General features: G+C 42.8%; 44 protein-coding genes (2 of these 44 only partly in view). 29 read left to right on the top strand and 15 right to left on the bottom strand.

Translation table 11 applies throughout. The features are described from left to right. On the bottom strand, positions 1 to 398 hold the start of the coding sequence (locus G6R11_RS11440) for an ATP-binding protein (protein ID WP_163133202.1). 3,322 nt of this gene lie to the left of the window's left edge; 398 of the gene's 3,720 nt are visible here — the first part of the coding sequence; its start codon is at positions 396 to 398; the stop codon falls past the left edge of the window. A gap of 312 nt (positions 399 to 710) precedes the next feature. On the opposite strand from G6R11_RS11440, the gene G6R11_RS11435 reads away from it, so the two are divergent. Next, positions 711 to 1,364, top strand: coding sequence for a 7-cyano-7-deazaguanine/7-aminomethyl-7-deazaguanine transporter (locus tag G6R11_RS11435; RefSeq protein ID WP_163133201.1), 654 nt, complete (start codon positions 711 to 713; stop codon positions 1,362 to 1,364). A 55-nt stretch (positions 1,365 to 1,419) separates the two neighbouring features. Here the strand turns inward: G6R11_RS11435 and G6R11_RS11430 are convergent, their stop codons facing one another. Then, positions 1,420 to 1,869 (bottom strand): DUF2059 domain-containing protein, encoded by a 450-nt coding sequence (locus tag G6R11_RS11430; protein WP_163133200.1) that lies wholly within the window; start codon positions 1,867 to 1,869, stop codon positions 1,420 to 1,422. A 170-nt stretch (positions 1,870 to 2,039) separates the two neighbouring features. Between G6R11_RS11430 and G6R11_RS11425 the strand changes: the two genes are divergently transcribed. Beyond that, positions 2,040 to 2,471, top strand: a complete 432-nt coding sequence (locus G6R11_RS11425) for a DUF3859 domain-containing protein (RefSeq protein ID WP_163133199.1) — start codon at positions 2,040 to 2,042, stop codon at positions 2,469 to 2,471. Positions 2,472 to 2,559: 88 nt separating this feature from the next. Here G6R11_RS11425 and G6R11_RS21705 read toward each other — a convergent pair whose 3' ends face one another. After that, positions 2,560 to 2,727: a PA3496 family putative envelope integrity protein gene (locus tag G6R11_RS21705; RefSeq protein ID WP_016403511.1), complete on the bottom strand. Its 168-nt coding sequence runs from the start codon at positions 2,725 to 2,727 to the stop codon at positions 2,560 to 2,562. Positions 2,728 to 3,174: 447 nt separating this feature from the next. Between G6R11_RS21705 and G6R11_RS11420 the strand changes: the two genes are divergently transcribed. The 3 genes from G6R11_RS11420 (at position 3,175) to G6R11_RS11410 (ending at position 4,993) form a co-directional block, all read left to right on the top strand. Further along, a complete protein-coding gene (locus G6R11_RS11420; RefSeq protein WP_163133198.1) occupies positions 3,175 to 3,726 on the top strand; it encodes a cytochrome b in 552 nt (183 codons plus the stop codon). Positions 3,727 to 3,742: 16 nt separating this feature from the next. Then, positions 3,743 to 4,321: a YceI family protein gene (locus G6R11_RS11415; RefSeq protein WP_205472767.1), complete on the top strand. Its 579-nt coding sequence runs from the start codon at positions 3,743 to 3,745 to the stop codon at positions 4,319 to 4,321. A 336-nt stretch (positions 4,322 to 4,657) separates the two neighbouring features. Further along, a complete protein-coding gene (locus G6R11_RS11410) occupies positions 4,658 to 4,993 on the top strand; it encodes a DUF3634 family protein (protein WP_163133197.1) in 336 nt (111 codons plus the stop codon). Between the two features lie 43 nt (positions 4,994 to 5,036). Here the strand turns inward: G6R11_RS11410 and G6R11_RS11405 are convergent, their stop codons facing one another. Then, a complete protein-coding gene (locus G6R11_RS11405; RefSeq protein WP_163133196.1) occupies positions 5,037 to 6,041 on the bottom strand; it encodes a glycosyltransferase family 2 protein in 1,005 nt (334 codons plus the stop codon). Between the two features lie 11 nt (positions 6,042 to 6,052). Then, positions 6,053 to 7,150, bottom strand: coding sequence for a glycosyltransferase family 4 protein (locus G6R11_RS11400; protein ID WP_163133195.1), 1,098 nt, complete (start codon positions 7,148 to 7,150; stop codon positions 6,053 to 6,055). A 149-nt stretch (positions 7,151 to 7,299) separates the two neighbouring features. Between G6R11_RS11400 and G6R11_RS11395 the strand changes: the two genes are divergently transcribed. Then, complete coding sequence (locus G6R11_RS11395; protein ID WP_163133194.1) at positions 7,300 to 8,355, top strand: glycosyltransferase family 4 protein; 1,056 nt, start codon at positions 7,300 to 7,302, stop codon at positions 8,353 to 8,355. A gap of 357 nt (positions 8,356 to 8,712) precedes the next feature. Here G6R11_RS11395 and G6R11_RS11390 read toward each other — a convergent pair whose 3' ends face one another. After that, positions 8,713 to 9,618 carry a LysR substrate-binding domain-containing protein gene (locus G6R11_RS11390; RefSeq protein ID WP_163133193.1) on the bottom strand — a complete coding sequence of 302 codons (906 nt, stop codon included), beginning with the start codon at positions 9,616 to 9,618 and terminating at the stop codon, positions 8,713 to 8,715. 188 nt (positions 9,619 to 9,806) lie between these two features. On the opposite strand from G6R11_RS11390, the gene focA reads away from it, so the two are divergent. From focA to G6R11_RS11360, 6 genes are all read left to right on the top strand, one after another. After that, positions 9,807 to 11,330: a formate transporter FocA gene (focA, locus tag G6R11_RS11385; protein ID WP_163133192.1), complete on the top strand. Its 1,524-nt coding sequence runs from the start codon at positions 9,807 to 9,809 to the stop codon at positions 11,328 to 11,330. 977 nt (positions 11,331 to 12,307) lie between these two features. After that, a complete protein-coding gene (locus tag G6R11_RS11380; protein WP_163133191.1) occupies positions 12,308 to 14,755 on the top strand; it encodes an EAL domain-containing protein in 2,448 nt (815 codons plus the stop codon). Positions 14,756 to 14,862: 107 nt separating this feature from the next. Further along, the gene (gene arfB, locus G6R11_RS11375; RefSeq protein WP_163133190.1) at positions 14,863 to 15,276 is read left to right on the top strand and encodes an alternative ribosome rescue aminoacyl-tRNA hydrolase ArfB; all 414 of its coding nucleotides are present in this window, start codon (positions 14,863 to 14,865) and stop codon (positions 15,274 to 15,276) included. 151 nt (positions 15,277 to 15,427) lie between these two features. Then, entirely contained in the window at positions 15,428 to 16,414 is a 987-nt protein-coding gene (locus tag G6R11_RS11370) for a carbohydrate kinase (protein ID WP_163133189.1), read from the top strand. A gap of 2 nt (positions 16,415 to 16,416) precedes the next feature. Next, a complete protein-coding gene (locus G6R11_RS11365; protein WP_163133188.1) occupies positions 16,417 to 17,601 on the top strand; it encodes an AGE family epimerase/isomerase in 1,185 nt (394 codons plus the stop codon). A 211-nt stretch (positions 17,602 to 17,812) separates the two neighbouring features. Further along, complete coding sequence (locus tag G6R11_RS11360; protein ID WP_163133187.1) at positions 17,813 to 19,084, top strand: sodium:proton antiporter; 1,272 nt, start codon at positions 17,813 to 17,815, stop codon at positions 19,082 to 19,084. 21 nt (positions 19,085 to 19,105) lie between these two features. Here the strand turns inward: G6R11_RS11360 and G6R11_RS11355 are convergent, their stop codons facing one another. The 3 genes from G6R11_RS11355 to G6R11_RS11345 form a co-directional block, all read right to left on the bottom strand. Beyond that, on the bottom strand, positions 19,106 to 19,822 hold the full coding sequence (locus G6R11_RS11355) for an ABC transporter substrate-binding protein (protein ID WP_163133186.1): 717 nt from the start codon (positions 19,820 to 19,822) through the stop codon (positions 19,106 to 19,108). A gap of 215 nt (positions 19,823 to 20,037) precedes the next feature. Beyond that, positions 20,038 to 21,930: a RimK/LysX family protein gene (locus G6R11_RS11350; RefSeq protein WP_205472766.1), complete on the bottom strand. Its 1,893-nt coding sequence runs from the start codon at positions 21,928 to 21,930 to the stop codon at positions 20,038 to 20,040. 162 nt (positions 21,931 to 22,092) lie between these two features. After that, entirely contained in the window at positions 22,093 to 23,319 is a 1,227-nt protein-coding gene (locus G6R11_RS11345) for a hypothetical protein (RefSeq protein WP_163133185.1), read from the bottom strand. 343 nt (positions 23,320 to 23,662) lie between these two features. Between G6R11_RS11345 and G6R11_RS11340 the strand changes: the two genes are divergently transcribed. Further along, entirely contained in the window at positions 23,663 to 25,468 is a 1,806-nt protein-coding gene (locus G6R11_RS11340) for a hypothetical protein (RefSeq protein ID WP_163133184.1), read from the top strand. A gap of 84 nt (positions 25,469 to 25,552) precedes the next feature. On the opposite strand, the gene G6R11_RS11335 is transcribed toward G6R11_RS11340, so the two are convergent. Then, positions 25,553 to 26,737, bottom strand: a complete 1,185-nt coding sequence (locus tag G6R11_RS11335; protein WP_163133183.1) for an amino acid aminotransferase — start codon at positions 26,735 to 26,737, stop codon at positions 25,553 to 25,555. A 2-nt stretch (positions 26,738 to 26,739) separates the two neighbouring features. Then, complete coding sequence (locus tag G6R11_RS11330) at positions 26,740 to 27,711, bottom strand: DMT family transporter (protein WP_163133182.1); 972 nt, start codon at positions 27,709 to 27,711, stop codon at positions 26,740 to 26,742. Positions 27,712 to 27,852: 141 nt separating this feature from the next. On the opposite strand from G6R11_RS11330, the gene G6R11_RS11325 reads away from it, so the two are divergent. The 4 genes from G6R11_RS11325 to G6R11_RS11310 all read left to right on the top strand — a co-directional run bounded on the left by G6R11_RS11325 (position 27,853) and on the right by G6R11_RS11310 (position 33,204). Continuing rightward, a complete protein-coding gene (locus tag G6R11_RS11325) occupies positions 27,853 to 28,302 on the top strand; it encodes an Lrp/AsnC family transcriptional regulator (RefSeq protein ID WP_163133181.1) in 450 nt (149 codons plus the stop codon). A gap of 230 nt (positions 28,303 to 28,532) precedes the next feature. Beyond that, positions 28,533 to 30,782 (top strand): hypothetical protein, encoded by a 2,250-nt coding sequence (locus G6R11_RS11320; RefSeq protein ID WP_163133180.1) that lies wholly within the window; start codon positions 28,533 to 28,535, stop codon positions 30,780 to 30,782. Continuing rightward, the gene (locus G6R11_RS11315; protein WP_163133179.1) at positions 30,779 to 31,348 is read left to right on the top strand and encodes a hypothetical protein; all 570 of its coding nucleotides are present in this window, start codon (positions 30,779 to 30,781) and stop codon (positions 31,346 to 31,348) included. Before G6R11_RS11320 ends, G6R11_RS11315 begins: the two co-directional genes overlap by 4 nt. A 464-nt stretch (positions 31,349 to 31,812) precedes the next feature. Further along, positions 31,813 to 33,204 (top strand): integrase family protein, encoded by a 1,392-nt coding sequence (locus tag G6R11_RS11310; protein ID WP_163133178.1) that lies wholly within the window; start codon positions 31,813 to 31,815, stop codon positions 33,202 to 33,204. 1,181 nt (positions 33,205 to 34,385) lie between these two features. Here the strand turns inward: G6R11_RS11310 and G6R11_RS11305 are convergent. Continuing rightward, positions 34,386 to 34,886: a hypothetical protein gene (locus G6R11_RS11305; RefSeq protein WP_163133177.1), complete on the bottom strand. Its 501-nt coding sequence runs from the start codon at positions 34,884 to 34,886 to the stop codon at positions 34,386 to 34,388. Positions 34,887 to 35,297: 411 nt separating this feature from the next. Here G6R11_RS11305 and G6R11_RS11300 point away from each other — a divergent pair, with 411 nt between their 5' ends. Then, complete coding sequence (locus tag G6R11_RS11300) at positions 35,298 to 36,143, top strand: hypothetical protein (protein WP_163133176.1); 846 nt, start codon at positions 35,298 to 35,300, stop codon at positions 36,141 to 36,143. A 110-nt stretch (positions 36,144 to 36,253) separates the two neighbouring features. Here the strand turns inward: G6R11_RS11300 and G6R11_RS11295 are convergent, their stop codons facing one another. Beyond that, positions 36,254 to 36,817, bottom strand: a complete 564-nt coding sequence (locus G6R11_RS11295; protein ID WP_163133175.1) for a hypothetical protein — start codon at positions 36,815 to 36,817, stop codon at positions 36,254 to 36,256. A gap of 265 nt (positions 36,818 to 37,082) precedes the next feature. On the opposite strand from G6R11_RS11295, the gene G6R11_RS11290 reads away from it, so the two are divergent. The 11 genes from G6R11_RS11290 (at position 37,083) to G6R11_RS11240 (ending at position 55,089) form a co-directional block, all read left to right on the top strand. Further along, entirely contained in the window at positions 37,083 to 38,792 is a 1,710-nt protein-coding gene (locus G6R11_RS11290; RefSeq protein ID WP_163133174.1) for a class I SAM-dependent methyltransferase, read from the top strand. 209 nt (positions 38,793 to 39,001) lie between these two features. After that, positions 39,002 to 39,196: a helix-turn-helix domain-containing protein gene (locus G6R11_RS11285; protein WP_163133173.1), complete on the top strand. Its 195-nt coding sequence runs from the start codon at positions 39,002 to 39,004 to the stop codon at positions 39,194 to 39,196. After that, entirely contained in the window at positions 39,193 to 39,975 is a 783-nt protein-coding gene (locus G6R11_RS11280) for a hypothetical protein (RefSeq protein ID WP_163133172.1), read from the top strand. The genes G6R11_RS11285 and G6R11_RS11280 overlap by 4 nt, the downstream gene beginning before the upstream one ends. Continuing rightward, positions 39,976 to 40,521 (top strand): BREX protein BrxB domain-containing protein, encoded by a 546-nt coding sequence (locus G6R11_RS11275; protein WP_163133171.1) that lies wholly within the window; start codon positions 39,976 to 39,978, stop codon positions 40,519 to 40,521. A 13-nt stretch (positions 40,522 to 40,534) separates the two neighbouring features. Continuing rightward, positions 40,535 to 44,017, top strand: coding sequence for a BREX system P-loop protein BrxC (gene brxC, locus G6R11_RS11270; protein WP_163133170.1), 3,483 nt, complete (start codon positions 40,535 to 40,537; stop codon positions 44,015 to 44,017). Between the two features lie 57 nt (positions 44,018 to 44,074). Then, positions 44,075 to 47,515, top strand: a complete 3,441-nt coding sequence (locus G6R11_RS11265) for an N-6 DNA methylase (RefSeq protein ID WP_163133169.1) — start codon at positions 44,075 to 44,077, stop codon at positions 47,513 to 47,515. Continuing rightward, on the top strand, positions 47,512 to 48,615 hold the full coding sequence (locus G6R11_RS11260) for an AAA family ATPase (RefSeq protein WP_163133168.1): 1,104 nt from the start codon (positions 47,512 to 47,514) through the stop codon (positions 48,613 to 48,615). The genes G6R11_RS11265 and G6R11_RS11260 overlap by 4 nt, the downstream gene beginning before the upstream one ends. Next, positions 48,612 to 49,289, top strand: coding sequence for a DUF4276 family protein (locus G6R11_RS11255; RefSeq protein WP_163133167.1), 678 nt, complete (start codon positions 48,612 to 48,614; stop codon positions 49,287 to 49,289). Before G6R11_RS11260 ends, G6R11_RS11255 begins: the two co-directional genes overlap by 4 nt. Further along, positions 49,290 to 51,356: a BREX-1 system phosphatase PglZ type B gene (gene pglZ, locus G6R11_RS11250; RefSeq protein ID WP_163133166.1), complete on the top strand. Its 2,067-nt coding sequence runs from the start codon at positions 49,290 to 49,292 to the stop codon at positions 51,354 to 51,356. Positions 51,357 to 51,402: 46 nt separating this feature from the next. Next, positions 51,403 to 53,505, top strand: coding sequence for a RecQ family ATP-dependent DNA helicase (locus G6R11_RS11245; protein WP_163133165.1), 2,103 nt, complete (start codon positions 51,403 to 51,405; stop codon positions 53,503 to 53,505). Positions 53,506 to 53,523: 18 nt separating this feature from the next. Further along, positions 53,524 to 55,089: a DNA-processing protein DprA gene (locus tag G6R11_RS11240; protein ID WP_163133164.1), complete on the top strand. Its 1,566-nt coding sequence runs from the start codon at positions 53,524 to 53,526 to the stop codon at positions 55,087 to 55,089. Between the two features lie 101 nt (positions 55,090 to 55,190). On the opposite strand, the gene G6R11_RS11235 is transcribed toward G6R11_RS11240, so the two are convergent. Then, on the bottom strand, positions 55,191 to 57,050 hold the full coding sequence (locus G6R11_RS11235; RefSeq protein ID WP_163133163.1) for a DEAD/DEAH box helicase family protein: 1,860 nt from the start codon (positions 57,048 to 57,050) through the stop codon (positions 55,191 to 55,193). A gap of 40 nt (positions 57,051 to 57,090) precedes the next feature. Continuing rightward, positions 57,091 to 57,671 carry the 3' portion of a DEAD/DEAH box helicase family protein gene (locus tag G6R11_RS11230; RefSeq protein WP_163133162.1) on the bottom strand. The gene runs 1,417 nt beyond the window's last position, so the window shows 581 of its 1,998 coding nt (coding positions 1,418–1,998); the start codon falls outside the window, past its right edge; the stop codon is at positions 57,091 to 57,093.

Below are 57,671 nucleotides of genomic sequence, written 5' to 3'. Positions count from 1 at the left end.
TTTTGGCCCAGTTTAGCGGGAGCCAAAAACCAGGTACCTTGCTCATCTTGTTTATCCACAAAATCGCTTAGCTCAAAAGGCTTGCCGATAAAGCGATACTTAACTCCTTGGTCTTCGCGACCAGAAGACAGCACCACTTGGGCAACTTGACCGTTATATTGCTGGTATTCATAGATGATGTAGCTGGCTTCTCGTGGCAAGTACCAACGCTCGAAACTGTCGCGAGTACTTGGCACTACGCGGCTAGGATATTCGCCATAAAACACCGGAATAAGACGCTGTAATGTGGTTTTACCTGAAGCGTTAGTACCACATATATTGCTGTGTTGGTCGAGTTTAAGTTCTACCACACCTTTAAGGTGAGTATCGATCAAGATGATCCGCAATAAGCCAGACAAAGTGCATCCTTTTAAATTAGCTAAACTTAGCACTCACTGCTGTAGCAAGTGCTGCTGCCACGATGAGAGAACAAACCAATCGTGGGTTTGAGCGCGGGCAGGGCAATAGCTCAGTTTAACTAAGAACTGACAGTGAGCGAAGCCTTGATAGGTGTGTTTGCTCAAAAACTGTTAGTTATCACCAAAAAAATCAAAAACGCAGAATTTCTTGACTAATCGTTTAGCTATTGCAGTTAGCCAATAGTTGTGGAATACTCCGCCGCCCTTGGGTTCTCTCACCCCCAATTAACAAAAAGATAGGTTGTTCTATATATGTGGTTTTTACAATTAACTGAGGCCGAGCGCCGCAGTGTGATTATTCTCGCTTTATTTCATATCGTTACTATTGCTGCCAGCAATTACTTGGTGCAATTGCCCTTCACGGTATTTGGTTTTCACACCACCTGGGGTGCGTTTACTTTTCCCTTTATTTTCTTAGCTACCGACTTAACCGTGCGCTTGTTTGGAGCGTCGCGAGCACGCAAAATTATCTTTACCGCAATGCTGCCGGCCTTGTTGGTGAGTTATGTCGTGTCGGTGCTGTTTTATCAAGGTGAATATCAAGGTATGAGCGGCTTACTGGCTTGGAATGGCTTTGTGGCACGTATTGCCTTAGCCAGCTTCTTAGCTTATTCGGTGGGGCAACTGTTAGACGTAAAAGTATTTGACCGTTTACGCCAGTTAAAACATTGGTGGGTAGCGCCTGCGGGTTCCAGTGTATTTGGTAACTTGGTGGATACCTTGCTATTTTTTGCGGTGGCGTTTTATGCCAGTAGTGACGCCTTTATGGCTGAGCATTGGGTAGAAATAGCCTGGGTGGATTACGGCTTTAAATTAGCGGTTAACTTAGCCTTATTTGTACCGCTTTACGGCATGTTATTACACTTTTTACAACGTCGTTTAAAGCCAAGTAGCGCTATCGCTTAAGCTTGTAAGTGGTAATGCCTATTTATTAAACATTGGCATTACCACTAAGACACAATTACTGATCGCCTGCGGCGTTTTTCTTTTGTTGTGCAGCGGCTTGTTGCAGCATGTCTTCTAACGCTTTGTGATGCCCCTTGGCGACTAATGCGCTAGCTAGAGCGGTTTCACGAATTAGGGTGGCGTTAAGCTCTTGGCTTTTTTTGCCAACAGGGGTTTTGTAAAAAGCCACCAACTGCTCCAACTCTTCATCAGTAAAATGCTTTAGGTAAACTTCGGCAATTTTAGGCTTCATCTCTTCCCAAGTTAGGTAGGTATTTGCCCACTCTTCTAGTACTGGTTGAAAGTTCTTTAAAGGAGGGTTTTGACGAATTAGTGCCTGATTGAGGTTGTTACGAATCACCTGCATTTGTAGTTCGCTGTCGTTGAGCTCTAATAATTCATTAATTGGTGCTGCTTGAAGTGAACAACTGGCAAAAACAAGGGCTGCTGTCAGTAGCTTTTTCATATCTTCATCCTTGAGAAATTTAGCCTGGGGCTTAAGCGCCTAGCTATGATTTATTTATGCTTTTAGCCTACACCTTAAGTAAAGCCGGGGAAAGGATTGTAATGGCAGATAACGCTAGCTCTAAGGTAAAATAGCGTGTTTATAAGTTAAATAAGGTGAGTTTTACGGCAATGGCGAAGGCAAAACCCCAAGTTAAGTTACACAGTTACGGCATTTATAATAAATGGGATAGTGATGCTAAGGCGCTGCCACAAGTGAGCGAATTTACTACGCAGGTAGAAGCACAGATAGATGTTGAATTTGGCTTGATTGTGAACATTAAAAAAGCCAAAGGAATGAAGCTTAAATACTGTATCTACCATCCCAATATTCCCAATAATGAAGGGGAAATCATGCCGCCCTTTGACGGCGAAGAGTATATACGTAGTAACGATTGGGATTTTTATTTGGGTGATACTATTTGGGCGCCGGTGAGCAATAAGCTTGGCACCTGGCGGATGACCTTAGAACTCGCAGGCGAGCTGATCGCCGAGAAATCCTTTGAGTTATTCGAGAATAGCCCTGGCGACCCAGCTCAGTTTTTTCGAAAACGCGGTATGTGAATCCAAGCTATCAACAACCTAGTTGTCTTGTTGCGATGGCAATAGAAAGGGGGAAGTGCCAACACTTCCCCCTTCGCGATTATTGTGACTAATTATAGTCTTCGTCTATGTAGCGTTCTAATTGTTTTCGCTCGTTGTATTCGTCGATGCGGCGACGAGCACGTGCTTTATCCCGCTGGTTTTTATGACTTTTTGCGTTATGAACTAGGTCTTCTTCATCCCATTCGTCCATATCATCAAAGCGTGATCGTTTCATAAGCCTACTCCAAGCCTTACTTTTATTGGGTCAACATACCTAGCGTGTTAAGCCCAACTTGATTTCTTCTCGCGGCTGCGAGACACGCAAAATGTGCAGTAAAAAGTATAGTAGGTAAAATGAATATTTTATTACCGTAATATGACGCACGCTGGCGCTACACTCGATGTGGAGCCGCTATTGAGCAAGTTTACACTTAGCCGATTAAATCTTGGTTTTTAAGGCGCTTTTTGGATTTATTTAGCGCTATGCTTTAAGCCTATAAGAAAAAATACTCTAAGATCTTTTACTGATGTTTTATTGCTTTTTTGAGAGTGAAATAAAACTTTGAGCGGTTTTCTTTCTAATTGTTCGAATGGTTTTTCACATAAAATTCAATTTTTTTCGTTCATGAATTAAGCGAAGCTAGTTTCATTAAAAGATATTCGATGAAATCTGGAGGATGTAGTGAGTATTCGAAATACCAAACAAGCGTACGGATGGGTAGCGATTGCTATTCATTGGTTGGTGGCACTAAGTGTTTTTGCTTTGTTTGGGCTAGGGCTATTTATGGTTGATTTAAATTACTATTCTAGTTGGTATCAAACCGCACCAATGATACACAAAAGTGTAGGAATACTGCTGTTTGTGTTGATGGTATTTCGACTGATTTGGCGAGCGCTGAACCCACACCCTGAGTCTCCTGCTAACCATAAAACCTGGGAGAAGCAGGGAGCTAAGATCGGCCACTGGCTACTTTACACACTATTATTTTGTTTAATGATTTCGGGTTACCTCATTTCTACCGCCGATGGACGCGCCATTGTGGTATTTGAATTGTTTGAGGTTCCTGCCACGATTACCAGTATTGCTCAGCAAGAAGAGTTAGCTGGCGATATTCATGAAATTTTAGCTTGGGCACTAATTGTATTGGCTGCTGGCCATGCTTTGGCTGCGCTAAAACATCACTTTATAGATAAAGATAACACCTTAGTTCGAATGCTTAAGTCGACTAAATAACCTAAAGGGACAGATAATGAAAACACAACTTAAAGCCGCATTATTGTTAGCCAGCACTATGGGTCTAGCTTTACCGGCCAGCGCTGCCGATTACACCATTGATACTCGTGGTGCGCATGCTTCAATTAACTTTAAAGTGAACCACTTAGGTTACAGCTTCGTGGTTGGTCGCTTTGATACCTTTAGCGGTGACTTTAGTTATGACCAAGGTGCTCCAGAGGCGACTACCGTTAGCGTTAAAATTGATGCTACCTCGGTGAATTCTAACCACGCTGAGCGTGACAAACATATTCGCAGTAAAGATTTCTTAGCAGTAGACCAATACCCAGAAGCAAGCTTTAGCAGCAGCAAATATGAAGCAAATGGCGACGAGGGTGGCAAGCTTTATGGTCAGCTTACTCTACGTGGTGTAACTAAAGACATCGTGATTGATGTAACTAAAGTGGGTGAAGGTAAAGACCCATGGGGTGGTTACCGCGCTGGTTTTGTTGGCTCAACTGAGTTGGTGATGAAAGACTTTGGTATTCCTACTAACCTTGGTCCTAAATCTACTACCGTAGCAATGGACTTAGTGATTGAAGGCATTAAGAAGTAAGCTTGATTATTTCGCTGCCAATGATGGCAGCGAAACCTCTCCCCCGGCTATTTCCTTTTCTAAAACAAGCTTGTTTTTTGTACGTTTAGCTTATTTGTCGAGTTAACTATTGTTCGCTTTTGTCAAATTTTTGAAAATGTTTTCAAGTTGCTGTTTGTAAAGATTTTGTTGATCAAGCTATCAAAACAAGCATAAATTACTGATTGTTATCAAAATATTGAGCTTAAACCTAGCCAAGCGATGCGCTAAATATTACCCTTGTTGAGTTTATTCACTTCAAGGCCCATCAAGGCTTTGATTTTATTCGGCTAGCAACTAAACACAGGGAGTGTTCGTTTGACTATCAGCATAGTGATTGGCTTTATTGCTTTAGCAGTTTTGGTGTACCGTTTGAGGCATATTCATTACACCTTTGTGTGTGAACTGCGCTCCGGAAAAGTCACCGTGGTTAAAGGTCATGTGCCAAGTTCATTTGTTCACGATTGTCGTCAAATGATGCGCGGCCGTAAGGTTGTTGGCTTGGTAAAAGGCATTAACAGTGACGGAAAAATGAAGCTTCGCTTCTCTTCTTCTATTGCCCAGTCAGACCAAATCTATTTGGAAAAAAAGTTTCCTCATAAACTGTATGACAACAAAGCTTCGGATATAAACGGTAGCGTTTCTTTAGACTAAGAATTTACAAAAAAGAAAAAGCCCGGTTTATGCCGGGCTTTTTTTATTTGGCTTTAGAAAACATACTCAGCGGCGCAGGGGAGGCTTTTTGTTCTACCCCTTTGATGGGATCCCACACTGGCTTAATAAACGAGCGAAGTTTGGCGGCAATACGCACTGCCATATTGGCCCCATTAACCGGAACATATAACCATCGCGAAAACAAAAACACTTTACGTCTAAATACCCACAGGTACATAGCTTGCTCGGAATAGAAACGGTACCCCCAACGCTGTTCAAAAAGGCGCGAAGAGGCTTCGGTATACTTAGGATGCCAACGGAAGAAGAAGAACTTCATGTCGTACCAAGCCATTCTGGTGCCTAGGTTATCAAAAATAATGATAGATTCTGGCTGGGTGACAATTTTGTATCCTTTTTGGCGCAGCTGAATACCAATATCAATATGTTCGCGAATCACCATGTCTGGCAGCTCGATATCGTTTAGAGCTTTAGTGCTAAAGAGTACCCCGTGTAGCTCGAACATCTCACTGTCTTGAATGCCTTGAGGGAGCTCTTCAGGCAAAGAGCGGCGGAAAGATTTATGCTCAATTAGATAATCTTCACCCTGGTAATCGATAGTATGCACCGCGTTCGTAAATAGGTGATTCCGCAGCTCAGCCCCTTTATCTACCCCTTCTTTCTCTAGCGTTACTGGGTTTACTACCGCAATTTGCGGGTCGGTTTTAGCGATATCTAGCAAGGGAGGCAGCCAGTTAGCTGTTACATTGGAGTCATTATCCAGAAACATCACGTATTCTGTTTCGATAAGCGGGCGCACTTTCTGCATTGCTTGAATCGGCGAAATAAGGCCATAACTGAGTAACTCAGCATTGTTGTGTTGGGCGAGCTCTTTTTCGATTTTTTGCTTAAGTGATCTTGGATAATCTAAGTCGATGACTTTTAACTCAAAGCGCTGTTCGGTACATAGGTATAAGTTGCGAATACAATTTATGATGCCTGAATATCGGTCTCGCGGGGTAATTACAACGGTTATCGAATTATTGTCCATGCTGCTCTCGCTTAAGCTTCCTTGAGAAGTTGGTTAAAAATACCTAAATAGTTATTGATCATGTGCTGAGTATCAAACTGCGAGCGAACCCTTTGTTCTGCGGCCTCTCCCAGCCTTTCACGCAGCGCTTCAGAATCAATCAGTTTAGCCATGGTAGTAGCTAATAGCTCTGGCTTAGCCGCTGGGACTAAAAAGCCGGTTTCACCATCAATCACAATATCGGGGATCCCTCCCACTTTAGTGGCTAATACTGGAGTATGGCGCAAGCCCGCTTCGATAAATACTAGACCAAAGGCCTCTTCTAAAGAGGGTTGAACAAAGATGTCAGCAGCTTCCATCCATTCTGCGGTGTTATTAATTTGTCCAAGAAATTCCACCTGCTCTTGTAGCCCTAATTTATCGCGGTAACGCAGTAGTGCCTTGGTCTCTTTTTTAGAACCACTGCCTGCGATATACAGTTTACAGTTATCTCTTTGCGGCAATAGCTGGAAGGCTTTTAAGGTATCTTGGTGGCCTTTAATCCGACCTAAGTGGCCTGCACTAAACAAAACGGTTTGCTGCTCGGGTAGATTAAGCTTTTTACGTACTTGGGCTGGCTGCAATGGCTCAATATGGGTATCTACTCCTGCGTGATTGGCTAAACAACGCTGCTCGCTTAACCCCAGGTTTTGCATCAGCAGTTGTCTACGTTGCTCAGAAACCGCCACAAAGCAGTTGGCTAAACGGTTTAAAATTCGATTAATTCGGTTTTTTTGGTAGTAGCGTAAAATTGAACGATGAAAAGTAAGCACGGTAGGCACATTGCACACTTTTGCTGCCAAGCCTGCCCAAATCATACTGCGGTCGCAGTGGCAGTGAACCAAGTTAATTCGGTGTTTTTTTATTAATCTGACCAAGTTGTAAAAAATGCAGGGGCCGTCAAAAGCCTTAGTGTGCAGCACTTCTAGCTGGTCGGGTTGTTGATCGCTACTATGAGGCGTTTTGAAACTAATCGGCAATACAAACACACCGTTGTCTCTCAAACCACTTACGGTGGTAATGAATCTAACTGTGCGACCGCCTCGCTCGAGGCTTTGTACCACCTCAAGAACTCGCAATGAAGAATCCATTCTGGTAAACCCTTTGATAAAAATTAACAAATTCTTTGAGTTAGTGAGTGATCCTTCACCCCTAACTGGCTTATCATAATGCCACTAAGGATAGTCAATTAAGTAATGATATTGTGAATAGCGCGTTAAGTAAAAAGATATCTCATGTTGTGAGTAGTTTACAGGTGGGAGGAGCAGAACGTTTTGTTATTGATTTATGTGTAGAACAACGTGCTCAGGGGATGGATCCTGAAATTATATCTTTGGGGCATCATGATGACCCCCTTGTGGCGGTGGCTGAAGAGCTAAACATAAAAGTGACAGTAATACGCGGCATGAAAGGTCTGGTACAGTTGCGTTTATGGCAAGCTTATCGACACCACCCCATTATTCATATGCATTCTCCTTCTGCTGTTATGTTGTCCTTACCTATCTTACCTTTTTGCTTAGAGCGCAAAATTGTTTATACCCGCCATGGTGCAGCGCGATTGGCAACTAACCGCTGGCGCAAGGTGCATCGCTTTGCTCGCCGTTTTATCGACAGCATTTGTTTTGTTTCCGAAGAGGGCCAGCAAATCTTTCATGAAGAGCATGGTTGGGAACATGTCGATTCTTCGGTGATAGATAACGGTATTGCCATGCCGGAGGAAAAAGACATCGTTCCTCATCCTCAAGACGGGCGTTTGCGGATTGGCTCAGTAGGGCGCTTGGTAAGCCTTAAGCATCAGATTAGCTTGCTTGAGGCGATCCGCTTATTGCCTAGTGATATACAGCCAAAGGTTGAAGTGCACTTTTTTGGTACTGGTGACCAATTAGCGCCGCTGCAAGAGTTTACCCAACAGCATCTAGCCAATGCCGAAGTGGTGTTTCATGGCATGGTTAGCGATCGCAGTAAAATATATAACTGTTTCGAATTACTGGCGATGACATCGAGAACCGAAGGCATGTCCTTGGCCATTATGGAGGCTTTAGCCTACAAACGCGCAGTGGTTGCCAGCAAGGTGGGCGGAAACGGGGTGCTGGTGCAAGAGCAGCAAAACGGTTGGTTATTTGATTTTGATGACAGCCAAAAGCTGGCAGAGATTATTCAAACGGCACTGGCTCAGCCAGAGAAACTCATTGAGTTTGGTCGCGCCGGTCGCCAGCGGGTATTGGATGAGTTTTCATTACAGCGCACCCAGCAGCAATATCAGAAAATTTATGAGGATTTTGGTACCAGCGTATAAGGCTGGCTTCGGCTTATTCCAATAATGACTTAGCTTGATACTAGTGCTATTGAGGTTTTTCTAGCAACTGGCTCTGTTGGCCAATGGCTAGGCAAGCTATTTGGTAAGGGCGCGCTTAGCGCCTTTTTTATTTTGCGGATTACCCATAAGCAAAATACTGCAGTAGCGACCAATGACAAAGCCACTGCGAGCGACTCCCATTGGCTTAGGTTCTCTGAATTGGAAGCAGTTTGCGCTAGGGCGCTGCTGCTAAGCAAGCTAGATAAAAGGCAGAAGAATTTCATAAAGCACCTAGATTAAATGATAATCATTATCATTTAATCTAGGTGCTTTTACATTTATATGCAAGCCTTTTAATTACATGTCGCGATGATGGACTTTGAACATGCGTTTCGCTTCTGTGATGACTAAGTCGCGAAGTGGGTTCTCGGGGGTGTCATTACGCCATACAAATGATAATGAGCGCTCAATGTTTAGCTCTGGTACGTTTAGTCTGACCAGCTCGCCTAACTCCAGCGCTTTTATTACATCTAGATAAGGCAGGCAGCTTAAATAACTATTGTTGGCCACTAAGGAGCGCAGCACTGGTACGTGCTCATATTCTCGATGAACTTTTAGTGAGTCAATGGTGCCTTGAATAGCACTATCAAATACTCTTCGGGTACCTGCTCCTTGCTCGCGAAGCACCCAACGAGCTTGTTCTAGCTGGGCAACACTCACCTGGTCTAGTTTTGCGTAAGGGTGGTGAGCGGCAGCCACAATCACCAAGTGGTCGTTACACCATACTTGGTGAGCAATTCGGTCATCGTCACAGCGCCCTTCAATCACTCCCAACTGGTAATCGTAGTTAATTAGGCCATTAATTACTTCAGCGGTATTTTCTACAGAAAAGCTAATACGCAGTTGTGGGAAGTTACTATCAACATTACTGATAAGGTCTGGGATTAGGTGCTCTGCGGCGGTTTGGCTGGCGCATAGCTGCATTTCTCCGCTTACCAAGTGTTGCTCGGCAAAACCTTCTTCAATTTGCATGGCATCTAACAGCAGTTGCTTGGCCTTTGGGCGCAGCCACAGGCCCCACTGGCTAAGCACCATACGCTTGCCACGCCTGTCAAATAGCGGCTTTCCTAAGAGTTTTTCCAGTTGGGCCAAAGACATGCTGGCGGCAGATTGAGTGAGCGCGAGCTTGTCTGCTGCCGCACTTACACTGCCGTGGGTTGCAACGGCTTCAAATACGGTAAGTTGCTTTAAAGAATAGCGCATCGCTCACTCCAGAGTTATTTTTAAGAGGCTTTATTTACTGCTAAGTATAGTAAACATAGGTGCTATAAGAAGTTTTGATATAGCTCATAAAAATTATCCGCTTACCAGCCGAAAAATTTCTCGATATTGTAATAACACGTTCAGTCATTAGCGACTCTAGTTGCTTGTTATTACAGGTTTTAGTGTAGATGAATCATATTCAAGTGGAGCGATTACCAACTCCCAAAGTAGTTAGCAGTGAAACGCCAAAAGAGAGCGTTTCATTTGCCGCGCTAAGCCCCGATCAAATGACCCAGTATGCCGAGCAGTACGCCTATAAAAAGGCAACTAATACTACCGCTAAAACCTTGAGTTTAGCACTTAGTGCCGGCGTGTTTATTGGTTTAGCTTTTGTTTTCTACATCACGGTAACCACGGGTTCTGCGGGTGTAGGTTGGGGAGTAAGCCGCTTACTTGGCGGCTTAGCATTTAGCTTGGGTTTAGTGATGTTAGTGGTATGTGGCGGTGAGCTGTTTACTAGTAGCGTGTTATCCATTATTCCTCGCGCCAACGGCCAATTAAATACGCGAGCAATGCTAGCGAACTGGAGCAAGGTGTATCTAGGTAACTTTGTGGGCGCTTTATTGCTTGTACTCGTGGTAAGTGGCGCAAAGCTTTATCAGCTCGATCACGGCCAATGGGGGCTTAACGCCTTATCTATAGCACAACACAAATTGGAACATGGCTTTATGCAGGCGGTGATGCTGGGCATGTTATGTAACTTATTGGTGTGCTTAGCCGTATGGATGACCTTTAGCGCTAAAACCAGTGCCGCCAAGGCTGCCTTAGTGATACTGCCGGTGGCAATGTTTGTTAGTACAGGCTTTGAGCACGTTGTTGCCAACATGTTTATGGTGCCTCTAGGTATTGCTATTAAAACCTGGGCAGAGCCAAGCTTTTGGGCGCAAATTGGTGTTCAAGCCAGCGCTTTTGAGCACTTAACTTGGGCAAATTTTGCCTCACACAATTTATTACCAGTCACTATCGGCAACATTATTGGCGGAGCAGTGATTGTTGGCTTGGGCTACTGGTCGGTATACAGCCGAGGTAGTCAGCTTGAGCCGGTACGTCCTAAATTTTCTGTTTTATCAAATCAATATTCTGGTCCTGTTGGAGAACCTACTATGCAAAACCTAAAAACAATTACAGTCGCTGACATCATGTCTCCTGCCGACAATGCACTTAGCCCTGACATGACCATTGCAAGTGCTTGTGATGCTTTGCTTGCTCAAGACCTATCTGGAGCGGTTGTGGTAAACGAGAACAACGAGCTGCAAGGCTTTGTTTCAGAACTAGAAATCTTAAGAAAGCTGTGGCTAGAAGATTACAGCAAACCAAGTACAACTACCGTAGCAAGCATTATGCAAAAGGATATTATGACCGTGGCACCTAATCACAACTTATTAAAATTAGCCGAGTACATGAGTGTTGATGTTGCCCAAGTTTACCCAGTATCAGAGTCGGGTGTATTGCTAAGCTCTACTCATCAGCCTCTAGAAGAACGTTTACGTAACAGTAGCGTTTACCGTCCGAAGGTTTTCCCAGTAGTAGACGGTGGCAAATTAGTGGGTGTGGTTACACGTCATCAAGTACTTAAGGCGCTACGTCCAGCTTTAGGAGCCCCAGTAAAGCTAGAAGAAACTAAAGCTGAAGTGGCTGAATCAGTAGCCTAAGCATTACTTAAGCTTGCTTAGGTAAGCTAAGTTATAAGTTAATTTGATGAGCAGCTGCATTTATGTAGCTGCTTTTTTGTGGGTAATGGCTTAGGTTTCTTAGTCTTGAGGTCGTGTTCAAAGCGCTTTTACAGGTGCTTAAGGAAGTAATTACAATTTCGATAAGTAATCTTTGTTATTGCATTGCCCTGGTCGAGTCTTCGTTCAAGCCAAATTCTTGCTTAAGCTTCTAGCAAGCGAGTTTTACTATTAGTTTGCTTGTTATTTTGAATTTTGCTTATGGGTGTCAGATATTAACCTAGTAAAACAACGAGTTGCATTTTTTGTGCCTTTCTGGAGCGATACATGTCGTGGACAGTTTGGTAAAGTTCACCAATCAATATGAGCATTGTAGGCAGGGCTTTACCCTTAGTGATGATTTATCTGTGTTGGTATCATTAAAATTGTAGTATTAGCTAAGTTGTTAATTTTATGGGCTTTGAAGTCTTTGCTTAGTTCTGGGTTCTTGGCTTAACCGTTGACGTTAGTGATAGTTGTAGCGCTTTAACTAAGCCATAGCTCTCTTCTGTTAGTCGTATCGCAATGTAGGCCTAGTGCTCTGCAAAGCCTTAACTGGCGGTTTTAGGTATACAAAGGGAGCGGGTAAACAGTTTTACCAAACACTATTTAAGCCGCACTTTTTAAAATAATCAACGCATTACTCTAAGGCTAGTTAATATCAAATATTTTGATTTAACTGCTCAGCCTTCGACGGGCTTTATTGCTGGATAATTAGCAGCTATTTGCGGTTGATGCTTATCAGCAAAAAGCTAAATAAAAACGCTAAACCCTAGGGCTGTGAGCAACTTAAGTTGAGCTCTGCAACGGGTGACTAAAAGTGCTTGCTCAATTAAGCACTGTTTTTGCAAAAATTTACTCATGTATGGGTGAATATCATGTAAAATCGCCGTTTATTTTTTAACATTTCTGGCTCAAGGATGAATCGGCGGATCTCTCTACGTTATATTCTGTTTGTTATTTGTATGTTTTCAGCTTTGCTGCCTACCTTAATGGTTAGCTCTTGGGTTCAACATCAAGTTCAACAAAATGAAACCGCCACGGTGCATGAAAAGCATTTGCTCATTGCTCGCAATCTAAGCACTGCGCTGACTCGTTATGCCAACGATACAGCGGCTATTTTTAGCAGTGCTAATCAGCAAATCAGTCTAGAACACTTTCATAATGACTTATCACCACTACTTGAAGAGATTAACTTGTATGCCTTATTCGAGTGGCAACAAGGGCGAGGCCAACGTTTCTTCTATGGCGAATCAAAGATAAATATTGTCACTAGTGTGCCAGCGCAAGTTCAAGTTGCTATGGAACAAGCTCGAGCAAATAAAGACCAAGTATATTTTAGTGGAGTAGTGGTTGAGGGAGTGCCTCAGCCAACAATCTTTTTAGTGGTTTATCAAGGCCAAGACCGTTTTCTAATGGGCGCCTTGGGAACGCAATATCTGCTAGAAAGCCAGTCTGAAGTGCGATTTGGTGAACTTGGACATGTGGCTATATTTGATCAATATGGGCGAGTATTGGCGCACCCAAATAAGCAGTGGAGCATTCGGGCTAAAGACCTTTCTGGCTTAGCACCAGTGGTGTTGATGCGTGATAGCGACTTTGGTGTAAGCGAGTTTTATTCACCAGCTCTGCAAGCAGATATGATTGCAGGTTATGCCAAAGTAACAAATACCGGTTGGGGGATTATAGTTCCGCAACCTATTACCGAACTGCAGTCGAACTCTTTAAAACTTCAACGCTATGCCTTCTTTGTGAGCTTACTGTGTGTATTGGTGGTTGGTGTTATCACTTGGTATTTGGCCTGTATGATCGTGCGGCCAATTAGCCAAGTGGTTGATACCGCTCAAGGTATATCTCACGGTGAAATGGGTAAGTTTGTTAATCCCAAACGTTGGTTTATTCCGGTTGAAATTGCTGCTCTAATTGCCAAGTTTAATGCCATGGCAGGTGAGGTTTACACCAGTAGAACGCTGTTGGAGCAGCGTGTAAAACAACGAACAGCCGCACTGAGTAAAGAAGTGGCAGTGCGTAAAAAAGCAGAAGAACAAGTATGGCAGCAAGCTAATTTTGACCCTCTTACCGGTTTACCTAATCGACGCATGCTTAACCGTTTACTCAGTGATGCCTTAGCTACTCGCTTAGAGACCGAACGAGTAAGTTTAATGCTGTTAGATTTAGACCAATTTAAAGGCATTAACGATACCTTGGGTCATGACATGGGCGACATGTTGCTGCAGATTGCTGCTCAGCGTATTCAGCATTGCATATTGCAGGGCGAGCACGTGGCACGCTTAGGCGGCGATGAGTTTATTATTCTGCTTAAAGAGCCGAAACATGGTGATAGGGTGGCCGAACTGGGCGAGGCAGTACTTCAAACCTTAAGCACGCCTTTCCAGCTTGGTATTGAAAGGGTGTATATCTCAACCAGTATTGGTGTGGCGTTTTCTCCAAATGACGGTGAGAAAATTGACGACCTGCTTAAACATGCTGACCAAGCCATGTATGTGGCCAAGCAAGAAGGGCGTAATCGACTTAGTTACTTTACTGCATCCCTGCAAGAGCAAGCGCAAGTGCGTCGTTTATTAGCCAATGACTTGCGCCAAGCTGTTGCCAAAAAGCAGCTACATTTGCACTATCAACCAATTGTAGATTTGAATACCGGAGAGCTGCTAAAAGCCGAAGTGCTAGTGCGCTGGTTGCACCCAAGCCAAGGCTGGATAAGCCCTGCCGACTTTATTCATGTTGCCGAAGAAACGGGCGTGGTGGTGGAAATTGGCAACTGGGTATTTAGTACCGCTATTGCCCAACTTAAAGCTTGGAAGCAGCGCGGTTTAGCGCCAATTCAATTGAGCATAAATACTTCTCCTAAACAGTATTACGAAGCGGAGTGTGACGTTAACCAATGGCTTACAGAGCTTTCTGAGGCAGGCTTATCGAGCGCCGATGTAGTAATGGAAATTACCGAAGGCTTGTTGATGGAAAACAGCCCGGTTGTGAATGAAAAGCTGCTCGCCTTTAGTAAAGCTGGCGTAGAGGTTGCCTTGGATGATTTTGGTACCGGCTATTCCTCTCTCGCTTACCTACAAAAATTTGATATTGAATACCTAAAAATTGACCGAATGTTTATTCACAACCTTGAGCAAGATGGCGATGACTTAATTGTGTGTAAGGCGATTGTGGTTATGGCGCACAAGTTAGGTATTCATGTGATTGCAGAGGGAATAGAAACCGAGCACCAAGCTAATTTACTGCGCGAAGCGGGTTGCGATTTTGCTCAAGGTTATTGGTTTGCCAAGCCTCTGCCGCATGACGAGTTTGAATTAATGTTAAGTGATAGCAGCGCGTGTTTATTGCCGCAAAAGCGTTGATAGCGAATGGTTATTTTTAGTCTTAGCGGCTTAATAACTGTCGTGTTGCCTCGAGCCGCAGTTTGTTACAATGACTACTTCTAAGCGCAAGGGCTACCAGAGAAATCATGCTGCAAATATCTAATACCGTTAGTTTAGGTGAATGGGAAATCGAGCTCAGTGCAATTCGCGCTCAAGGCGCTGGTGGGCAAAACGTAAATAAGGTATCTAGTGCCGTTCATTTACGCTTTGACATTCCCCATTCAAGTTTGCCGGCATTTTATAAAGAGCGCTTACTAAAACTCAACGACCAGCGTATTAGTAAAGACGGCGTATTGATCATCAAGGCGCAAAGTCACCGTACTCAAGAGCGTAATAAAGAAGATGCCTTACAACGTTTAAAAGAGTTAATCCTTAGTGCAGTGGTTGTGCAAAAGAAACGACGTCCTACCAAGGCTACTTATGGCTCTCAGCGTCGTCGCATGGACAAAAAAACGCAGCGTGGCCAAACTAAGCAATTGCGCGGTAAAGTCTCTCACTAACGCTAAATCACCATTAGTTTATCGAACTGCCTATTCAGCTCGTGACCCCGCTCGGAAAACCTCAGGAAACCGCAATAATCTTTAAGCTAGCAGCTGACGCCTGCAGTTTTTATGTGTAACGTTGATTAGCTATTTTCAATGAGGACACACAATGTCGCAGCTGCTCGCGTTTGGTGAAGTATTGGTGGATTGGATCCCTTTGGAGTTTCAACGCCAAGGTAAAATAGACATTCCCATTTATGGGCAATACCCCGGTGGTGCACCCGCTAATGTGGCTGTGGCTGTTGCCGGATTAGGCCATAAAGCTTTAATGCTTGGTCAAGTTGGTGATGATGCCGCCGGGCACTACCTACGTGATTGCTTGCAACGCCAAGCGGTGAATTGTGATTTTTTGTTAAGTAGCCAAGACTACGCCACGCCTATGGCTTTTGTTAGTTTGGATGCCGAGGGTGAGCGCAGCTTTAGCTTTCAGCGCAGCAATACTGCTGACCTTAAATTACGATTAGATGATTTCCCCAATCAAGTATGGGCAGGCAGTGGAATACTACACATCTGCTCCAATACTCTTACCGAAGATAACATTGCCAATACGACGTTTGATCTGGTCAATGCCGCTAACAAAGCCGGGATGTTGGTCAGTTTTGATGTGAATATACGTCTACCGCTTTGGCAAAATACCGAGCAGCTTTTCCAGCGGGTGATGCAAACGGCCGCGGCAAGTCACATGTTAAAACTGAGCCAAGAAGAGTGGGACTACCTTAGCAAACTTGGCCAAGTAGATAATTTAGCAGCGGTGCTTTTTGAGCAAGGTGTCAGCCTTATTTTGCTTACCGACGGTGCTGCCGACGTGCAGCTACTAACGGCGAATTGGCAAACTAGCCTCGCTACACCAACAGTTAGCGTGGTAGATACTACCGGAGCGGGTGATGCCTTTACCGGCGCTTGGTTAGCGTCACTCATTGAACAGCAGATTTGCGACTCAGCTACCTTGGTTGAGGCGATTGAGCAGCAAGCTCCACTACTCACCGCGCTACAAGCAGCGGTGGTAGCAGGTGCGTTGGCGGTAACTAAACGGGGCGCTTGGAGTGCATTACCCAGCGCCGCAGACATTCAAGCATTCATACACAGCGAGGAGTAGCCATGCTTCCGGTTTTTCGTAGTTCACAGTTTTTAGAGCAGCATGTTACTGCGCTTAGTCAGTTTTATCAGCAGCATGCTATTGATCCACAAGGTGGTTATTTTCAAGCTTTAGCACCTAACGGCGACGCGCAAGAGAAAGGCCTTAAGCAGTTGGTGAGTTCCACGCGCTTGGCCTATATATTCGCCCATGTTGGCTTACAAGAAAATAATACCGAGTATTTACAGCTGGCTGAGCATGGTTTCAAGTTTGTTGAACAACAGCATTTTGACCCGAAACGCCAAGCTTATAACTGGGTTCTAGATGATGGCAGTCCAATAGACAAAAGTAACCTTTGCTACGGACTGGCGTTTGTGATGTTAATGTACTCGGCCGCCGTTAAACTAGGCCGAGCCGGAGCGAAACAACAGTTGGCAGCGACTTTTGAACTAATGGAGCAACGCTTTTGGCAAGCGGAGTGGGGCTTGTACGCAGACGAAGCAAGCGCTGATTGGCAAGTGTTAAGTGATTATCGCGGGCAAAATGCCAATATGCATGCCTGTGAAGCGATGATCGCAGCCTATGAAGCGACCCAAGAGCCGCGCTATTTGCATCGCGCCATTGTTATTGCTCAAAACATTTGTTTACGCCAAGGCTACACTACAGATGGATTGATTTGGGAGCACTACCAAGCAGATTGGCAAGTGGATTGGGATTTTAATCGTGATGATCCCAAAAACCTCTATCGCCCATGGGGCTTTCAGCCCGGCCACCAAACCGAGTGGGCTAAATTACTAGTCATGCTTTCTCGCCACCATCAGGCTTCGTGGCTGATTCCCTGTGCTGAGAAGTTATTCGGCTTTGCCATGGAGAATGCTTGGGACCATCAATATGGTGGTCTTTACTACGGTATCGCGCCTGATGGCGCCGTGTGTGATGACGAAAAGTACTTTTGGGTTCAGGCTGAGTCGTTTGCCGCTGCTGCCTTGTTAGCAAGCGCAACTGGCAAGCAGGAATACTGGAGTGCTTACGACAGCCTGTGGAAATACAGTTGGCAGTTTTTCTGCGAGGCGCAACATAAACCTTGGTGGCGAGTATTAAGCCGAGAAGGGCAAGTGCAAGATCTGCTTGTTGCAAGGCCGGGAGCAAAAATAGACTACCACACCATTGGGGCCTGCCTAGAAGTACTGCGCGCTATGCAAGCTTAAGCCTAAGCGGCGCACTCAATTCACCAATAGCCAGCTAAACCTCTTTGGCTATTGGTTTTTTTATCCCGTAAAACTCAGATTAGTCAGCTCGCTATTAGCTGGTGTTAATGCTCTTCTAGGGCAAAGCATTGCTTGTTTAGCGGCGGTCTTGCCTATACTAAAAGCAAATATAGTTTGCAGCATTCGCTGCCTCGTTAAGGGACTTACCCGCTTGGAAACCTATTACAGCCTGTGTTATCTGGCCGCCTTGGCCATGCTGATTGCCTATATCAACAGTCGAGTGGGTTCTGTGCAATCAACCATTACTATCACCGCAGCCTCTATTGTTTTGTCGCTAGTGATGATTTTGCTAGGCGAGACGGGCTTATTTAATTCCTTGCCACAGCTTATCGAGTCGATTAACGCAATTAACTTTCAGAATCTACTGCTACATGGCATGTTGGGTTTTTTGTTATTTGCTGGTGGTTTGGGCATAAACTTAAAGCATTTGGCCAGCCAAGGCCTTGAGATTGCCATATTGGCGCTGTTTTCAACCTTGTTATCAAGCTTTTTAGTCGCAAGCTTGTTGTGGTGGCTATTGCCCTACATTGGTTTGCCTTTGGACTTTATTTACTGCCTGTTATTCGGTGCACTAATTTCACCTACCGATCCGATTGCCGTGCTCGCCATTGTTAAGAAGATGAATGCACCCCAGCAGATAGCGATTCAGGTGGAGGGCGAATCTTTGTTTAATGACGGTTTTGGCTTGGTAATGTTTGTGTCGGTTTTTGGCATCGCCTTTTCCCATCAAAGCGTAAGTGTTCCTGCTATTTCTTGGTTATTTTTACATGAAGCAGGTGGTGGGGTGATCTATAGCTTTGTTTTAGGCTTAGTCGCTAACTATTTGATTAAACATACCGAGGATGACTCGCTAGAACTATTGGTGAGTTTAGCTATTCCGACAGCTGGTTTTGTCTTTGCTGAGCAGCTAGGAGTGTCGGGTGCCTTGGCAATGGTGGTTGCTGGCATTTATATTGGTAATATCACTCGTGAGCGCCACTTTACCCAAGCCAGTAAACAAAGTTTTGACCACCTATGGCATGTACTTGAAGAGTTTTTAAATAATCTGTTGTTCTTACTCATAGGCTTAGTGCTAATCAGCTTTGTATTTCATCTAGAAGATCTGTGGTTAATGTTGCTGGCTATTCCCTTGGTTTTACTAAGTCGCTTAGTCAGTGTGGCTCTTCCCTATTTAGGTTTTTCACTGTTTAGAAAATACAATCCAATGTCGGTGCCCATTTTAACTTGGGGTGGCTTGCGGGGCGGTTTGGCCTTGGCTATGGCGATGTCGGTACCCGCTGGAGTAATGGTGCTACCCGAGAAGAATATCGACGTTCGGGAGATGATTTTGGTGATGACTTATGCAGTGGTGGTATTTTCAATTTTGGTGCAAGGCGCCAGTATTGTTCCGTTGATTAACAAATCTAAGTCTTATTACTCTTAGCAACGCTGACTTTTGAGTTTACTACGGGGTTAAGTAGTGCTGTTTGGTTTTTTCAACAAAACCTTCGTCGTGTAGCTGCTGTATCTGGATAGATATCTGCTGAACTAACTCAGGATCTGAGTTTTTTGATGCTGCTAAGAACAGCAAATTAGTTGCAACCGAATCGCCAATTATCAGCGCTTGCTTTGGAAATTGCTGATTCCAATACCAAATGGTTTCAGGTGTTCCATTAAACCAGGCGTCAACACGCCCTAGTTGCAACATTCTAGCGCTTGCCGAGCCAATTTTTAGCTCTACGATTTGGTTATTGTCGAAGAGTTTGTCTTGTAGAATTTGAGTTTGCGCTGAGCCCTGACCTACACCAATCTTGTTGAGCTGTTCCTTGGCTTGTTGGTAACTATCAATGCGCAGATGAGTAGTGGCAAAGCTGCGCTCTAGATCCATGATGTAAGCCACCCAGGTAAAATGATTTTCGCGAGAAGGTAATAGGGCTAGCGGCATGATAAATAGATTTTCGCCCTCACTGGTAATACGTTGAGCTCGCTTCCAAGGAACTTCTTGCAGCGACACTTTATGGCCTAAGCGGGAGAATGCCTCAATCACTACATCGCCAACAATGCCAGCTTGCCTTGGGTTAAGCATGGTAAGAGGGGGAGCGTTGATACTGTAAACGGTATAAGTATTGGCATGCAGCTTGTTAATTTGCAGGATAGTTAGCAATAGAAACAGTAGCAGCATAGGGCGCATCAATTAGAGTCTCATGGCGATCAGAGTTGGTCTTATAAAAATAGCCTATGCTTTTAAAAACAGCGAGTTAATAGCTAATTACCAGAACTGAATGGGCGTTAATGCTATAGCTTCGCAAAGAGTGTTTTTGGGCAGGCTAGAGTATCGCTTCTAGTGGAATAAAAAAATGGCATCAAGGGCCGTTTTTTGTGTTTACTTAAGCTTGTTTAAGGCTGTTTGGTAAGAATAAAGCGGCCATCGCTGCTTACCACAAAGCCGTTACGTAAGTAGTTTTTTCCTAGGATCATGCTGTAGCTAAAGTTTTCTCGGTTTTGTAGGTTAACCCGAACTGTTTCTGTTACCTCTCCTAGCTTCACTTCCATCATTACTACCGGGCGAGAGTTAGCTTTTTCGCCCACTCGAGCTTTAATGGTCATTTCATCAACCACTTCGCGGGTGAACTCTTGCTCTAAACCGTCGCTATTGCGGTAGGTAAAGGTCACCATGGCTTTACCGTCTTTATCAAAGCGTTTTATTTGCTCGGCATGCATAGAACTTACATCGGCACCGGTATCCAGTTTCACTGGAATTGATAGGCCTTCTACTTCGGCTTGTTCTACGTAACCGGCACGAATAACCGCTCTTTTATCAAAAATATTGTTGGTGCGAGTATTCACCCAAATTGGGCCATCAGCGAAGCTTTCGCCAATCAACAGCTCTTCTGGATCATCTTTACTGGCTAGTTCTAGTGCTATGTCGGTTTGGTAGTTTTTACCTGCGAGAGAGGTCTTAGGTGTAATCACTGGACGAGTGACTCCACCCACTACGATGTTTCGGTCAATTGGCTGTTCAAATACATAGACGTTGTTATATATATCACTGGCGGAGAAAGCGGCTATTGTTTTCTTTTGCTCGCTTCTTTCTAGTGTTTTTAAGCTTTTCACTCTCATTAGAGTGGTGTTTACCGCAAAAGATGGTTCAGCTTTAAAAGTGACTTCATCGAAGGTGATTTGCTCTTCAGGGCTCATCATAAAAGGTGGCTTAGTGGCAAAGTCCATTGCCGATTCAAGTGCTTTGTCACCTAGAAACTCAGCACTTAAGTCAACAAGAAAGTACTGGTTTAAAGCTTCGGTGCCAAGGCGTAGTTGGCTGGAACGCTTTGAGCGGTCGCGCAGCAATAACTCTATATGTTTTACTTCTTGGCCGATGCTTACAGGCATGTTTACCATTGGATGGTGCTTATCGCCAATTTTCAGCATTTTTAACAGCGGTAGGGTATAAGCTTTCGACTTGTTGTTTTTGCCTACTGCATCAAAGCTAACCTGCTGTTGATCTTTATCTACCTTTATATTGGTGGCATTTAGGCTGGTGCGTCGGTTAGCTAAAGACACGCTGATGGCTAATGGAAGGTCATCTAAATAGGCGGTTTCTTTATTGCTAATAATCTTTGCTTCAGGCTCTTGCTGCAAGTAGTCATAACTTGAGTCCACCCAAGCTTGTTCTCGCAAAAAGGTTTTGCCTATTAAAATGGGGTAGGAGAAGGCACTGCGGTCAGTAAGGTTTACTGCGGTTGTTACGGTAATATCGCCAGAAGACAAAGCAAGCTCAACTACTGGTCGATAGAGTATGCCGTGGTCTCCACGCCCTTGAATACCACTCAATCGTGCTAAAGGTCGCTCTAAAGTAATCGTCTCACCGCTATGTGGGTGAACTAAATCAAACTTAACTGTTGCCTTAATATTGCGTTCGGGTGTATCAAAGCTCTCTAGCCACCACTCACTATTTGGGTCGCCAAAACTTTCAGCAATGCTTTTAAGTAAGGCTTCGCCTTGTAAATCTGCAAACTTTGGGTTGCTACTGCGAATGCTAATGTTGAGCGCATGAATGGAAGTAGTATCGGCGCCTGTGTCAATTTTGGCAGGAACTCCAACCCCCTTTAGCGAATCAACATCGGCATAGTAAATGAATTCGATTCGGCCCATTACCAGTTTGCCGTCAAGGTGATAATGCGGCCCATTATCGTAGAAAGGACTTTGTTCTAAAGAGGTGGCTAAGCTGTGAGATTGAGTGGCGAGTAAACACAGCAAAGAGATGAGAGTTCTGGAAATAAATTTCATCATTGGCCTTTCATTCAATAAAGTTATATTCGTTATAGCACTTAATGTCTTTAATCATAGCGCCATGTAGCGAATAAAGTGAGTTTTTTTAGTAAGTTGCCGTATTTAGATACAAAAATATATAGTTGGTTCAGTATCATTAAAAGTAGCGGGCTGCGATTAAGATTAATCACTAAGATCGATGTACAGTTCGCCTCTATCACTCGGTTTACTGCTGTTTGGCTGCGCTGATTGAATGAGCTTATCCCGCGCTTGATTTAAGCGTGAATCAAAAAAGCTCGCTTGCTGGGCAAGCTGGTCTAGCGGCTTGGGCTCGGCATTTAACATGGCTTTTTGAGCATGATCGATGGCTTGTTGGCTATTGCTGGCATCGATACCCATTACCGAAACCCCCATTTGGCTTTGTATTGCTCCCATGCTGCCTTGCTCATTTGGCGTTAACAGTTGGCTGATGGCTTGCTCTAAACGCTGTTGAATCGCTTGTAGTTTTTTGGGCGCAGATAAGAAACCCGAGATAGCACCTTTACCTAGCCAAGCTATGGATATGGCTTGGTTTAGTTTTTTTAAATTACTGAGCAGTAGCTGCCGGAGTCGTTGCGCTGCGGCCTCGTCTTGGTTTTCTAACTTTAGGGCAAATACAATCAATGTTTCTTGCTTGGCTAAACTCTTTTGAGCTATTGCCAATTGCTGAGCAAACTTGGCTTCGCTATTCCACACGCGCTGCGCAGAGACCGGTTCTGTCTCCGATACCAACTTATAAAGGGTAAAGCGCTGTTTAGGCGCATTGGTATGGATGCTGGTTGATTTTGCTTCTAGTGGCACTAGTTGGCCTGCCAAGCTTTTAATCTGGCGTTTTATTTTACTACTGGTGTTTGTTGCGTTGTTATCAGCAAGGGTAACTCTACTCGCGAGCAAGTAATAGCTGGGCTGCTGTAGTGCTTTGCTGGCTGCTTGGTTAAGCCAAATAATGCTGTCGTTTTGATTACAGATGATAGCCGGCGTGTATTCAGAGGCCAGGTGCTCTTGGATAAGTTGTTGCTCTTCGCTTTTATCCAGTAAAGGCAAAATAAACTCAATGGAGCCGTTTACCTGATTGACCAGCTCGCGCCAAATTAACACCTGGCCCACATAGCGTTTTTGTTTGATATTGAAGATTAGGTTGAGCTCTAGGGTTTGCTCTTGGTGTTGCGTTTCAAAAATAGCACGCTGTAGGTAGCTTACTTGCTCTGCTTCTAAGCGGTTCACTAACTGTTTTAAGCTTAGTTGCGCTTCATTGGGGTAGGCCAAAGCATCTATCAATTGCTTATCGCAGTGCACTTGGCTGCTGTTACGTGACCAGTGCCAAGCCAATGGAAAACCCTGCAATTTCTCTATCAGATCTTTTTCAGCCATAGCAACACCTTAGATTTTTAATCAGGCTAATTATTGATCTTGTTTCTAGTGGAATAACTCAATATTAACGTAGCTAATTAAATATTAGGTGATAGATTTGTAAATACAAATAAATACTGCGCTTTGAGCACTTTCCCCGTGCTTGCTTTTTGCGGACTAAACACGGTTTAACTTGCTTAGAGTCAGCAATAGTATGATTACCTTAACTGTTTTAAAGCCTGTTGATTGCACCATTGATTGGCTGGTTGATATAGTGCCGCTAATCAATAGTGATAGGTGGTTGCTATTGCCACCAAAGTAGCAGTGTTGGGTTTGTCGCGAGCAAGCTCAATAGGGAAAAGTCATGGACGCTGAAAACATAGATACCTTGGTTCACCAAATGCTTGCCGAAGGCGGTTCATTTGATGAAGCATTTCTGATGGATTTTTTAACCGAGCACAATGGAGAGGCCCCCTCTCAGCAGCTTATCGAGCAGGCCCAAGCCAGCGCTCAAAAGCAGCTAACTAAAACTTATCAGCAGCAACATGCGATAGCGCAACTACCTAACGGTTTTGCTAATTCATTAAATGATTGGTTTGTGCAGTTGGAGCAGTCAACCGAAGCGCGAATTGGACGGCTTGCTCAAGAAAAACAACAACACTGGGAAGAGGGGCGTGAGGCCCTTATTGTTGCGCACCGCCAGCAACTCGATGAGGCGGCCAAACTACAAAAAAGTGCTGAACAAGAATGCGAAGAGCTGCGTGCAAAATTAGAGCAAGCTGCAGCCAAAACCAGTGAGCTTTTTGGTGAGCTCGACAAATCTAAACAACAAAGTGAAGAGCAGGTTCAACAGCTTAAAGAGGCGCAACGCGCCTTGCACGATAGTGAACAAAGCACTCAAAATTACCAAGAGCAGCACCAACAGTTTGAGCAGCAAGTTCAAAGCCTGCAAGACGAATTACAGGCCGCTGAAAATGACCAGCAAAGCTTACAGAGCTTGCAAGTAGATAAGCTAGAGCTGGAGCAGCAGCTGCAAGAGAGTCAACAAGAACTAGAGGCTTACCAGCAAAATGGTAAAGAAGCACAGCAGCAACAAACTGAACTCGAGCAGGCCCTGCGTAAGCAATTGGGCGAAATGAGTGAAGCTCTGGATAAAGAATTAGCGCTGACCAAACAGCTTACCGAAGAACACTGTGATGTTAGTGAACGCATGACTAGCCTAGTGAAAACTAAGCAAAGCATAGAGGCAACAAATCAACAGCTGCAAACAACCCTTGAGCAACAGCAAAAACAACTGCAAGAGCATGATACCCAAAGCCAAGCTTTACAGCAGCAAAGTGAAGAACAGCGTGAAGAGCATCAGCAACTAACTGAACAAGTTGAGCAGCTTAACCAAGAGCTAGCCGCCGCTAAGAAAGCCCACTCGGAGCTGCAAGACCAAGTTGCTGACGGTAGTGAATTAGCTGCCGCTGCTGAGCGCGAAGAAGAGCTTTCTCAAAAGCTGATCGCATTGGAGCAGCGTTGTTTAGAAGACGCGCAAACGATTCAAGAGCTAAGCGAGCAACAGCAGCTTGTGAACCAAGAACTAGACGAGTTGCGTGGCGATAAACAGGCCTTAGACACCGTAAGCAGAAGCGCAGAAGCCCAATTAGAACAAGTGTTGCCAGAGCTTGAGAAAACCCAGCAACAAGAGCTGGAACTGCGTGAGCGAGTAGAGCAAGTAGAGTCAAAGTATTTAGAAGCTACTTCGGAGCTAGATCAAATTCGTAAGCAGCTGGCTGCGGCTAACTCTCAGCTTGAGTTAAGCAATAGCATGGCAGATACCGATAGCCGCTTGTTAGATAAGGAACACCAACTTAAAGACCTTAAGCAGCAGTTGGTGGCGCTCGAGTCTAATTATCGAAAAGAGCAACATGGACACTCGCTAACTAAACAAGCCTTGAGCCAGCTAGACGAGCAAATCCTTGATGCTCAAATTGACAGCGGCAACTTGCAGGGTCAACTAAACGACTTAGAAGATAAGCTTAAAGCCGGTGAATTGGCAAATCGTCAGCTACAGCGAGAGATTACCGAAGCGCATCAAGATATTAGCCAGCTTAGCCAAGCGAACGTAACGCTCAATGACAAGTTGGAATTGGCCTTAAAAGCCAAGGCTAAATCACCCGCTTAACGAGCTTTTCTAAAATAAAAAGGCTAGCGCTTTGCTAGCCTTTTTTTATATTCCACTGCCCAACATTTAGCGTTTGGGCATGGGCTAAACACCCACCGCCAAACATGCTTCAACCAAGCGCGGAATAAAGCTTTTAGCTAAACCTGCTACGTTTATTCTGCCGCCACTAACGATATAAATAGCGTGTTGCTCGCGCAGTTTCTCCAGCTGATGCTGGTTAAAGCCGGTGAGTGAAAACATGCCTTGATGCTGGGTGAGATAACTAAAGCGATCGCTGCCCGACTGATGAGCAAACTCCTGCGCTAAACATTGGCGTAACCCCCGCATTCGTTGGCTCATTTGGTTTAGCTCTAGCTGCCATTGTTGGTTTAGCTGAGCATCATTTAGAATCTCGGCCACAATAGCGGCTCCCCAGTTGGGTGGCATGGTGTAGCTGCGACGCGCCAGCTCGAAGAGTTTGCCGCGGGCGTTAGTAGCTTGCTGTAAGGTTTCTCCTACTACCATGGCCACACCACTACGTTCTCGATATAAGCCAAAGCTCTTAGAGTTAGAGCTGGCAATCAATAGCTCTGGTACCTGCCGGGCGAGATGCTGTAAGCCTTGGGTATCTTTTATTAAACCTTGGCCAAAGCCTTGATAAGCCAAGTCAACAAACGGCAAAAAGCCATTTTTGAGTGCGAGTTCGCTAATGTGTTGCCAAGCAGAAAAGGAGATGTCAGCACCGGTCGGGTTGTGACAGCAGCCATGCAATAGCAGTACGTCATCGGGTCCAAGTTTAGCAACTTGTTCTAACATCGCTGACTCATCAACTTGCTTGCTAACAGGGTCGAAATAGGGATAAAAGCCCACTGCCAAACCAGCGGCTTGCATAATGGGTTGATGGTTCACATAGCTGGGGTTAGACAGCCATACTTTAGCATTAGGTTTGGCACTGGCAATAAGGTCGGCCAGCAATCGTAAAGCGCCACTGGCCCCCGGGGTTTGCATGGCTATCGCCCGTGAGAAAGCCTCGGTGCCGCTGAGTAATAAGTCCAACATGGCTTGGTTGTAACTGGCGTTTCCGGCTAAACCGATGTAAGCCTGAGTGATTTGCTGATCCAGTAAGCGCTGCTGAGCAATACTTACCGCTTTCATTACCGGTGTTTCGCCTTGCTCATTGCGGTAAACCCCTATTCCTAGGTCAATTTTGTCACTGCGAGTGTCGTCTTTAAAGGCTAAGCCCAATGACAAAATAGGATCATCTTTGGCGGCTGGAAGATTAGCAAACATAGTTATTCCTTTAGCTGTAAAGCAAGCGCTTTGCTTGGCTTATATCCACTGGCGATCACAACGCCAATGACTGTGCTTATAATACCGAATATTGTTAGTGGGTCGAGGTTTTCAGCAAACAGCCTAAAGGCCAGTAGTGAAGCCAATACTGGGGTGAGTGAGCCCAAGGCTGAGCTTAATTCAGCCCCTAAGCGACTAATGGCAAAGCTATAACAACAGCTTGCTAGTAGCCCAACAATAATCCCTTGAATCATCATGTGGCTAAGCAGCTCCGCAATGGCAACTTGCCCCGCTCCCCAACTATGGCTTGGATTCAAGCAAACATAAATGACTAATATGAGGGCATTGGGTACGGTAATCACCGCTGCTGTCTCTAGCGGACTAAGGCCACTTTGGCGGGCAGACAAAGTAAAAACCGCCCACAACAAGCTAGCGCCTAAAAACATCGCTTGTCCGAGTAGCTGTTGGCTGCTGGATTGGCTAAAACTGTTCGCTAGCAGTAGCAACACACCGATGAAGATGGCGCTTAAGCCTATTTTCTTATAGCGCTCAAAGGGCTGCTTAAACACCAGAACAGCAATGGCAGTAACAAAAAACGGAGCTACACCTGGCACTAGGGTACTGCCTTGAGCCACAGGCGTATAAGACATCGCAATAGCGGAGCATAGGAAAAACGGTAGCCCTGCTCCGGCAACCATTCCCAGCAAATAGGGCCAAGCAACACCAGCGATTTTAGACCAACGTTTTATCAATAGTGGGCATAGCAGAGCAGCCGGAATGACATAACGAAACAGGCTTATTTCAAGCACGCTAAGGGGGGACAGAGCGCTACTGCGTAAGGACAAAAAGTAAGTTGACCAAATTACGATGGTTGCTATCGCTGCAATAAGGCCCGGGCGCCTTTGCTGGCGGGTGCATGAGAGCGGAACAACCTGCAATTTAGCTAAGCTTGCAGAGGTACTTGTTGTAGCCATGATTCATATCCTTATAGAGATAAGGTATTGTTGCTAATGTTGGCTGGCTAAAGGAGGTTTTTTGGATGATGTTTTGCCTCTATTTTAGCTCGATTAGCTAATATTAAGATGATTGTTGGTTTTGATTGCTGGTGGTGTGGGATGAATAAAGTTGACCGAGAGCTATTACATTTGATTCAGCGTGATTGCCGGCTTACTACTGCCGAGTTGGCGGAACAGGTAGGCTTGTCGGCCTCTCCGGTGGCTAGGCGTTTACGTTTACTCGAGCAGCAAGGCTATATTGAGTCTTACCGCGCTCACCTCAACAAAACTAAACTAGGTCTGCAAATTACCACCTTTGTGCACGTTCGTTTGAAGGAGCATCAAGACGCACCGGTAATGGCCTTTGAAGCCGCAGTGAAAGATATGCCAGAAGTGGTAAGTTGCCATACTGTTTCTGGCGCTTTTGATTACTTACTTCAAGTATTGACTGCCGACTTAGCGGCCTATGAAAAGTGGGTGAGGGAGCTGCAACGCTTAACCATGGTAAGCCAATTAGATAGTAGCTTTGCTATTCGAGAAGTAAAAAATCATCAGCCTTTACCTGTTTAAGATTCTCCTACGCTATCGCCTAGCAAAGTAGAAGGTAAAATGTTGCCATTACTGTTTACATGAGCTTGTTTTAGAAAAATATCAAACACCTTTTTATACTTGTTGACTATTAACTCACTGCCCTGCTAGCATCGCTACTTTATTGATTGCTAAGTCAATACTTATAGATGCAGCGACAGGGAAATCCATGTGTAAAGTTGTAAAGCAGATTAGTAATGCGTGGGGGATGCATGCATTTACAATCTAATCCTATTGAGTTCTCAAAGTTTAATCAAACCTTGCTAGTAGACGCTTTTGGCCAAAGTTATTGGTTTTTACCCAAACACCTACAGCATGGCGATATTAATAGTGAATCTGTTCAAAACAGTATCGACCGATACTGGGTAGAATCACTATTACAAAAACACAATGCAAATTGGGGCTTCCAGTTTGACCTTGGCAAACTCTACCAACAATTGTCGAATGACTATTTGGCCCACAGCAAATCGCATCAAGATAAGCTTAATTGGTTAAGCTCCAGCATTGTAAATGGCGAAGTATCAGTTTTTAAAGGCGAAAGCTTTGCTCCAACACCTCCCACAGACGCCGAAGGCGGCGTCCCTGTTGCAACCTTACCAGAGAACGCTGTAGCTCGCGCAATGTCTACTCAAGCGCCTTTGGGGCATGGTGGCCAAACGACAGAAGATATACTCGAAGCCCTAGATTTGTATTGCGCATTGCCAGACGGCTCACCTGCAGCTAACTTGCCCTACAAAGCGACTTTAGCTGACGGTTCAGTATTCGAAGGTATGTTGGATGCTAGCGGCCAAGCGAATCTACAAAACCTCAAGCCTAACAATGTGGACGTTGAGTTTGGCGAGCAACCCGATGAAGCCGCTATTGCGGCCACTAGAGCCGAAATTACCGCAGTGCTCAGTAGCATTATTGCTGCCGAGAGAGCGGAAGGCGCCAAGATAGCAGCCGAATATGGTGAGCTAAATGCCCTTGAAAAGGGCGCGTCGAGTATTGGCTCTCTGTTAACGGGAGTGGGGGGGGCGGTTGGTGATGCCGCTGAATTTACCTATAACCTTATAGAGCTTGGCTCCATGCAAGGGCAGCTTAAGCGAGCTTTAAACGCTGGCTGGGATGCTTACAATGTAGATGACGATAAAGGTTGGGCAGAGAGCTTTGCCAGTAATTGGCGTTCAGAACAACACCGAGCGTATGTGAAAGCACTAGGATTTGATCCATCCTCCATTACCAAAGAAAACCTCACCGAAGCTTACGAAATTGCCAGTTTTATTAGCGATGACAGTGAAACTCAAACGGTGTTGCTCCAATTTGTAAAAGACTTTGCCGACGCACAGCACCATACCGAATTAACCGAAATGGGTGGTGCTGCTATATTTGATATTGTACTAGGCGCAATACTCGTCGCCCTTACCGGCGGTGCAGGAACCGCTGCTGTAGCCGCTAACACAGTGCGCCATTTGGATAAGCTGGGAGGCTTGTTCGAAACACTCGCTAAACAGCTTAAAAAGAAAGCCCAGTTTAAAACCAAATCTGGCCGCACAGGCAGTAAAGTAGAGCAGCAAATTGCTAAACCTACTGGGGCACAAGTGCCTACAGATGCGGGTAAACAAAAGCCAAGTAATGTCGCAAGCCATCAACGCAAACGGGTAAACCCTGGTTCTTTTGCTGAAGCCGAAAGCTTATTGGGTGACTCAAGAGCTAGGATAATTGATAACAGTGGTTATACACCTAAATATACTCAAGCTGAGTTATTGGAGATAGCCAAAGCGGGTAATATCGATGATAAGTATATTGTAAGGGTACTTGAGACAACCCATGCAGGGCCGGATGGGTATTTGGGTAAGTATGATGGCGAGAAAATTAAGTATTGGTCTACTACTTTTGACCAGCTAGAAGATAGGGATACCGACCCAAGGCTAATGACTGCTGGAGTGGGTATACCTTATGACCCTGAGAAAAGCTATACCTTGGTAATTATCGACAAAGCCAAAGCTACTGAGAAGACTGGTAGCTACGCCATGGTGCCTAACTATGACAACATGGCTAACTTTAGTAAGACTGAACTTAAGAAAAAAATACCTCACCCTGAGTTGATAGACGACATAATGACGCCAGAATTCAGCGCCAAATTTAATAAAGATGTTACAGCGCTAAATAAAATTAAGAAAGATGGTGCATGGAAGGCTGCTATACAGAATAAGTATTTCGAGGCTAATGATTTCACCGATTATGACAAAAAACTGTTTAAGAATCGCTTAGCTTTATACAATGAGGCAGGTGCTAATGAACATTGGCTGGGTAACGGCCTTACCAAAAATATGAATAATCCTAATGGCGATACTCCACACGGTATACTTGAAACCTTCTCCTATGATAAAAATCCCGATACCTTCAGGACCATGGAAGACAAACAAAATGGTATCGTGAAGAAGGTGGCGCTTACTAAAATTCCAGGATTACAATTATGAACAAACCCCCTGTATTTGATGCATCTACTTTTGTGCCAGTGCCTCGCAAGCCAGAATGGCCAGTATACCAGCCGGAAAACTTACCTAGCGCTTGGAAAAAAATTGCTGAAATCACTGATGTTCAAGATAAAGACACCGCTAATGATTGGCAGCTTTATTTTGATGGCGTTATGTTAATTTTCCATCACTGGAGTGACAGTATTAACGAGTTTAATGGGAAGCCATTTCGTCATGTAGAGCAATACGAGTTCCCAATAGGTGCAGCGACATGGTTTGTAGAGAACCTACCGCGCTTTTTTAACGCTGGTGACCCAACTAAGCCACAAACTAGTGAAGGTTTTCATCATTACGGGCATTGTGGTGACGAGGAGTTAGGGATATCAAGGCTCATTAACTCTATAGGTAGAGATATTCCCGGTTACAGCATAGATAACTGTAGCCGCTGCGATCACCCAGATATGGATTTATGCCAAAGCTTTAAGATGAGTGATGATTTTTTGTTTAATCAAGGAATGCTAGACCTATTTAAAGATATCGCTAAGCGCCATGCCGCTGGCAATTTGTAATAGTTAAAAGCTACCAGTGATAACATTTGAACTATATGGTGAAAATTTGCAGAAGCAAGAATCACTAATTGAATCGCGCTTGTGTTTCCTGAGTCTCTAACGACTTTGATTGTATTGTATCCGCTAGTATGTGTTGACCGAGGCTCCTAATGGGCAAAAGCGTTGCATTAGCGTACCTTCTAAAAACTTAGTGTTCTTTCAAATAAAGCAGCAATAAAAAAGGCGTAGTAGGTATTAACCTTCTACGCCTTTGTACATGGTGGCCCTTCACAGACTTGAACTGTGGACCTAACGATTATGAGCGAGAGAAAAAGTAAGTTGATAAACATTGATAATCATACTTAATCATATGATTTTATAGTGTTTTATCGACGTTTATCTTCGCTCACGTGCAATTCAAAATAGATGCTTATACCCTGTTTTTGATGGCCAATACGGCACATAGACGGCACAGGATTTCTCCCATGAGCAGGTATATTAAGTTTAATAAACGCGTAATCGATAACCTAAAGCGACCTAGGCGTCGCACACGATATCGAGATAAGGCAGTAAACGGACTGATTTTAGAGAAAATGCCAACTGGCATGTGTATCTTTCGAGTACGAAAAAACCTTCACGGCAAAGATATCACTGTTACTTTGGGCCGCTATCCAGAGCTATCACCCGAGCAGGCTAAATCGCAAGCAAACATTATTTTAGGGCAGTTAGCTACTGGAGTTAACCCAAATAATGAAAAACGCAAGCAGGCATCTCTGGGCGTCACGCTGCAGGAGGCTTTAGACCGTTATCTAGAGTGCAGAGAAGGGAAAATTCAAGCGCGAACAGCCAAGCAGTATCGCAGCGTGTTATCTACTTACTCTTGCGCTTGGTTGAAAAAGCCGCTTGCTGCAGTGCGCCGTGCCGATATTCAAAAGATGCACAAAAGCATTACCCAAGGAACGATTACTTGGAAGAATGGGGGTGGAGACGTTCAGCGAATGCGAAGGCCTAGCGAAGCCCAGGCTGACTTATGGGCCAGAGTATTTCGAACTATTTATAACTTCTCTAAAGACTATTATCGTGATGAACAAGATGAATCGTTGCTTCCCGAAAATCCGGTGTCAGTATTATCAACTACTCGGCAATGGCACAATGTAGAGCGAAAAAATACTCGAATTCGTAACCACCAATTGAGCACGTGGCTAGATGCAATGGATCTTGTGAGAAATACAGCCGAAGAAGAATATAACCTAACTCGGGTGGCTATATGTGACGCATTAGAGTTTGCTTTATTCACAGGTTTAAGGCGGTCTGAAGTGCTGCAATTAACTTGGAGCAGAGTAGAGCTTGAAGGGGAGTATTTCTGGATTAGCCAAACAAAAAATGGCCAGGAATTAGAGCTACCGATTACTGAGTCACTTAAAAAAATTCTGTTACGCCGGCAAGCGTTAAAAAATAATAGTGAGTATGTTTTCCCAAACGCGAACACCCAAAAATGTATTAACGATCCGAAAAAGACAATCTGGGAGATCGAAGCCCAAGCAGAAGCGCTTGGAAATGCGATAAACTTTCGGAGTCATGATTTACGTCGAACCTATGCAAGTGTGGCTGAATCAGCTTCTGTTGGAGCGTATACTATTAAACGACTCATGAATCACAAAACGTCGAAATCCCCAGATGTGACGCAAGGCTATGTGGTTTTTTCAGCTGATGAGCTACGTATACCGGCCGAAAAAGTCGAGTCCTATATTTTGGAACGCGCCGGTCGACTAGAGGTCGATAAGAAGTTAGAAGAGCAGATCGTAAATTTATTCTTCAAGTGTGATGGGCAGACTAAAAAGAAATTGGTCAAAATGCTGGAGGTGATGGTTGATTAGATTGTTTAAGTGGACTGGCTCGTAAACGATCTGATATTGCTGGCTGTATACTTTGACCCACCGTTCAATAACCAAACTAAGTGGAGCAACTTGGTTTGGGCAACTTCGAGTCACGGATGGAAACATCCGTATTATTAGAACCTAAAAAATGTCTAGTATTTGCAGACCTCATCAGTGACCAAGCTTCCAGTAAAGAAAGGGTGGACGGTTTTAGTAGCCACAAAGCGCTCAATAGCTTCGATGAGTTTCAACGATGTATACGCTAGCAGAACCAGAGCTTTCGTCATTTTATAATGATAAATAGTAAGACCTGAGAACACCATCTTCTTGTTTACCTGGTAAACACCTTAAGCAGCCTAAACAACGTCTTGCTTACTCGATAAGCAGACTGAACAACGTCGACAGCTTGTTTACCTAGTAAACACCGTAAGTAGACTAAACAGCACTAGAGACTATTCTGATTAGAAAAATTAGGTCAAACTCGCAAATTTAGAGTTTTTGGGGATAAAAACTCTAGCTCAGAATCGGCATTTTCGAGTCACGGGTGGAAGCTAAAGCGTTTTGAGAACTTAGAAAGTGTCTACGATTCTCAGGCTTTACCAAACCAAGCTTTACTCCTTGATACTGATTACTGTACACCTAAAAAGCCATTATCAGAAATCCGCACCGTAGTGCCTTACTAATTTCCCTGTCACTTGAGCGGTAAAAGTTCGATATTAAGCCGTTTAAGGTGCTAATTGGTTTTAATGAGAGCGTATCGCTCCAATTAAAAACAGACTGGAAAATAAGAGGTAAGATCATCCTACCTAAGCAACAAAAGGATAGGGTTTTGAACATTAATATTAGAGTGAAACTAGGCGTATCAGTGGTATTGGTTGTAGAAGTGATGTTAAGGCATATAGACCAACTGAATCTTCAAATCTATATACTCTGAAGCTGACCAATTGGTGTGTGCTAATCAAGGTGAAGAGCTTTTTAAAAGACGGCTCCTATTAGCACCATTTTATTCGGAAACACTCGTTACCTTAGTCATTATAGGATTCGCCAAACGTTAAGATATCTGTAACTAATGGCCTTTATTCTAAAGACAAAAGTCTGCTTAATTTAGCTACTAGAATGATTACTAAGAGTTGCTTAAGAGTGCGTATGTGGGATGTGGGGCATCCATTGCCCTTCGATTCCTAAAGCGCATCACCGCCAAAACTATTCCAAGAATCATTAAACCCTTTAGCCGTTATAGATACAGGAACAGACCAGATTTGTATTGTTACTGAATTATGCTGCCTAAATTGCTTTAGTACATAATCAATACCAGCATCATTTAAAGGTGTCATTGATAGGTATGAACCCTCACCATCAGGCTCTTCAATACAACTCTTAGCAAACTGAACGTTAGTGCCGTTAATATTCAGTACAGTGCGTTTATCGTCTTCAGAGTCTTTGCATATTGTCTTAATAATTTCTTTCTCAAATGAGGCCACAGCTTGCTCGATATAAAGTCGCTGTTTACCGTCTCTACCACTTCCTACATTTACACTTACTACAAGTAAATCATCACCTTTCTTTAGTCCGACTGAAGCAGAGTTATGCTCCCACTGTTCAGAACTAAATTCAGGCTTCCAATCACCAGCATCAACAGAAGTTGATACAAGAAGCAACATGCTTAACAACAGTTTTTTCATTTATTCTCCCTTTAGGTTTTATTTATCTCAGCAGGAGTTTATCAATTGAGTCAAAAGGCAGTTCCATACAAGATCAATATTTGTGTGACCAATGAATCGATTCCCCTGTTCGATCTCGTAAGGCCTAGTATCTCTAAATAATTACGATGGCGAAGCTGCGTCTCATCGGATCATTTTCTTCCTATTACTGACCATTATCACTAAAACACAATTGGACAAAAATGAGCTAGAGAGATTTGCCAGTCTTGGCCAAGTTTCGAAATGAGAAACATAGAAAGTTAGTCAGATTTAATAATTTACTTAAGCTGCGTACTGAATGGAGTGAAGACAAGATGTCTACAACTCGACTGAACGATAAAACCTGCTAGGGTTAATTATTTATATTGATAATAAAGTAAATAGGATGGAGTTATGAAAGTATTATGGCCACTTGGTTTATGTGTAGCGCTTATCGGTTGTGGTACAACACCGATGACCTTAGAGCAAGCTGAAAATAGGCTGTATGGTGGCGAAGTTGCCGACCAAGAGTTTAAAGAAAGGCAACAATACAAAGTGCTCGCGGATCCAATGTTGGTTTACCTTAAGCCTGGCGTTGAAAAAAGCACTACCGTTAAAAATCGCTCCAAACTTACGGAGGTCGTCACTGTTTCTGCTCTTCTTTCTGGAAGCTTAAGTGCAGCAGGCAATATATTCTCGGCTAATTTACTCACTAAAGAACTCACTAAAGAACTCACTAAAGAACTCACTAAAACTGAACGAAACTATTTCCATATCCAATACAACAATATGTGGAGTGGTGAAGTGCAGCTGGGTTCCTTCAATACTGAATCGATAGGTAATGACGAGCTGCAGCTTGAGCAAGATTTTGATGCGGCATTAGCAAAGTTTAAGGCTATTACACAAGTAACAAATCAGCTATGTTCAATTATGGGGTATAACGATAAAGACCAGTTTTCTCGGGCAAAAGGTTTGCTTTATAAGAAAGGGGCAATTAGACAACATTTTTATGTTTGTAGCGATTATAACGTACAAGTTCAAACTCTGATTTCTACAGAGCAAAACATAGCATCCTATTCAAACCTTAAATTTATGGGCCCTGATATCGACAACCCTTACTTAACTGAAGTGTTTGAAGCCACTGAACCATATATTGATAGAAACAGTGTGTCGGCTCATTCATGCTTGCGCTGCGGTAACCTAGTTTTTGTTAAAACGAATAACGGAGAAAAGCAGTATCCGTTATTCAAAATGGAGTAGCTTTACACCGGCTTAAAGTAATAAGGCCATCTCTACAGAGCTTATGCAGAGGTGGCCTCATATAGACGATAAATCACCCCATACCGAAAAGAGCCCTAGGCTAAATAGTACTAGTCTTTAACCAACACTAGGTGCAATGGCAGGTCGGTAGTCTCTGGAAAGTGGTCACTTGGTAATACGGTCACTGGCTCTAAATACACTTGGCTGACTAAATGTGTTGCTTTAACTTGCATGGTGTCTAGCTCAAATTCAACGAGATGCATATCTGAAGAGTCCGAATCCGTATCGTAAGCGAAATATGCTTTTTGATGATTTACCACCTGCACAAACTCCCCAGCTTTAACATGCCTCGAAGCTAAGTTTGCTACTGCAGGGGTGTAGCGTTTTGGTGTTAAAAAGAAACTGGCGCAAACAAGGTTACTAACAAAGCGTTTTGGCAATTTTTTTGTACCGATTAGGTACTGAAACATTGCTTCTGAGACTGCATTTAACTCAGCTTCTGGCTTGGCAATAAATTCAAATTGCTCATCAGTAAGAATGGATTTGTTAAGATCTGATTCAATCTCTTCACCATTAGCTGTTATCGCAAGAGAGCTCGAGTCTGTGATAGTGAACTCATAAGGTTTGAGGTGATTCGTTTTAGGAAATGGCGAAACATTTGAGGCGAATGTCATTGGTAACTCCGTTGCTAAAGCCCAGCCTTAATTGACTATAGCAAGGGCTTAGAAAAAAGAAATAGGCGAATTTTACTAATATTTTTCTAATTCAACCATGATTTAAAATGTGCTGGCGCAGTTATAAATAATGTTGGTTTTATTGTGTTCTAGGTAATGGTTTGTGGCGAGTTTAAGCAGTAATCAGCTTCTTTATTAGTTGGCTATCGTCATATGCAATCGAGCCGTATATGATGAATAAACAAAGATATACAGTACCGATATTATGAATTTAACCTCTACTTTTTACAGACAAAATGCTAGTGAACTAGCTAAACAATATAACGCTCTTGATTTTGAGTCAGTACACGAATCTTGGAAGTTGTATTGGCCACAATCAGGGGCGAATGTTCTAGATATTGGTGCTGGCTCGGGGCGTGATGCCAAGTGGATGAATGAGCAAGGCTGTGAGGTTATAGCAGTAGAGCCAAGTGATGCTTTACGCCAAATAGGGCAGAAGGTTACAGGTCCAGAAGTCACTTGGCTTAAAGACTCATTGCCTGCTCTTAAAAGCGCACATAGCCTAGGAATACGTTTTGACTTAATACTTGTCAGTGCCGTGTGGATGCATCTAGCCCCATCTATACGAGTGAGATCATTTCGTAAACTTTCTAACTTGTTGTCACCGAATGGAAAGCTAGTTATTAGTTTACGACATGGAGAGTTTACCGATGGACGCCAAAGTTATTTGGTGTCGGTTGAAGAGGTAGAGAAGCTTTCAAAAGACCACGCTTTGCAGGTTCAATTAGTATCAAATAGTGAAGATAACCTTCAACGGACGGAAGTAACTTGGCAGACAGTCGTGCTGAGTTTACCTGATGATGGCTCTGGTAAACTCAATACTGTTCGTAGAATCATCGTGAATGACAGTAAGTCAGCCACTTATAAGCTTGCTCTGTTAAGAACTTTACTTCGTATTGCTGACGCTCATCCCGGTGCTGTTTTAGATCGTAGTGATGGCAAAGTCGCTATTTCAGCAGGTTTAGTCGCATTATATTGGGTGCGCCAGTTCAAACGCCTTATAGATGTTGATATTGAAGGGACTGGAATCCAGCAAAACTCTAATTCAACGAAAGGATTGGGTTTTGTGAAAGATGATGGTTGGAATATGCTAAAACACCTCTCTGCTGATGACTTTTCTATCGGTGCCCTTTATGTTGGAGAAGAAGCTAAGGCTATACAAAAGCTCCTCTCACAAACCTTAAGCACAGTGAAAGCGGGACCCGTAAAGTTTATTTATCAAGGAGATAAAGAAAATAGATTATTTGAGATTCATTCTGCGCCGCAGCGTAGAAAAACTTCAAACTCCATCATTTTAGATAGTGAGTTCTTTAATGGGGTCGGCCAATTTATTCTAGATGAAAAGCTGTGGGATTGTTTTAGGGTTTACCACTCATGGATAGAACCTTTAGTAGTAAATCAATGGATTAAAGAAATGCAGCGTTTTGAACTAAATCGAAATCGATGCATAACCCTACAAACGTACCATGACTGTCTTGTGTGGATTGATTCATCTCGTGATACACGGGACGTTCGCAAGCGTGTGGAGGAACTACGAACAAAGGGGATGGTTGTCCATAGCGCCTGGAGTAATTCGGTATTAAAGAACCAGTACGATGTGGACCACTGCCTACCTTTTGCTTACTGGCCAAATAATGATAAATGGAACCTATTGCCGGCTACATCAAACGAGAACCGAAGCAAAAGCGATCGTGTACCAAAAGCGAAGCGGCTGTTTGACTCTAAAGAGCGAATATTGGAATGGTGGCAGATAGCGTGGGGGCAAGACCCTCTGCATCAGAAACGCTTTTTCACCGAAGCAACATTCTCTTTACCTGACGTGTCTGAAACGTGCCAAGATTTTGAGGAAGTTTTTGAAGCGATGGGCTTGCAAATAAAGGGAGTTAGGAGCCGCTTGTTAGTCTCTGAATGGTAGAAGTGAAGTGTTACACACTGGGCCTTGTGTGACAATGTAATGCGCTGAAGGACTAATGATCAAAATGCCTAATGATTATTTCACTCTAGATTAATGTGTACAAAGAATCGGCGTATCGTCCCACAACCCCTTTTATATCATTGTCGACTCCTCAATTTTCCCATATTCTCTCAACTAGCTATAAAATACACAGTAGAGATTATAAGCTGATGGTTGATCAAATCCTAACCCTTAAAGAAGTTGCTGCTTATTTAAAGTTGGCCGAGAAAACCGCATATAGACTTGCCAGTGAAGGAAAACTACCTGGATTTAAGGTCGGCGGAAGCTGGCGCTTTAAGCGTGAAGACTTAGAAGCATGGATAGACAGCAATAAAGTTGTTGTGGACAAAGGCACATCAAAATGACCAACGAACAACAACTAACAGAATTTGGTTTTAAATTTGGTAAAAATGGTGCCCATTCTGCAAGAAGTATGATGATTGAAGAGCTTAAAGAACTTCTCTTTTCAAGAGATGAAAGTGCAAGCAAGCAAGATTATGAAAACGATATTATCAACTTCAATATTTTGCATAAGCCAACTGAAAAGTCTCGCACCTTAACTTTTAGACATCTTGTTGATTTATACGGTATGTCTATGGATATCCCATTGTTTAACGTATTTCGCCAATGGTGGGAACTATCAGAAGATGCACAGCCTATCTTAGCGTTACAGCTTGCAGTTGCTCGTGATCCAATTCTCAGAAATTCAGCTAGCGTCATTCTACCGCTTCAGCTTGGTGAACATTTACCTCGTGAAATAGTAGAGCAACACTTGGCTAAAGATGATCCAGAACGCTTTAGCGCAGCATCATTAAAGTCTTTCGCACAAAATATTAACGGCACCTGGACACAAGCAAGTTACCTAGAAGGTAAAGCGAAAAAATATCGTTCACAACCTAAAGCTACTTATGTAAACCTGGCCTATGCATTGTTTTTAGCGCACTGCCATGGCTTATCTGGGCAACGTATGTTCGACAGTTTTTGGTGCCAAATGTTATCGCAAGATAAAGAGCATTTGTTTGAGCTAGCGCACCGAGCATCTTTAAGAGGTTTAATAAACTTCAAACAAGTTAGTGAAGTGATAGAAGTCACCTTTCCAAACATAGAGTTACCTACAGTGAGCCAGTCAAAGGAGCAAGCTTAAATGTCGGATAGATTATCTAAATTACTGCAAAGCTTTGACAGCCATATCAGCATTCCATGGCCTAAAGCTGTGTCTGCTGACGAGCGCACTATTTTTGTTGTTTACAACAAAGAAGATGAATTAAAACTTCGAGCCAGAATTGGCGAATTTGAAGCCAGTTCTACCCAAAGTGGACATCCTTGGCTACAACTTGATCTTACTCATAGCTTTGAAAACTGGATGGAAGAGCAAGACTATAAAGAAACTTACTTCGAAGACCCTGAATACCTCAAAGGGCTTTATGAAGACTTTTCAGATGAGCTTATCGAAAACTTAAAGTCTCAATTTGTAGAAAAACAAGATGAAAATGGTGTTATTGCCTTACTCGGCTGCGGAGCATTATTTGGCTTTGCATCCGTATCTGGCTTAGTTGAAGGAATAGCTAAAGAGGTAAAAGGCCGATTAGTCGTTTTCTTCCCAGGTGAACATCAAAACAACAATTACAAACTTTTAGATGCTAAGGATGGGTGGGGATACCACGCAACTGCCATCACAGCAATGTCATAAGGTAAATAATAAAATGCTAAACCGCGAAATTTACTTAAACGATCCACTTACTAGCCGCCTTGCCAACAATGGTGTTGCCCAAGTAAAAGATGACTTATCTAAGGCAGCACTTGAAACTTTAGAATATGAATTAAGAACCTTTGTCTGTGATGGTGCTTATGCCGCAGGCATGGAAAAAATACTTGATGCCTATCTGCAAAATGTAAAAAACGATGGTGAGCAACCAGGCGTTTGGATCAGTGGTTTCTTTGGCTCTGGTAAATCGCATTTAGCAAAAATGCTGCGTACCCTATGGACTAACCAAAAACTCAATGATGGTCGCAACGCTCGCGACGTTGTTGTCGATATGCCTAGTCATATTGCCGCCCAGTTTGATGAGCTTTCTACACTTGCATCTCAACACCAAGGCTTACATGCAGCCTCTGGTACTTTAGGCGCAGGTGCAGGCGAACAAGTGCGTTTAGCATTCTTAGGTATAATTTTTAAATCAGCAGGTTTGCCTGAACAATACCATTTAGCCCGTTTTGTTATGTGGCTAAAAGAAGGAGGTGTGTTAGAGCAAGTACAAACCTACATTACTGAAAATGCGAAAGCGAAAGAAGGTCGTGACCCTTGGGCACATGAATTAAAGAATCTTCACGTTTCTCCAGTTATGGGCAATGCCTTACTTCAAGCACTACCAGGCTTTGCCAGTGATGTAAAAGAAGTGCGCGACATGCTACGTGCGCAATACAAAATTGTTGACGACGTAACCAATGATGAAATGGTTACCGCAATCATGGATACATTAGCGGTTAATGGTGAATTGCCGTTAACGTTAGTGGTGCTTGATGAAGTACAACAATACATTGGTGACGATGTTAAGAAAGCCTTTGATGTACAAGAAGTAGTTGAAACTTGTAGTGGTAATGGCCGTTTAAATTCTAAGTTACTCTTTGTAGCTACTGGCCAAAGTGCTTTATCAGGCATGGCTAACTTAAACCGCTTAATGGGGCGTTTCCAAGTGCCCGTGCAACTTGAAGATACCGATGTTGATTCAGTCATCCGTAAAGTCATTCTGCAAAAGAAAGAAACAGCTCGCCCTCAAATCCAAAACGTTATTGATAACGAGCTAGGAGAAATTTCACGTCATTTACGTGGCAGTATTATCGAGCACAACAAAGATGATGAAAAATGGATGGTAGCAGATTACCCGCTATTGCCCGTGCGTCGTCGTTTTTGGGAGCGTGTACTACCAGCATTAGACAAAACAGGTACGGGTTCACAATTAAGAAACCAGCTACGTGTCGTACACGAAGCAACTAAAGTAACTGCCGAGCAACCTTTAGGTTACGTTGTACCTGCTGATTATATTTACGACCAAATCGCCACAAAATTGCTTAACAGCGGTGTCATTGGTAAAGATATTTACGAGACTATTAGCCGCTTAAAAGGTGGTGATAACGACCAAAAATTACAAGCGCGTATTCTTGCACTGATTTTACTCATTAGTAAATTACCGACAGATATCGAATACGGCATCGCTGCAACAGCTGATACTATTTCAGATCTATTGCTAGAGAACCTACTTGAAGGCAAACACGAGCTACGTGCCATAGTACCTAAATTATTAATTCAACTCGTTGATGATGGTTTGGTAATGCCAATGCAAACATCAGCAGGCGAAGAATACCGTTTACAAACAGTTGAAAGCCAACAATGGTACGACATGTACCGACAGCAAGAAAGTGAGCTAAAAAGCAACCCACAACGCTTAGAAGTATTCCGCTCACAAGAAATCCAGCAGTATGTTCGCAAACAAGTCGCACAAGCCAGAATCACCCAAGGTAGTGTTGCCGAACCTCGTATGATCAACTTAGAGTTTGGCAGTGAGTTACCAAACGATGCTGATAAAAAGCTCTATGCCTGGGCACCAGAAGTACCTGAAAAACAATTTAATGATCTTGCCCGTGGTGCAAATCCAGACACTGCAACTATTTATATTTATGTGCCTACCACACAGCGCGACGAATTGCGTAAAGCCATTGTTGAATTAAAAGCCGCAGAAACTACCATTGATGTTCGTGGTACAGCCAAAACCGATGCGGGTAAGGAAGCTTACGCGGCTATGGAATATCGCTTTAAAGAAGCTGACCGAGCTAAAAAAGCGATATTAAAAGACATCTTTGACCAAATCCAAGTAAAACTAGCAGGTGGTCAAGAGGTTGAAGGTGAATCGCTAGCTGAGCAAATTCAAAATGCAGGTGTACTAGCGTGCCAGCGTTTATTCAGTAAATTTAAAATGGCTGACAACAAAGGTTGGGCAAAAGTATTCCAACGCGCCAGTACACAAGCAGATGCTAATGCACTTGAAGCCATTGAACATAATGATGAAGCTGACAAGCACCCAGTGTGTGCTGAAGTAAAACGTTTTATTGGTGTGATGAAAACAGGCCGTGAAATTATCGAAAACTTTAAGGATGCACCTTACGGTTGGGGTAAAGACACGATTGAAGGTGCGCTATTTGCCATGTTAGCGGCAGGCGTATTAAAAGCTTCTGACGGACAAGAAAAAGCGGTAGATGCTAAGAGCCTTGATAGGTCATCAGTGACGCAAACTAAATTCCGTCCTGAAAATGTCACGCTGTCTAAAGTCCAAATTATTAAAGTGCGCGGCTTAATTAACGCATTATTACCAGAAGGACAAAATTGCAACATAGGTGAAGAGCAAAGCAAACTACCATCAGCCATAACTAACGCTAAACAAGTAGCGCGTAGTGCAGGTGGTGAAGCACCATTACCATTAGCGCCAAGTACCAGTGTACTTACCAACCTCGAAATGTATTCAGGTAACGATCAATTACAACAAGCCTTTGATGCTAAAGACGACATTCAAAGCCAGTTCACGCAATGGCAAGACCAAGCAGATCGAGTTAAAGCAAGAACAAGCCAATGGTCAGAGCTAAAAACTGCCATGCGTTACTGTAAAGACTTAGCTATTCATGCCAATTTAACACAGCAAATGGACTCAATCGTTGAAAGCCGAAGCTTACTGGTTGAGCCAAATCCTGTAACGCCGCTACTTCAACAAGCAGAGTCTGCGCTGCGCGATGCAATTACTGCCAAACTAGCTGAATACGAACAAGAGTTTAATACCTGCCATCGCGACCTTACCGATGATGCTAATTGGTTAAAGCTAGATGACGCTAAAAAACAAGCGTTATTATCCAAACGTAGCCTTTCAACTATACCAAGTGTTGATTTATCGTCAGCCGCCGCAGTTTACGATGCACTTGAAGAAACCAGCTTTGAGCAATGGAGTGATCGTATTTCAGCATTGCCAGGTCGTTTTGATGCTGCACTTAAAGATGCAATTAGTGAGCTAACACCAAAAGCTAAACATTGTCGCTTAAACAAACCTGTAATTGAATCAGAGCAAGATTTACAAAAATGGTTATCAGAAATTGAAGCACAAATACGTGCTGAGCTTGGCAATGGCCCAGTAGTACCAAGTTAGAGCAAACTAGAACCAAATTAGTAGCTAGTTAGAGCCAAGCTCGAAGGAATAAAGAATATGAGAACACCATTAGATAAAGCTTTACGTGGCAAGCTAGAAAAAACAGTAGAAAAAGCCCGTGACATCGTTGAAATTGCAGTAACAGAAGCACTCACTCGTTTAGGTATTAGCGATGGCAGTGCACCAAGTTATTTATCAGACGAAGACCGTAAACTAAGAACACGTTTACGTGCCCACGGTCGTCAATTAGGTGATGTTTTAAATCGCGACTCTGGCAAACAAGAAACTGAGTTACTGATTAATGAAATGGCATACGAGCATTGGCATCGTATGCTATTTGCTCGCTTTTTAGAGCAAAATGACTTGTTAATGTATGACCAAAATACCCACGTTACCTTAGATGAATGTTTTGAGTTAGCTGAGGATGGTGATCCTTTAGGTGATGGCACGGATGTAAAAGATGGCTGGGAATTAGCTGGGCAATTAGCGCAAAAAATGCTACCGCAAATTTTCCGTGCTGACTCACCAGTGTTTGAAGTAAAACTCTCTATTAACCATGTTAATGCATTAGAAGAACTCATTGCAGCCCTTGATAAAGCCACTTTTCAAGCGTCCGATGCTTTAGGTTGGTGTTATCAATTTTGGCAAAATAAAAAGAAAAAACAGGTTAACGAGTCTGGTGTAAAAATTGGTGCTAAAGAACTAAGCCCGGTTACTCAATTATTTACCGAACCCTATATGGTTAGCTTTTTGCTCGACAACGCTTTAGGTGCTTGGTGGGCAAAACGACGCTTATCAACAGATGATTTACTAACCGCCACTAGTGAACAAGAACTGCGAGAAATCGCTGCTATTCCAGGTGTTCCATTAGAGTACCTTCGTTTTGTTCAAAATGAAGAGACATGTGCCCACAGCGGAGAGAAGGTAAAGAGTTGGTCTAATGCCGCAGGCGATTTTGAGAAATGGCCTGAAGACTTAAGTGAACTCAAAACACTCGACCCGTGTTGTGGTTCAGGTCACTTTTTAGTTGCTAAATTTTTAATGTTAGTGCCAATGCGCATGCAGCTAGAGGCATTAACCGCTAAACAAGCGATTGATAAAGTTATCGCTGAAAATATTCATGGTCTAGAACTAGACCAACGTTGTGTTGAATTGGCTGCTTTTGCTTTAGCACTTGAAGCATGGCGCTATCCTGGTGCTGGTGGTTACCGTCAGTTACCTGAGTTACAGCTCGCTTGTTCTGGCATGTCGATTGCTGAAGCGCAAAAAGAATGGAAAGAATTAGCTAAAGCCGATGAAGAACTGCAAGATGCAATTAAGTGGATGCAGGAAACATTTAAAGATGCTCCAACTTTAGGGAGTTTAATAGATCCTACCAGGGCTAATGATCTAAAAAACAATCCCTGGAACTATTTGCAATCGAGATCCAACTATGAAGTTAAATTAGAAGGTGAATCGTCTATAAAAGCCAAGGGATTGATAAAGGCTGCGAACATAATGTCGACTAACTTTGAATGGGTTGTTACAAATGTTCCATATTTAGCAAGGGGAAAACAATCAGATGTACTTAGAGTCTTTTGTGAAAAACACTACTTTCAATCTAAAGGGGACTTATCTACAACATTTCTCGAAAGGTGTATTGAATATACAAAAATAACAAATGGTTATTCAAGTATTGTACTACCGCAGAACTTTTTGTTTTTACCTACTTATGAGGGGTTTAGAGTCCAACTTTTAGAAAGGAATAGTATTAAACTTGTTTCCAGGTTAGGAGCCAAAAGCTTTCAAACTCCAATGTGGGATTTTAATGTTCAATTGTTAACAATTGGCTCTGCCCCTGGAAATGAAGAAAGTACCATATCAGACGTGAACGTTTCGAATGAGAAAGACGCTAATGGTAAAGAAGAATATTTAAATAAAGCACAAATCCGTTTATCTAAACAACTTGAACAATTAAAAAATAGAAATGCAATTATTAAGGCAACCACTGGAGGGGAAAATCGTATTCTTGATGAAATAGCATCTTCAAGACAAGGTATATCTCCAGCAGATACATTAAGATTTAGCAAAAAATTCTGGGAATTTGATAAGAAAACTTCACCCTGGACTTTTTGGCAAGGCACGTCAAAAGAGAAAGAAACTTATTCAGGTAGAGATACTTTATTAAATTACGGTAAAGATCTACTAGATGCAATTGAAGATGGCCGTGCCTACGTTAGGGGAGAAGCAGCTCTTGGCAAAAAAGGAGTTGCTATAAATCCTACAGGAACATTAACCGCTTCCTTGTATGATGGGCAATGCTTTGATGATAATGTACAAATTATAATACCTGCGGATTCTAGCCAATTACCTGAAATTTGGGCTTACTGTTCTTCAGAATTTTACAATGATGATGTCAGAGAAATTGATCAGGCTCTTAAAGTCAGAGGCGCCTTAGTTAAAGTTGAGTTTGATTCAAAAAAATGGAGTAAGGTTGCTGACAAATTGTATCCACAAGGGTTACCAAGCCCATTCACTAACACTGCTTCACAATGGATCTTTCACGGTCATCCTTGTGCATCAGTAATCTGGAATGAAGAAACAAAAACCACTGCAATTAGTGACACACGACAAGATGACACCGTGCTGCAAGTTGCTGTTGCTCGCTTATTAGGTTATCGCTGGCCAGCAGAGCTTGATGCTGAAATGGAATTAGCACCAGAAATGCGTGAAGTGATAGCTCAAAACAAAGTCTTTGATGACTTGGTAGATGATGATGGCATTGTTTGTATTCCAGCAATCCGAGGTGAAAAACCTGCGGTTGATAGGTTAGAAGCGATATTACATGCCGCATATGGTGAACAGTGGTCTGCTACTGTACTCAATAACTTATTAAAGTCCGTTAAGTCTCGCGACTTAAACTTATGGCTACGTGATAAATTCTTTGAGCAACACTCAAAGTTATTCCAACATCGCCCATTTATTTGGCAAATATGGGATGGATTACCTGATGGCTTCACGGCATTGGTAAATTATCACACGCTGGATTACAAAGGCTTAGAACGTTTAATTTACACTTACCTTGATGATTGGATTAGCACTCAAATTCAACAAGAAAAAGATGGTGACGAAGGCGCTGAACTAAGATTAACCGCTGCAAGAAACTTAAGAGAGCAACTAGAAGCAATTCTTGTTGGTGAAAGTAACGGTAAAGAAGGTCTTGATATCTTTGTACGTTGGAAGTCATTAGCCGAACAACCAATCGGCTGGAACCCAGACCTAAACGATGGCGTACGCCTAAACATCCGCCCATTTATGCAAGCCAAAGACGTCGGCAAAAAAGAAGCAGGCATACTGCGCTCAAAACCAAACATTCATTGGAAAAAAGACCGAGGTACCGACGTGCCTTCAGCCCCATGGTTTGATCTTGGCCTAAAATATGGCGGCAAACAAGGCGACCGTGTCAACGATCACCACCTAACACTAGCTGAGAAGAAGCAAGCGAGAGATTTGTTATGAGTAAAATAAAGTGGCTAACTATTAAAGGTTATAAGTCTATTCGTAACCTTGAACAGTTTAAATTGCACAACCTGAATGTACTAATAGGCGCAAACGGGGTAGGTAAAAGTAATTTTGTGGGCTACTTTAAAATGCTCCATGAGCAGGTGGAAGGTCGTTTACAATTATGGACAAGTAAACAAGGTGGAGCCGATCGAATACTCAGTTACGGTATTAAAGAAACTCCAGCTTTATTATCTGCAATACGTTTTGGGGATAACGGCTACGCGGCTGAATTGGTTCCAACTGCCAACTCAGGTTTTACTTTTAATATGGAGCAGCTTTATTTTGATGGCCCTCTTTATGGAGTGACTAGGCCGAGCCTTGGCGCAGGCCATACGGAATCTAACCTAAAGTCAGAAATTAAAGGCGGAAATTCCGCTAAAGTAGCAGGTTTTTGTTATTCAGCAATTTCAGAGTGGCGAGTTTTCCATTTTCACGATACCAGTGATACAGCGGCTATGAAAAGGCTGTGCTCAGTTCATGATAATGAATATTTGCGAACGGATGCATCTAATTTAGCTGCTTATTTATATAAACTATCTAAAGAAAATAAGGATGTTTACAGTCAAATACAAAAAACAGTACGTTTGGCTGTACCATTTTTTGATGATTTTGTATTAAAACCAACACAACTTGAATCAGGTGAAGAGCAAATTAGATTATTGTGGCAACAAGCTGATAGTGATTATGCATTATGGCCAAGCCAATTGTCAGATGGTTCTATACGCTTTATATGTTTAGTAACAGCCTTAATGCAACCTAATCCTCCGTCTACAATTATTATTGATGAACCAGAGTTAGGTCTCCATCCTTACGCACTTACTTTATTAGGAGCGTTATTGCGCTCTGCTTCAGAGCGTATGCAAGTTATTGTTTCAACACAATCGGTTCCTTTACTTAATGAATTTGAATTAAGAGATATTATTGTAGTAGAGAGAGAAAAAGGTGAATCCGTTTTTAAAAGATTAAAACAGGATGATTTTAAGTTATGGCTGGAAGATTATTCTGTTGGTGAACTTTGGGAGAAAAACATCTTAGGTGGGAGGCCATCTAAATGATTAGAGTTCATGTTATTTGTGAAGGACAAACAGAGGAAGCATTTGTAAAAGAGCTTTTAGTTGAGCCTTTCTTAGCTCAAGGTATTATATTGTTGCCAGCTTTAATTGGTAAACCTGGACATAAAGGGGGGAATTTTAAATTTGACCGTTTACTTCCAGAGGTCAAAAATCGGTTGCTTGGAGATGCAGAATGTTATTGTACTACATTCTTTGATTTCTATGGCCTACCAGAGACCTTCCCTGGTAAATCGACTACAAATCACAATGATACTATTCAACAAAAATCACAAAAAGTTAATGAAGAATTAGTGAGTAAATTAACTCGCAAGCTTGGTCAAGATGCAATGAGACGTTTTATTCCCTTTATTCAAATGTATGAATTTGAAGGGTTATTATTTAGTGAACCCGAGAAAATGGCATTAGGAATGGGTCGCGAAGACTTAGTTGGAAATTTCCAACAAATCGCTGATAACTTTGAATCACCAGAGCATATAAACAATAGCCCTCAAACGGCTCCTAGCAAGAGAATACTTAATTTGATTAGAGGATATGAGAAGCCTTTGATGGGAGCTTTAGCTGCGTTAGAAGTTGGTTTGGATTCAATGCGTGATAACTGCGAATTATTTGATCAATGGCTTTCTAATATAGAAGCTATCGCAGGAGATAGTAATTAAATGCAATTAATTGATTACTTAGCTTCGCAGTTACGAAGCTCAGCAAACTATAATTCGGCAGTGCAAATAGCGCCTGCTGCTATTTTATGGACTGATATTGAGCGTCAGTGGCAATCCGCAATGCCTTCTATTAAGCAGTACTTACCTGAGTTAGTTGAGTTAGGTGAATATAATCCTGACGAAAGAACTGGTCCCGCTATTTGGATTAAATGTGCTATTGCAGGTGTATTAGAAGATCTTGAATTGCCAGAGGGCAAAACGCCTATCATTTATTTACCTGGCGTTGGACGCAAAGATTTACGAGCAATAGAACAATGCCCTGATGAATTGAGGCCGCTTGCTGAGCTTCAGTATCGTGGTTGCTGGTGGGCTTATAATACTGCTGGTAGAGATTGGTCAGTTGGATCTTTTTTAACTAACCCAAGAGTAGGTTTAGAGCTTGATGTAGCCAAAGACAAAAAGACTCAAGCAGCGATATTAAAAATATTACCTGATCTATTAGAAACACCAGATGAGTCATTAAGAGGTAAAAAGCTAGAAGCTCAAGATTTCATCAATATTGTCATGGATGATCCCGCAAAAGATATTCTAGGTTGGTTAAATAACCCTGAAGATAAACAAGCTTTATGGGAAGACAGTAAGTGGCCTATTTTCAAACAAACGTGTTCGGATAACTTTGGCTTTGATCCTGACTTATGCCTAGGGAACACTGATATCGAGTCAGTGTTATTTAGCTTGTGTGAATCAGAAGGTGAATGGCAGGCAGTGTGGCAGCGATTTGAAGATACGGCGCATAACTTACCTTTATTAGTTGAAAAGCTGAAATCAGTTCAACCTGTTGGATTAGCCTTTAATGCCAGCCACTTTTTATGTGAAAACTTAAAAGATGAAAATGAGATTGCTGATAAGTTAGAAGGTTTTGCAGGGCAAGATGTAACTGTTATTAAAAAACAGATAATAGAAGTTTTTGAACAACAAGCAGATAGAAAATCATGGTTATGGTATGGCCTTGAGTTATCTCCTTGGTTAACAATTCTAGAGCAATTAGCTTTAGTGGTTGAACATACTGATATTGCTTTTACTGGCCCTTCAGTAGAAGTAATGGCTAATACCTATAAAGAGCGTTTTTGGCAAGCCGATGCCGCTGCTATTAATGCTATGGCGGTTGCCAAAGATATAAACCAACAACAAATTGTGGCTGATATTTTAGCGGTAATTTATACCCCGTGGTTAGAACAAGTCACATTAAACTTTCAAAATCTGGTTAGGGCGGAAGGTTATCCCGGTAAGCCTGGGAAATCTGATGAAGTTAATGAGTCAACCGCGCAATATGATGTCGGCAGTCAGGTTGTTTTCTTTGTTGATGGTTTACGTTTCGATACCGCAAAAGCATTACAACAAAAGTTAGATAAGCTTTCAGTTAGCACGGCTTTAAAAACTAATTGGTGTGCATTACCTTCATTAACCGCTACCGCAAAAGCGGCTGTAACCCCTGTTGCTGACTTACTCATTGGTGCGCAAGAAAATGATAACTTTACGCCAATGGTTGCTACTTCTGGTTCAGAGTTTAGCTCTTACCATTTGAAAAAATCATTAGATGCGAAAAGTTGGCAATATTTAGATGGTTTAGAAACAGGTAAACCTACAGGTAACGCCTGGGTGCAAACAGGCGATTTAGATAATATGGGGCATAAGCAACAAATGAAGATGCCACTGAATATTGATGCTGTATTGGAAGATGTTGTTGCTCGAGTTGATGGATTATTAAAAGCTGGCTGGAAGAATATCCGTATTGTTACTGATCATGGCTGGTTATGGGTGCCAAACAAATTAGCTGAAGCCAGCATTTCCAAAAATATGGTGAAAAAGCGTTTAGCTCGTTGTGCAATATTAAAAGATAATGTTGATACTTCTGAGTTAAAAGTGCCGTGGCATTGGAATGAAAATGTCTCTGTAGCAATGGCTCCAGGTATATCAGGCTATGTTGCTGGCGACTACTACAACCATGGTGGCTTGAGCTTGCAAGAGTGTTTGACGCCTGTGCTTAGTATAAAGTCCACCAATTAATCAGATAAACGTTAATGTCGCCAAAACATAATGAAGTAGGGTCGTAATGAAAGAGCAAGCATTAGTTTACCTTCGTGAAATGACTGGCAGTCAAGTGGCTACCTTTCACGATGATCAATGGGAAGCCATCCAAGGGTTAGTTGAGCATCAAAATCAGATGTTGGTGGTTCAAAGAACTGGTTGGGGTAAAAGTGCTGTCTACTTTATCGCTACTAAGCTCCGTCGCTCCCAGGGTTATGGACCTACTATCATTATTTCTCCTCTACTGTCGCTTATTCGTAACCAGATAGATAGTGCCGCGAAACTAGGGTTAAACGTAGTTTCCTATAACTCATCTATGGATAAGGACGAGAAAGCTGCGGCTGAGCGTAGCATTTTAGCAGGGAGAGTCGATGCAGTTATTATTGCTCCAGAGCAATTGGCTTCCGTAGGCTTTGGTGAAAATATACTGCCACAAATTAGTAGTAATATTGGTTTGTTTGTCGTGGATGAAGCGCATTGTATTTCTGATTGGGGGCATGATTTCAGACCTGATTATAGTCGGATTGTACGGGTGCTTAAAAACATGCCCAGCAACATGCCTGTATTAGCTACAACTGCCACCGCAAATAACCGTGTAGTCGACGATATAGTTTACCAACTTGGTGAACGCTTAGTTTCTTTACGTGGGCCTTTAACACGTGAGAGCCTGCGCTTACATACTTTAGCCATCAGCAATCGTTCAGAGCGTTTAGCTTGGCTGGTGGAGCATCTTCCCGAAATAGAGGGAACGGGTATTGTTTATGTTAAAACAACCAAAGATGCTGCAATTGTATCAGGCTTTTTACAGCAATACGGCATTTCAGCTTTAGCCTATCATAGCCAAATTAATGATGACTCGGAAAAGTTACGGCTTGAGCAAGCGCTCATAAATAACGATGTCAAATGTTTGGTTGCTACTTCAGCTTTAGGGATGGGTTTTGATAAACCAGATTTAAGCTTTGTCATTCACTATCAAGCCCCTGGAAATGTAGTTGAATACTATCAGCAAGTTGGCCGTGCAGGTCGTGGTATCGACAGTGCTATTGGGGTCATGATGTTGGGCGAGGAAGATGCGCAAATTCAGAGCTATTTTATTGAAAATGCTTTTCCTAAAGAACATCAAATAAACCAAATATTGCAAGTGATTGAAGAGACTGATGGTTGTAGGCTTTCTGATTTTGAGCCTAAAGTGAACTTTTCAGCAAGTACAGTAAAAAAGATTATTAAATTTTTAAGGATTGAGCATCCTTCTCCTATTCTGAAGGATGAGTCCACTTACTACCGAACCCAATTCGATTATGAACTGCCTCACGAAAAGATTGAGCGACTGAATAGCATAAAGCTACAAGAGTGGGATAGGCTAAATGATTACCATCAGTCATCTGGTTGTTTAATGAAGTTCTTATCTACTGAATTGGATGATGCTAATCCTCAGTCCTGTGGGAAGTGCGCCAATTGTTTGCCTGATTCTAGATTATCAGAACAGGTAAGACATGACTTAGTTATCAAGGCCAATGATTTTCTGCGTAGTCGATATATAGCGATTAAACCTAAAGCAACTTTTGCGGCATCTGGAGCAAATGCTAGATTAGCGTTTCCTAACTATGAATTTCCTTATAGTGCAAAAAACAACAACTTGGATCTGGAAGCGGGAGTAGCTCTTTCTTCATGGAAAGATGGTGGCTGGGGAGATTTGGTTGCTTCGGGTAAAAAACAGAATCATTTCAGTGATGAATTAGTCGCACCAATAGTGAAAATGATTAACTCTCTTGAGTATGAAGAGAGGCCTGGGTGGGTTGCTTACGTTCCATCGCCAAGGCATCCGACATTGGTGCCAGACTTTGCAAGAAAAGTAGCTGAAAAACTAGGGGTTCCCTGTATGGATGCCTTGTATATTGCAGAAGAAAGACCTCCACAAAAGACGATGGAAAATCGGTTTTATCAAGCTAAAAATCTAGATGGTGCCTTTGGAGTTGACACTGGTAAAATATACAGTGATTCGGTATGGTTGATTGATGATGCCTTCGATTCTGGTTGGACATTTACAGTTGCGGGAGCGCTGTTAAAAAAGGCTGGTGTGACAAAAGTGATACCCATTGCGCTAACTACCACTAGTAAAAATCAATAAGTGAGCATAGAGCTAAATATGATAACCGAAAATACCAAGGCCATTTTATTATTAACCAGTTTATTTAGTAGTAAAGAAGCGAAAGTATGTAAGCCTCTCAGTATAAATGAGTATGGTTACTTCGCTTGTTGGTTGCATCAAAATGGTTATCATCCGGAATCATTATTAGATGCTACAAGGCTAACTGAAATATGGATGAAGTGGGAGCTGCCACTAAGCCATGCTAAAGCCAAAAAAATGGTTAACTTTTCTAGGCTAGATGACACTATTGATGCAATCTATGATGGTCGGATTAGTGCGTTACTCAACCGTGGTGCTAGTTTAAGCTTAGCGTTAGAAAAATGGCAAAGTGCAGGTATCTGGATTTTGGACAGGAGCCATTCACATTACCCTAAAGCCTTTAGGGGGCAGCTAAAACATCAAAGCCCTGCTATTTTGTTTGGTGTGGGAAATTCCGAGCTATTGCTTAATCGTTCAATTGGTTTTGTTGGCTCACGTGACTGTGATAGCCAAGATGAACAAGCTACCGCTAATTATGTCGCCAAGTTCAGCCAGCATGGTTATCAAGTGGTTTCAGGTGGGGCCAAAGGTGTAGACTCTCATGCAATGGAGCAGTCCTTAAAAGCTGATAACAATGCTATTGGGGTTATGTCTGATAGCTTGTTTAAAAACAGTGCTGTGGGACAATGGCGTCAATATTTAAAGTCTGGTCAACTGGTATTAATTAGCCCATTTTACCCAGAAAGTCGTTTTACTCCAGCCAATGCAATGGCACGCAATAAATATATCTATCTGCTTTCTCAAGCAACCATGGTGATCACGTCGGCAGAAAAAGGGGGGACTTGGTCTGGGGCAAAAGAAAACTTATATAAAGGTTGGGTGCCTCTTCTTGTATCAGCCCATAAATCACCTCTGCAAAAGGGAAATCATGGATTGCTTTCAGGAGAGGGGCTTCCCAAAGGTTACTCGCTAGGTCACAAAGTTACCCCTGAAGCTTCGTTTGAGAGCATGATTGATATTGTTAAAGCATTTATTAACCCCCTACAGGTATCTACAGAAGTTGAGAGCCAACAAAGCCAATTGGGTGGGATTGGTGGTAGTGGCCAAGATACTTTGTTTTCGCCGGATCTGTTTACTGAGCAAAATACACAATCAACTCAGAAAGCGCGAATAGAGAATCAAGCAGAGTTGAGTGAAACAACGCTTACGATAGTAGAGCTTACAGAGTCTGATGAAAAAGAGAGCGAGGTACAGCTTTCTACTGCTATAGATGATGGAAGCCAAGATGCAGTTGAGTTTAGTGGCCTAGAGCAAGACACAATATCAGTAAATGCCTCGATCGAATCTGAAACACCCGACTCATCCAATTTAACTATGCCGTTATTAGACTACTTTTATAAGCAACTGAAGATTTTGCTGACCCAAAACAGTAATCAACCCATCACTCAAAGTGAAATTGCCGAACAATACCCTGAGTTCTCTATTATGGGAAAAACGTCATTGGCTAAATGGTTAGCCCATTTAGTCTCAGAGCAAAAACTGATACGTCCCGGGAGAGCCAAAAGTTATCAGCTGCCTGATTAATTCAGGTAGTTTTACTGTTCAATTATGAACGATGAGAGTTATTGAAAAATTTGCTCGTCATGTAACCAGGCTAAGGCGATTACACCACGTAATCGCTGCGATTAAAAAACACTATTGTGTCGAACTCGAGTCGCTTGAACATCTAGACTTGCTTTGGTCGTTTCATCAGTCAGTTCTTTCGAGAACTTGCCTCGCTGGTAAATAACAATAATGGTGTTGTCGTCTTCTACGTTAAGCAGAGAGCTGAGTTCTTCTATATCATCAAAATCTAACGAACGTTTAAACGCATCCATTTGGCCAGAAAGGTTGTAAGTACTAAAAATACTGGCCATCACCTTCTTGTCTTCGGTTTTTTCCCCTCCGCCAGGGTTAACTATTTGGTTGAAAGATATTTGGTCACCAGAGTTTAGTTTAGAGGTAAAGTCTAAGGTTTTAGCCTTAGCGCAGCTTTGAGTGCCATCATCGTATGTCGCACCGTTTACCCATTGTGCTTTGATCCAGTTTTGATGCTCGCCACGGAGTGCTCTGTTCTTTTTCCTGTATGGTCCATCATCACTAAGAAGCTCTTGGCGAATGTGGCTAATAGCCTTGAGTAACATTTCATCCTCGGTAAAGGAGGAGAAATCAAAGCCAGGTTCATCAAGCTTACCAGGAACAGCCACGTAACCTTTTGTTAGATAAACTTTGTTATCAGCAAGCTTCTTAGTAACTTTAGTCTCAGTTGTAGGGGCAATCGTGGTACCGCGATCAAAGCCTCTGACATCATAGCGGGAGCATATTTGATCAAATATGTGGTGAAGACCTTCAAATTCGTTGCTGTTGTTATTGGCTTCTAGATGATCGAGAAGCTCTCCGTAGGCTCGAACAGCATCAAGGTTTGTGTAGTGTTTTGCAGCGAGGTTGTGATGATAGCCACATGCCCTACCTATATTCGCCTGAACAACTGCCGCAATATTGGCAATGGTACTATCCCAGGAGTTTATTAGTGTTTCCTTCATGTCTTGACCGAAGTTAACACCGGCTCTAAATCCCGCTACGGTGATCGCAATGAGCTTGTCATCAAACAATACAGCGGTTTCATAATCTCGCTTAAAGTCATCAATTGAGGACAGTTCATTGTCTTCGATACCGACCAGTTTTTGGCCGATGATATGGATTTGATGAGGTTTAATTCCATAAGAGAGTAAGGCATCTCTTGCAGTGTTAGCTTGACTACTTGGTACTCGAACTAGCGACCACCCTGGGCCCTCATGCTCTTTGAATTGACGCATGAAGCGGTTGCGTAGCAAAGAGTTTTCGCAAAAGTCCCGTGAGTTTTCATCCAGTTTAATTATTTGATTGTTACGGTGCATTTGCCTAATGCCATGGTACTCACCGCTGGTTTTATGAAATACTAAAGAAGTATTGAAGTTGTGTCGAAGAATCGAATCAGCTCCAGCAGCATAGAGGGCACTGAATGGGGTCGCCGAGATAAAGGCGACTTTACAGCCGGGATTTTCATGTTCTAAGTAATTGAAGATTTTCTCATAGCGAACGCTGTCCATATTGGATCCATAATGACACTCATCAATGATAATGAGTTTTGGAGTCAAATACTTAAAATCACTCTTAAGGACGATTTCGAAGTTAGTAAAATTACTTATAACTACATTTTTACTGGGCGCCAGATCGCGCTTAGCTTGATTTTGTAGCGCTATGTCCGCCATGGTGACCAAGTATAAAGTGTCTTTTAAGTACTTTCTTTCACCTATCCTGTCATCACGAAGAGACAATCTTTGTAGTCCAGAGAGGGCAAGCGCAATCCCAGACTTACCCGATTGCATTTCAGCGGCAATCACTACGGCCCTAGAGCCTGCTTTAAATTGCAAAAAAGCTTGATTCGCGGCATGGCGTTGATGCTCAAAAGTGTTCTGTGAAAGTGCGTTTTCAACAAGTTGACGGTGTTTATCAGCAGTATTCATAGTACTTCTCTACAATAGGGGCTTTCCCCTATGAGTTTGATTAAAAGTTAGAATCAGCTTTATCTGAAAAGTGGGATTCGTCGCTTAAATCACCGGACTTTTCGGGTAGCTCATTATGCTGTTTCTTAGCGATAGAGCGCTCGATGTCGTATTCTCCGCGCTTATATAGAACTAACATGGTGTCGTCATGCTCTATATCAAAGTGATCACACATGTGGTGAACATCTTCGATAGTCATGATCTTCTTTTCTACTTGACGACGTGAAATGTTGTAGACGCTAAAAATAGCAGCAGTGACTAGTTTATTTTCAGAAAGCTCCCCAGAGCCTGGAGCAACGACGCGGTTAAACTCTAGATACTCATTATTGTCTATCATTTGAGTATAGAGTTTTGTTTTGTCTTGTTGTGTGCCATCTGCACGAGCTTTTTCGGGGTTGTCGTAACTGTCACCGTTAATCCAGTGTGCTTTAATCCAGTTTTTAGTCTTGCCTCGCATAGCTCGGTTGCCTTTTACGCTAGGTGCCCCCTTAGCTGTGAACTCGTTTCGAACAATATCGATAGCTTGTAGAAGGTGTTTGTCTTTGGTGTAGCGACTAAAGTCGACGCGGTCTTGTAATAATT

Origin of the sequence: Agarivorans sp. Alg241-V36, from assembly GCF_900537085.1 — a bacterium.
Lineage (GTDB): Bacteria > Pseudomonadota > Gammaproteobacteria > Enterobacterales > Celerinatantimonadaceae > Agarivorans.
Note: the sequence above shows the minus strand (reverse complement) of the source record. Positions and strands in the feature narration are given on the sequence as shown.

Bases quoted from the DNA above. Each gene is read 5' to 3' on its own strand.
- G6R11_RS11350 (WP_205472766.1), bottom strand. From the start codon at position 21,930: ATGATGAAATTTATTTCCAGAACTCTCATCTCTTTGCTGTGTTTACTC.
- G6R11_RS11305 (WP_163133177.1), bottom strand. From the start codon at position 34,886: ATGAAAAAACTGTTGTTAAGCATGTTGCTTCTTGTATCAACTTCTGTT.
- G6R11_RS11330 (WP_163133182.1), bottom strand. From the start codon at position 27,711: ATGGCTACAACAAGTACCTCTGCAAGCTTAGCTAAATTGCAGGTTGTT.
- G6R11_RS11260 (WP_163133168.1), top strand. From the start codon at position 47,512: ATGAGTAAAATAAAGTGGCTAACTATTAAAGGTTATAAGTCTATTCGT.
- arfB (WP_163133190.1), top strand. From the start codon at position 14,863: ATGCTGCAAATATCTAATACCGTTAGTTTAGGTGAATGGGAAATCGAG.
- G6R11_RS11300 (WP_163133176.1), top strand. From the start codon at position 35,298: ATGAAAGTATTATGGCCACTTGGTTTATGTGTAGCGCTTATCGGTTGT.
- G6R11_RS11285 (WP_163133173.1), top strand. From the start codon at position 39,002: ATGGTTGATCAAATCCTAACCCTTAAAGAAGTTGCTGCTTATTTAAAG.
- G6R11_RS11435 (WP_163133201.1), top strand. From the start codon at position 711: ATGTGGTTTTTACAATTAACTGAGGCCGAGCGCCGCAGTGTGATTATT.
- G6R11_RS11320 (WP_163133180.1), top strand. From the start codon at position 28,533: ATGCATTTACAATCTAATCCTATTGAGTTCTCAAAGTTTAATCAAACC.
- G6R11_RS11355 (WP_163133186.1), bottom strand. From the start codon at position 19,822: ATGCTGCTACTGTTTCTATTGCTAACTATCCTGCAAATTAACAAGCTG.
- G6R11_RS11425 (WP_163133199.1), top strand. From the start codon at position 2,040: ATGGCGAAGGCAAAACCCCAAGTTAAGTTACACAGTTACGGCATTTAT.
- G6R11_RS11235 (WP_163133163.1), bottom strand. From the start codon at position 57,050: ATGAATACTGCTGATAAACACCGTCAACTTGTTGAAAACGCACTTTCA.
- G6R11_RS11315 (WP_163133179.1), top strand. From the start codon at position 30,779: ATGAACAAACCCCCTGTATTTGATGCATCTACTTTTGTGCCAGTGCCT.
- G6R11_RS11335 (WP_163133183.1), bottom strand. From the start codon at position 26,737: ATGTTTGCTAATCTTCCAGCCGCCAAAGATGATCCTATTTTGTCATTG.
- G6R11_RS11340 (WP_163133184.1), top strand. From the start codon at position 23,663: ATGGACGCTGAAAACATAGATACCTTGGTTCACCAAATGCTTGCCGAA.
- G6R11_RS11255 (WP_163133167.1), top strand. From the start codon at position 48,612: ATGATTAGAGTTCATGTTATTTGTGAAGGACAAACAGAGGAAGCATTT.
- G6R11_RS11400 (WP_163133195.1), bottom strand. From the start codon at position 7,150: ATGGATTCTTCATTGCGAGTTCTTGAGGTGGTACAAAGCCTCGAGCGA.
- G6R11_RS11310 (WP_163133178.1), top strand. From the start codon at position 31,813: ATGAGCAGGTATATTAAGTTTAATAAACGCGTAATCGATAACCTAAAG.
- G6R11_RS11430 (WP_163133200.1), bottom strand. From the start codon at position 1,869: ATGAAAAAGCTACTGACAGCAGCCCTTGTTTTTGCCAGTTGTTCACTT.
- G6R11_RS11370 (WP_163133189.1), top strand. From the start codon at position 15,428: ATGTCGCAGCTGCTCGCGTTTGGTGAAGTATTGGTGGATTGGATCCCT.
- pglZ (WP_163133166.1), top strand. From the start codon at position 49,290: ATGCAATTAATTGATTACTTAGCTTCGCAGTTACGAAGCTCAGCAAAC.
- G6R11_RS21705 (WP_016403511.1), bottom strand. From the start codon at position 2,727: ATGAAACGATCACGCTTTGATGATATGGACGAATGGGATGAAGAAGAC.
- G6R11_RS11265 (WP_163133169.1), top strand. From the start codon at position 44,075: ATGAGAACACCATTAGATAAAGCTTTACGTGGCAAGCTAGAAAAAACA.
- G6R11_RS11295 (WP_163133175.1), bottom strand. From the start codon at position 36,817: ATGACATTCGCCTCAAATGTTTCGCCATTTCCTAAAACGAATCACCTC.
- G6R11_RS11380 (WP_163133191.1), top strand. From the start codon at position 12,308: ATGAATCGGCGGATCTCTCTACGTTATATTCTGTTTGTTATTTGTATG.
- G6R11_RS11245 (WP_163133165.1), top strand. From the start codon at position 51,403: ATGAAAGAGCAAGCATTAGTTTACCTTCGTGAAATGACTGGCAGTCAA.
- G6R11_RS11325 (WP_163133181.1), top strand. From the start codon at position 27,853: ATGAATAAAGTTGACCGAGAGCTATTACATTTGATTCAGCGTGATTGC.
- G6R11_RS11415 (WP_205472767.1), top strand. From the start codon at position 3,743: ATGAAAACACAACTTAAAGCCGCATTATTGTTAGCCAGCACTATGGGT.
- G6R11_RS11365 (WP_163133188.1), top strand. From the start codon at position 16,417: ATGCTTCCGGTTTTTCGTAGTTCACAGTTTTTAGAGCAGCATGTTACT.
- G6R11_RS11345 (WP_163133185.1), bottom strand. From the start codon at position 23,319: ATGGCTGAAAAAGATCTGATAGAGAAATTGCAGGGTTTTCCATTGGCT.
- G6R11_RS11290 (WP_163133174.1), top strand. From the start codon at position 37,083: ATGAATTTAACCTCTACTTTTTACAGACAAAATGCTAGTGAACTAGCT.
- brxC (WP_163133170.1), top strand. From the start codon at position 40,535: ATGCTAAACCGCGAAATTTACTTAAACGATCCACTTACTAGCCGCCTT.
- G6R11_RS11275 (WP_163133171.1), top strand. From the start codon at position 39,976: ATGTCGGATAGATTATCTAAATTACTGCAAAGCTTTGACAGCCATATC.
- G6R11_RS11390 (WP_163133193.1), bottom strand. From the start codon at position 9,618: ATGCGCTATTCTTTAAAGCAACTTACCGTATTTGAAGCCGTTGCAACC.
- focA (WP_163133192.1), top strand. From the start codon at position 9,807: ATGAATCATATTCAAGTGGAGCGATTACCAACTCCCAAAGTAGTTAGC.
- G6R11_RS11240 (WP_163133164.1), top strand. From the start codon at position 53,524: ATGATAACCGAAAATACCAAGGCCATTTTATTATTAACCAGTTTATTT.
- G6R11_RS11280 (WP_163133172.1), top strand. From the start codon at position 39,193: ATGACCAACGAACAACAACTAACAGAATTTGGTTTTAAATTTGGTAAA.
- G6R11_RS11405 (WP_163133196.1), bottom strand. From the start codon at position 6,041: ATGGACAATAATTCGATAACCGTTGTAATTACCCCGCGAGACCGATAT.